General features: G+C 66.4%; 53 protein-coding genes (2 of these 53 cut by a window edge). 31 read left to right on the top strand and 22 right to left on the bottom strand.

Features of this window, described 5'->3' with window-relative positions:
- A protein-coding gene (locus AC5P7R_RS08260; RefSeq protein WP_019660763.1) for a DoxX family protein crosses the window boundary here: on the bottom strand, positions 1-101 show its start. Its footprint begins 292 nt before the window's first position; 101 of the gene's 393 nt are visible here — the first part of the coding sequence; it begins with the start codon at positions 99-101; its stop codon lies off the left edge, out of view.
- 118 nt (positions 102-219) lie between these two features.
- Between AC5P7R_RS08260 and AC5P7R_RS08255 the strand changes: the two genes are divergently transcribed.
- Both AC5P7R_RS08255 and AC5P7R_RS08250 read left to right on the top strand, forming a co-directional pair.
- Positions 220-639 carry an H-NS histone family protein gene (locus AC5P7R_RS08255; protein ID WP_019660762.1) on the top strand — a complete coding sequence of 140 codons (420 nt, stop codon included), beginning with the start codon at positions 220-222 and terminating at the stop codon, positions 637-639.
- Between the two features lie 49 nt (positions 640-688).
- A complete protein-coding gene (locus AC5P7R_RS08250; protein WP_134730028.1) occupies positions 689-1,096 on the top strand; it encodes a hypothetical protein in 408 nt (135 codons plus the stop codon).
- A 23-nt stretch (positions 1,097-1,119) separates the two neighbouring features.
- On the opposite strand, the gene AC5P7R_RS08245 is transcribed toward AC5P7R_RS08250, so the two are convergent.
- Positions 1,120-1,761: a glutathione S-transferase family protein gene (locus AC5P7R_RS08245; RefSeq protein ID WP_134730026.1), complete on the bottom strand. Its 642-nt coding sequence runs from the start codon at positions 1,759-1,761 to the stop codon at positions 1,120-1,122.
- Between the two features lie 472 nt (positions 1,762-2,233).
- Between AC5P7R_RS08245 and AC5P7R_RS08240 the strand changes: the two genes are divergently transcribed.
- Together AC5P7R_RS08240 and cml are read left to right on the top strand one after the other, a co-directional pair.
- Positions 2,234-2,686, top strand: coding sequence for a PA2169 family four-helix-bundle protein (locus AC5P7R_RS08240; protein WP_005419568.1), 453 nt, complete (start codon positions 2,234-2,236; stop codon positions 2,684-2,686).
- Positions 2,687-2,938: 252 nt separating this feature from the next.
- Positions 2,939-4,126, top strand: coding sequence for a CmlA/FloR family chloramphenicol efflux MFS transporter (gene cml / locus AC5P7R_RS08235; RefSeq protein WP_495213820.1), 1,188 nt, complete (start codon positions 2,939-2,941; stop codon positions 4,124-4,126).
- Positions 4,127-4,190: 64 nt separating this feature from the next.
- On the opposite strand, the gene AC5P7R_RS08230 is transcribed toward cml, so the two are convergent.
- On the bottom strand, positions 4,191-7,583 hold the full coding sequence (locus AC5P7R_RS08230; RefSeq protein ID WP_495213819.1) for an autotransporter domain-containing protein: 3,393 nt from the start codon (positions 7,581-7,583) through the stop codon (positions 4,191-4,193).
- A gap of 189 nt (positions 7,584-7,772) precedes the next feature.
- On the opposite strand from AC5P7R_RS08230, the gene AC5P7R_RS08225 reads away from it, so the two are divergent.
- A complete protein-coding gene (locus AC5P7R_RS08225) occupies positions 7,773-7,973 on the top strand; it encodes a hypothetical protein (RefSeq protein ID WP_031270690.1) in 201 nt (66 codons plus the stop codon).
- A 104-nt stretch (positions 7,974-8,077) separates the two neighbouring features.
- Entirely contained in the window at positions 8,078-8,428 is a 351-nt protein-coding gene (locus AC5P7R_RS08220) for a VOC family protein (protein ID WP_021204101.1), read from the top strand.
- Positions 8,429-8,687: 259 nt separating this feature from the next.
- Here AC5P7R_RS08220 and AC5P7R_RS08215 read toward each other — a convergent pair whose 3' ends face one another.
- Positions 8,688-8,984 (bottom strand): KGG domain-containing protein, encoded by a 297-nt coding sequence (locus tag AC5P7R_RS08215; RefSeq protein ID WP_058978718.1) that lies wholly within the window; start codon positions 8,982-8,984, stop codon positions 8,688-8,690.
- 196 nt (positions 8,985-9,180) lie between these two features.
- A complete protein-coding gene (locus tag AC5P7R_RS08210; RefSeq protein ID WP_019660754.1) occupies positions 9,181-9,645 on the bottom strand; it encodes a MarR family winged helix-turn-helix transcriptional regulator in 465 nt (154 codons plus the stop codon).
- A gap of 52 nt (positions 9,646-9,697) precedes the next feature.
- Between AC5P7R_RS08210 and AC5P7R_RS08205 the strand changes: the two genes are divergently transcribed.
- The 3 genes from AC5P7R_RS08205 to AC5P7R_RS08195 all read left to right on the top strand — a co-directional run bounded on the left by AC5P7R_RS08205 (position 9,698) and on the right by AC5P7R_RS08195 (position 14,346).
- Complete coding sequence (locus AC5P7R_RS08205) at positions 9,698-10,609, top strand: S41 family peptidase (RefSeq protein ID WP_111101745.1); 912 nt, start codon at positions 9,698-9,700, stop codon at positions 10,607-10,609.
- A gap of 98 nt (positions 10,610-10,707) precedes the next feature.
- Complete coding sequence (locus AC5P7R_RS08200) at positions 10,708-11,601, top strand: NAD-dependent epimerase/dehydratase family protein (RefSeq protein WP_019660752.1); 894 nt, start codon at positions 10,708-10,710, stop codon at positions 11,599-11,601.
- A gap of 213 nt (positions 11,602-11,814) precedes the next feature.
- Positions 11,815-14,346, top strand: a complete 2,532-nt coding sequence (locus AC5P7R_RS08195; RefSeq protein ID WP_021204098.1) for a methyl-accepting chemotaxis protein — start codon at positions 11,815-11,817, stop codon at positions 14,344-14,346.
- Positions 14,347-14,424: 78 nt separating this feature from the next.
- On the opposite strand, the gene AC5P7R_RS08190 is transcribed toward AC5P7R_RS08195, so the two are convergent.
- Positions 14,425-14,811, bottom strand: a complete 387-nt coding sequence (locus AC5P7R_RS08190) for a DUF2628 domain-containing protein (protein ID WP_019660750.1) — start codon at positions 14,809-14,811, stop codon at positions 14,425-14,427.
- 214 nt (positions 14,812-15,025) lie between these two features.
- Here AC5P7R_RS08190 and AC5P7R_RS08185 point away from each other — a divergent pair, with 214 nt between their 5' ends.
- On the top strand, positions 15,026-15,196 hold the full coding sequence (locus AC5P7R_RS08185; RefSeq protein ID WP_021204097.1) for a hypothetical protein: 171 nt from the start codon (positions 15,026-15,028) through the stop codon (positions 15,194-15,196).
- A 57-nt stretch (positions 15,197-15,253) separates the two neighbouring features.
- Here AC5P7R_RS08185 and AC5P7R_RS08180 read toward each other — a convergent pair whose 3' ends face one another.
- Positions 15,254-17,302: a TonB-dependent receptor domain-containing protein gene (locus AC5P7R_RS08180; protein WP_227854084.1), complete on the bottom strand. Its 2,049-nt coding sequence runs from the start codon at positions 17,300-17,302 to the stop codon at positions 15,254-15,256.
- A 494-nt stretch (positions 17,303-17,796) separates the two neighbouring features.
- Between AC5P7R_RS08180 and mdoH the strand changes: the two genes are divergently transcribed.
- The 5 genes from mdoH to hemC all read left to right on the top strand — a co-directional run bounded on the left by mdoH (position 17,797) and on the right by hemC (position 23,501).
- Complete coding sequence (gene mdoH, locus AC5P7R_RS08175; RefSeq protein ID WP_019660748.1) at positions 17,797-19,722, top strand: glucans biosynthesis glucosyltransferase MdoH; 1,926 nt, start codon at positions 17,797-17,799, stop codon at positions 19,720-19,722.
- Positions 19,723-19,772: 50 nt separating this feature from the next.
- Positions 19,773-20,432 (top strand): alpha/beta hydrolase, encoded by a 660-nt coding sequence (locus tag AC5P7R_RS08170; RefSeq protein WP_019660747.1) that lies wholly within the window; start codon positions 19,773-19,775, stop codon positions 20,430-20,432.
- Positions 20,433-20,435: 3 nt separating this feature from the next.
- Positions 20,436-21,479 (top strand): sensor histidine kinase, encoded by a 1,044-nt coding sequence (locus AC5P7R_RS08165; RefSeq protein ID WP_021204095.1) that lies wholly within the window; start codon positions 20,436-20,438, stop codon positions 21,477-21,479.
- 10 nt (positions 21,480-21,489) lie between these two features.
- A complete protein-coding gene (locus tag AC5P7R_RS08160; RefSeq protein WP_019660745.1) occupies positions 21,490-22,221 on the top strand; it encodes a LytR/AlgR family response regulator transcription factor in 732 nt (243 codons plus the stop codon).
- A gap of 368 nt (positions 22,222-22,589) precedes the next feature.
- Positions 22,590-23,501, top strand: a complete 912-nt coding sequence (gene hemC / locus AC5P7R_RS08155; RefSeq protein ID WP_111099183.1) for a hydroxymethylbilane synthase — start codon at positions 22,590-22,592, stop codon at positions 23,499-23,501.
- Between the two features lie 127 nt (positions 23,502-23,628).
- On the opposite strand, the gene AC5P7R_RS08150 is transcribed toward hemC, so the two are convergent.
- Positions 23,629-24,405, bottom strand: coding sequence for a DUF481 domain-containing protein (locus tag AC5P7R_RS08150; RefSeq protein ID WP_019660743.1), 777 nt, complete (start codon positions 24,403-24,405; stop codon positions 23,629-23,631).
- 107 nt (positions 24,406-24,512) lie between these two features.
- Positions 24,513-25,115, bottom strand: coding sequence for a LolA-like protein (locus tag AC5P7R_RS08145; protein ID WP_021203868.1), 603 nt, complete (start codon positions 25,113-25,115; stop codon positions 24,513-24,515).
- An 80-nt stretch (positions 25,116-25,195) separates the two neighbouring features.
- Between AC5P7R_RS08145 and AC5P7R_RS08140 the strand changes: the two genes are divergently transcribed.
- Both AC5P7R_RS08140 and AC5P7R_RS08135 read left to right on the top strand, forming a co-directional pair.
- Positions 25,196-26,167, top strand: a complete 972-nt coding sequence (locus tag AC5P7R_RS08140; protein ID WP_019660741.1) for a helix-turn-helix transcriptional regulator — start codon at positions 25,196-25,198, stop codon at positions 26,165-26,167.
- Positions 26,168-26,193: 26 nt separating this feature from the next.
- On the top strand, positions 26,194-26,988 hold the full coding sequence (locus tag AC5P7R_RS08135; RefSeq protein ID WP_058978693.1) for a MetQ/NlpA family ABC transporter substrate-binding protein: 795 nt from the start codon (positions 26,194-26,196) through the stop codon (positions 26,986-26,988).
- Positions 26,989-27,167: 179 nt separating this feature from the next.
- On the opposite strand, the gene glpK is transcribed toward AC5P7R_RS08135, so the two are convergent.
- The 3 genes from glpK to AC5P7R_RS08120 all read right to left on the bottom strand — a co-directional run bounded on the left by glpK (position 27,168) and on the right by AC5P7R_RS08120 (position 31,087).
- Positions 27,168-28,667, bottom strand: coding sequence for a glycerol kinase GlpK (glpK, locus tag AC5P7R_RS08130; protein ID WP_134730008.1), 1,500 nt, complete (start codon positions 28,665-28,667; stop codon positions 27,168-27,170).
- A gap of 102 nt (positions 28,668-28,769) precedes the next feature.
- A complete protein-coding gene (gene glpD, locus AC5P7R_RS08125) occupies positions 28,770-30,257 on the bottom strand; it encodes a glycerol-3-phosphate dehydrogenase (protein ID WP_134730006.1) in 1,488 nt (495 codons plus the stop codon).
- A 194-nt stretch (positions 30,258-30,451) separates the two neighbouring features.
- Complete coding sequence (locus tag AC5P7R_RS08120) at positions 30,452-31,087, bottom strand: OmpW/AlkL family protein (protein ID WP_019660737.1); 636 nt, start codon at positions 31,085-31,087, stop codon at positions 30,452-30,454.
- 186 nt (positions 31,088-31,273) lie between these two features.
- Between AC5P7R_RS08120 and AC5P7R_RS08115 the strand changes: the two genes are divergently transcribed.
- From AC5P7R_RS08115 to lpdA, 3 genes are all read left to right on the top strand, one after another.
- Positions 31,274-31,789: a DNA-deoxyinosine glycosylase gene (locus AC5P7R_RS08115; protein WP_021203872.1), complete on the top strand. Its 516-nt coding sequence runs from the start codon at positions 31,274-31,276 to the stop codon at positions 31,787-31,789.
- Positions 31,790-31,956: 167 nt separating this feature from the next.
- Positions 31,957-33,666, top strand: a complete 1,710-nt coding sequence (gene aceF / locus AC5P7R_RS08110) for a dihydrolipoyllysine-residue acetyltransferase (RefSeq protein WP_021203873.1) — start codon at positions 31,957-31,959, stop codon at positions 33,664-33,666.
- Between the two features lie 107 nt (positions 33,667-33,773).
- Positions 33,774-35,582, top strand: coding sequence for a dihydrolipoyl dehydrogenase (gene lpdA, locus AC5P7R_RS08105; protein ID WP_058980593.1), 1,809 nt, complete (start codon positions 33,774-33,776; stop codon positions 35,580-35,582).
- 457 nt (positions 35,583-36,039) lie between these two features.
- On the opposite strand, the gene AC5P7R_RS08100 is transcribed toward lpdA, so the two are convergent.
- The gene (locus AC5P7R_RS08100) at positions 36,040-36,858 is read right to left on the bottom strand and encodes a hypothetical protein (RefSeq protein ID WP_019660733.1); all 819 of its coding nucleotides are present in this window, start codon (positions 36,856-36,858) and stop codon (positions 36,040-36,042) included.
- 458 nt (positions 36,859-37,316) lie between these two features.
- Between AC5P7R_RS08100 and AC5P7R_RS08095 the strand changes: the two genes are divergently transcribed.
- From AC5P7R_RS08095 to AC5P7R_RS08055, 9 genes are all read left to right on the top strand, one after another.
- Complete coding sequence (locus AC5P7R_RS08095; protein WP_014648497.1) at positions 37,317-37,682, top strand: hypothetical protein; 366 nt, start codon at positions 37,317-37,319, stop codon at positions 37,680-37,682.
- 31 nt (positions 37,683-37,713) lie between these two features.
- Positions 37,714-38,514 carry a F0F1 ATP synthase subunit A gene (gene atpB / locus AC5P7R_RS08090; protein WP_005411134.1) on the top strand — a complete coding sequence of 267 codons (801 nt, stop codon included), beginning with the start codon at positions 37,714-37,716 and terminating at the stop codon, positions 38,512-38,514.
- A gap of 73 nt (positions 38,515-38,587) precedes the next feature.
- Positions 38,588-38,893 carry a F0F1 ATP synthase subunit C gene (atpE, locus tag AC5P7R_RS08085; RefSeq protein ID WP_005411133.1) on the top strand — a complete coding sequence of 102 codons (306 nt, stop codon included), beginning with the start codon at positions 38,588-38,590 and terminating at the stop codon, positions 38,891-38,893.
- A 106-nt stretch (positions 38,894-38,999) separates the two neighbouring features.
- Positions 39,000-39,470, top strand: coding sequence for a F0F1 ATP synthase subunit B (locus tag AC5P7R_RS08080; protein WP_005419512.1), 471 nt, complete (start codon positions 39,000-39,002; stop codon positions 39,468-39,470).
- Between the two features lie 2 nt (positions 39,471-39,472).
- Positions 39,473-40,000 (top strand): F0F1 ATP synthase subunit delta, encoded by a 528-nt coding sequence (locus tag AC5P7R_RS08075; RefSeq protein WP_019660730.1) that lies wholly within the window; start codon positions 39,473-39,475, stop codon positions 39,998-40,000.
- A 44-nt stretch (positions 40,001-40,044) separates the two neighbouring features.
- Entirely contained in the window at positions 40,045-41,592 is a 1,548-nt protein-coding gene (gene atpA / locus AC5P7R_RS08070; RefSeq protein WP_005419511.1) for a F0F1 ATP synthase subunit alpha, read from the top strand.
- A 97-nt stretch (positions 41,593-41,689) separates the two neighbouring features.
- A complete protein-coding gene (gene atpG / locus AC5P7R_RS08065; RefSeq protein ID WP_005411129.1) occupies positions 41,690-42,553 on the top strand; it encodes a F0F1 ATP synthase subunit gamma in 864 nt (287 codons plus the stop codon).
- A gap of 37 nt (positions 42,554-42,590) precedes the next feature.
- The gene (gene atpD, locus AC5P7R_RS08060; protein ID WP_005419510.1) at positions 42,591-43,997 is read left to right on the top strand and encodes a F0F1 ATP synthase subunit beta; all 1,407 of its coding nucleotides are present in this window, start codon (positions 42,591-42,593) and stop codon (positions 43,995-43,997) included.
- A 113-nt stretch (positions 43,998-44,110) separates the two neighbouring features.
- The gene (locus tag AC5P7R_RS08055; RefSeq protein WP_005419509.1) at positions 44,111-44,533 is read left to right on the top strand and encodes a F0F1 ATP synthase subunit epsilon; all 423 of its coding nucleotides are present in this window, start codon (positions 44,111-44,113) and stop codon (positions 44,531-44,533) included.
- A gap of 251 nt (positions 44,534-44,784) precedes the next feature.
- On the opposite strand, the gene AC5P7R_RS08050 is transcribed toward AC5P7R_RS08055, so the two are convergent.
- From AC5P7R_RS08050 to AC5P7R_RS08035, 4 genes are read right to left on the bottom strand one after another with little or no spacing between them, the layout of a single operon-like run.
- Positions 44,785-45,168: a GtrA family protein gene (locus AC5P7R_RS08050; protein ID WP_155030157.1), complete on the bottom strand. Its 384-nt coding sequence runs from the start codon at positions 45,166-45,168 to the stop codon at positions 44,785-44,787.
- Positions 45,165-46,007, bottom strand: coding sequence for a glycosyltransferase (locus AC5P7R_RS08045; protein WP_227854086.1), 843 nt, complete (start codon positions 46,005-46,007; stop codon positions 45,165-45,167). The genes AC5P7R_RS08050 and AC5P7R_RS08045 overlap by 4 nt, the downstream gene beginning before the upstream one ends.
- Before the next feature lie 14 nt (positions 46,008-46,021).
- Positions 46,022-46,189 carry a hypothetical protein gene (locus AC5P7R_RS08040; protein WP_227854087.1) on the bottom strand — a complete coding sequence of 56 codons (168 nt, stop codon included), beginning with the start codon at positions 46,187-46,189 and terminating at the stop codon, positions 46,022-46,024.
- On the bottom strand, positions 46,186-48,192 hold the full coding sequence (locus AC5P7R_RS08035) for a hypothetical protein (protein ID WP_227854088.1): 2,007 nt from the start codon (positions 48,190-48,192) through the stop codon (positions 46,186-46,188). The genes AC5P7R_RS08040 and AC5P7R_RS08035 overlap by 4 nt, the downstream gene beginning before the upstream one ends.
- Positions 48,193-48,267: 75 nt before the next feature.
- Between AC5P7R_RS08035 and glmU the strand changes: the two genes are divergently transcribed.
- Positions 48,268-49,635, top strand: a complete 1,368-nt coding sequence (gene glmU, locus AC5P7R_RS08030; protein ID WP_227852043.1) for a bifunctional UDP-N-acetylglucosamine diphosphorylase/glucosamine-1-phosphate N-acetyltransferase GlmU — start codon at positions 48,268-48,270, stop codon at positions 49,633-49,635.
- Positions 49,604-50,137, top strand: coding sequence for a GNAT family N-acetyltransferase (locus tag AC5P7R_RS08025; RefSeq protein WP_019660727.1), 534 nt, complete (start codon positions 49,604-49,606; stop codon positions 50,135-50,137). The genes glmU and AC5P7R_RS08025 overlap by 32 nt, the downstream gene beginning before the upstream one ends.
- 68 nt (positions 50,138-50,205) lie before the next feature.
- On the opposite strand, the gene AC5P7R_RS08020 is transcribed toward AC5P7R_RS08025, so the two are convergent.
- The 5 genes from AC5P7R_RS08020 to AC5P7R_RS08000 all read right to left on the bottom strand — a co-directional run.
- On the bottom strand, positions 50,206-51,558 hold the full coding sequence (locus tag AC5P7R_RS08020; RefSeq protein WP_019660726.1) for a sensor histidine kinase: 1,353 nt from the start codon (positions 51,556-51,558) through the stop codon (positions 50,206-50,208).
- Positions 51,555-52,901: a sigma-54-dependent transcriptional regulator gene (locus AC5P7R_RS08015; RefSeq protein ID WP_111098356.1), complete on the bottom strand. Its 1,347-nt coding sequence runs from the start codon at positions 52,899-52,901 to the stop codon at positions 51,555-51,557. Before AC5P7R_RS08015 ends, AC5P7R_RS08020 begins: the two co-directional genes overlap by 4 nt.
- A 123-nt stretch (positions 52,902-53,024) precedes the next feature.
- Entirely contained in the window at positions 53,025-53,393 is a 369-nt protein-coding gene (locus AC5P7R_RS08010; protein WP_031270494.1) for a PDZ domain-containing protein, read from the bottom strand.
- A 16-nt stretch (positions 53,394-53,409) separates the two neighbouring features.
- Positions 53,410-54,627 (bottom strand): ABC transporter permease, encoded by a 1,218-nt coding sequence (locus tag AC5P7R_RS08005; RefSeq protein WP_019660723.1) that lies wholly within the window; start codon positions 54,625-54,627, stop codon positions 53,410-53,412.
- Between the two features lie 20 nt (positions 54,628-54,647).
- Positions 54,648-55,589 carry the 3' portion of an ABC transporter permease gene (locus AC5P7R_RS08000; protein WP_005419489.1) on the bottom strand. 357 nt of this gene lie beyond the right edge of the window, so 942 of the gene's 1,299 nt are visible here — the last part of the coding sequence; the start codon falls outside the window, past its right edge; its stop codon occupies positions 54,648-54,650.

Genomic DNA, 55,589 nt, shown 5'->3' with positions numbered 1-55,589 from the left:
CCACTGAGATCACCGAGCTTGCCCAGCCCGGAGACCAGGAACAGGGCCATCAGCAGGATGCGTGCAAGCAGGTAGGCGAGCGAATGCGATGAAGTGCTCACGTCGAGGTCCTCGGAGATGGCCGACGCAGGCGATCGGAGCCCACCGGCGGTGAAGCCCGTGTCTACGCGCCGGGCAGGGCGCCTTGACAGCTGCCGCGCTGCAGTAGACCTTTCCCGCATGACGATCGATATTGAATCGCTCAGCCTTCGCGAGCTGGGTGCCCTGGTGGTTGCCGCTGAACGGCGGAAACAGCTGATTTCCAGCCGCCGTCCGGCCAGTGCGGTGCGCCGGATGCTGAAGGCCGCCGCCGCCGAAGCCGGATACACCATCGAAGAACTCTTTGGCGGCCAAGCCTCGGAAACACCTGCGCCCGCCCGCAAACCCGCCCGCCGTAAATCCGGTAAAGTCGCGCCCAAGTATCGCGACCCGGAATACAAGCGCCTGACCTGGACCGGTCGCGGGCGCATGCCGCGCTGGTTGGCGTCCAAGGTGTCGATGGGCCACAAGGTCACCGATTTCCTGATTCCTGGCTTGGCCAGGCCGACCGCTGGCAAGACCAGCACCATCGGCAAGCGGACCGTCATCAAGAAGGGATGAGGCTGCAGCACTGCTACCCTGCCTAGGTCTTTCAACCAAGGAGCACGGGATGGCACACGAGAGTGGCATGATGATCACGCCGAAAGTCCTGCACGCCGCGGCAGGCGCGGCCGTGCTGGTCAGCCTGCTGGCCTGGGCGGTGGAATGGAGCGGGATCGCTTATGTCTGCCCGTACTGCCGCGTGCAGCGCACGGTCATCGGCGTGCTCGGCCTGCTCACGCTGTTCGCGCGCCCGGGGAGCCTCATCGTGCCCTGGTTGTCGTACACAGCCGGTGGCTTCGCGTTCGTGGTCGCAGCGATGCAGCACTTCAACGGCTGGAAGCGCATTTCCGCCGGTGATTTCAGTTTCAACGCGCAGTGGTACATCGATCCGTGGCTGCTGTCCGGCTGCGCGATGCTGATCCTGGTGGCGCAGCTGATGCTGGTGCAGGCCGCCTGCCGGCGCAGCTTGCGCTGAGTATTTCCACGCATGGCGCGGAACTACCCGTTCTGGAATACCGCCAGCTGCGCAGCAAACGCGCGCTGATAGGCGGGACGCTGCGTTGCCCGTGCCACATAGGCCACCAGCAGCGGATACGCGTCAAGCAGCCCGCTGCTCTTCAGGCGCAGCAGCACCGAAACCATCATCAGGTCGCCCACGCTGAAATCGCCGTCCAGCCACGGCGCGTTGGCCAGCCATGTTGACAGTTGCGCCAATCGCGCCCGAACCCGCTCATCCAGCATCGGCAGCCGCTGTCCGTACCACGGCTGCTCGCGCTCCAGCACCCAGGCCATGGAGCGCTCGACAATCGGCGGCTCTACCGTGTTCAGTGCGGCAAACAGCCACATGACCGCGCGCATGCGGGCATCCGGATCAACCGGGAGCAGGCCGGAATGTTGTTCGGCCAGGTGCAGGACGATCGCGCCGGATTCAAACAGGACCTGGTGGCCCTCCTGCCAGGTGGGAATCTGCCCGAACGGATTGCGTGCCAGGTGCGCGGGCTGCTTCAGCTCGGCAAAGCTGAGCAGCTGCACGTCATAGGGCACGTCCAGCTCTTCCAGCGCCCAGCGAACGCGCATGTCACGGGCCAGGCCCTGGCCGCGGTCGGGAGAGGTGGCGAAGGCGGTGAGGATGGCGGTCATGGCAGCAGTCCGCGTGGTGAGGGAAGGGCTTTGATGATCTGACGAGCGGGCGTCCCGGAAATCGACATCGATGGCGGCGCCCTGCACGTCACCTGCACGCGTCCTGCACGCACGTACCGCCGCCGATCCATCAGTCTGCCGGGGTCATCCGCAGAAACAGGTAGCAGGCATGAATACCCCCGGAAAACCGAAGCCCAGTTGGCGCCAGAGAAACGTACTGATGGGAGCGCTCGCCGCGGTCGTGGTGATCGTGCTGATCATCCTGTTCGTTCCCTGGTGAGGCTGGCCAGCACCGCTCGATGTGAGCCACGCGCCACTGTGGCGTGAAGCAGTCAGTGCGGGTTGGGTGAAGTGATGTGCATATCAATCGCTGCTCACCCGCGAACCACACGAGCATGTCCACAGTGGATCCGCAGGCAGCGCAGTCGAGGCTGCTTTTCTCCCCCTGAAACGAAGATACAGGAGCAAGGCCATGAGCACCCAGTCCACCATCGAACACCGCCTCAACGACCTGATCGAGATCGCCCGCGACGGCAAGTCGTTCTACGAAGAGGCCGCAACCAAGGTGAAGGATGCCGAGCTGTCGGCCTTGTTCACCCGCATCGCCGGCGTCAAGGGCCGCATCGTCGCGGCGCTGAGCGGTTCGGTGGCTGCCAGCGGCGGCAAGCCGGCCGAGCATGGCACCGTGGTGGGTTCGATGCAGCAGTTCTACGGCAAGGTCCGCGCCGCGTTCGGAGATACCAACTATGGCTACGTGGCCGAACTGGAAGAGTCCGAGGATCGCCTGCTGGGCGCGTTCAAGGATGTGCTGAAGGACAATGAACTGCCACCGGCGGTGCGCCAGGAAGTCACTCAGCTGTTGCCCGAAGTGCAGGAGTGCCACAACGTGATGCGCGCGCGCAAGCATGCGATGAAGGCGGCCTGACGATCAGCGGCGGCCCACTCCCCAGGGTCGCCGCGGCCGGGGCGGCACCGCTGCCCCGGCCACCCTGAACCGGTCGCTGCTACACTTGCATCGGTTCCGCACCGCCAACGATCAACACCATGAGCAACGGGAACGGTCCGCAGACAGTTCGCTGAGCCGCAACAACGATGCAGACGTTGTTGCGGTGATCATCCCTGCGATGCACGCGAAGTGGATGGATCGCCGCCGGATCACTCCGGGCGGAGACTCCCCATGTTCAATCGAAAGGCCCCGCGTTGGGCCCACCCGTTGCCGTCGGCCATTGTGCTGATGGCGCCCTTCGACCTCCTGGCCTCGCTGGCCATGGACGTCTATCTTCCTGTGGTGCCGGTGATGACGCAGGCACTGCAGACATCCCCGACGCTGGTGCAGCTCACGTTGAGCAGTTACCTGCTGGCGCTCGGGCTGGGCCAGTTGCTGTTTGGCCCATTGTCCGACCGCATCGGGCGACGCCCGGTCCTGTTGCTGGGGGCGTTGCTGTTCGCGCTTTCGTCGTTTGCGCTGGCCCTGTCCGGCAGCGGCGCCGCTTTTCTGGCTTGGCGAACCGTACAGGCGGTGGGAGCGTCGGCGGCATTGGTGGCGACCTTCGCCACGGTCCGTGACGTCTATGCCGATACACCCGAAGGCGCCTCGCTGTATGGGTTGTTCGCTTCGATGCTGGCCTTCGTGCCGGCGCTGGGGCCTGTTCTGGGCGCACTGCTGGCTGGTGCCGTCGGCTGGCGCGCGATCTTCGTTCTGCTCGGCGTACTGGGCACGATCGCCGGCCTGCGCGCGGTGCGGCATTGGCACGAAACCCGCCCGCAGTGCCATGACGGGGCGCGACCGGCGGCACGACGCATCCTCGGCAGCGGCGCGTTCTGGGTCTACACGCTGGGCTTCAGCGCGGGCATGGGCACATTCTTCGTGTTCTTCTCAGTCGCGCCCCGGTTGCTGGTCGGGCGCATGCAGTACTCGCCGCTGTCGTTCAGCCTGGCCTTCGCGACGGTGGCACTGGTGATGATCGTCACGGCGCGGATGGCGAACGCGTGCATTGGGCGCTGGAACGTGCGCGGTACCTTCCTGCGCGGCCTGTGGGTGATGGTGGCCGGGGCGCTGCTGATGGCGTCGGCCGCCGCGTGGCGTCCCTCGTTGATCGGCGTGGTGCTGCCCATGTGGGGCATCGCGGTGGGGCTTGTGATGGTGGTTTCAGTGGCTGCCAACGGTGCGCTGCGTGATTTCGCCGATGCGTCGGGTGCGGCGGTGGCCCTGTACTACGCAGTGCAGAGCCTTATCGTGGCAGGCATCGGCACGCTGGTGATCCTTGTGCTACCCGGCGATACCGTGTGGCCGCTGGTGGCCTATGGGTTGCTGCTGCCACTTGCCAGCCTGGCAGGTGCCGCCGCCCTGCGCCGTCGCGCATAGCGCTGGGGGTGGGCAAAAAAGGGGCGGCCGCAAGGCCGCCCCAACCCGTCAAGAGAACACGTGTTTAGAAGCGGATGGACCAGCGAGCACTGGCCCCATGGTCGCGGCTTTCACTGCCGAACTGGCCGCTGTAGCCCAGCTCCAGCTGCTGCCGCGGCGTCAGCCACGCCGACAGGCCCAGCTCGGCCACGACAGCGTTCTCGGCAATCGGTGCGCCTTCGACTGCAAAGGACGTGCTGCTGTTGGCAAAGGCCAGGTTGGCCACCTGGCTGCGGTCTCCGAAGGCGCGGCGATAGCCCAGACCACCGCGCAGATGCAGCCAGCTGTCCTGCTGGAATGATGCCTTCAGACCCTTGTCGAAGCGCAGCCCTGCGGTAGCGGTGGTGGTGCCGGTGTCGTCCACCTTGCCGTGCAGCGCCGCCGCGCCACCGCGCTCGTTGATCTGCTTGAGGTCCACTTCCACGCGAGCCACCTGCAGGTAGGGCTCCAACCCGCCTTCCGCGTTGCCGAAGCGATAGCCCGCTTCGATGAACGCTTGGCGCGCATGCGCGTTGTAGCGCGCGCTCAGGCTGTCACTGAAGCCGGCGAAGCCGACATCGCGCGTGCTCTTCACCTTGTGCTTGCTCCATGCCACGCCACCGCGCAGGCCGAAGCCGCCCCAGGCGTGGCTGGCATATGCGCCGACGTGCGTGTTGTCGATCTTCGACTTGGCACGGCGCTCCAGCTGCTTCACGTCGGTGCGGCCGGTACCGGCCAGCACGCCGACCTGCCAGCCATCGAACTCGCGGTCGATGCCCACCAGCAGGCCATTGCTGTTGGCATCGGTGCGCGCGGTGTTGCTGTTGCCATCCAGCCTGCTGTTGCCGCCCAGTGCCTGCACCCAGGCACCGGTGGCGTCACCCGTATCGGATCCCGGTGCGGTTGCGCCGGCACGGCGTGACAACGCAGCGTCACGGACATGACGGCTGCCTTCCACCAGCGCCAGCGAGGTGGCTGCGTGCAGCTCGCCGCTGAGGCCATCGAGTACGGCACCGACCTGCTGCGGGAACAGCTGTGTCAGCGGCCTGGGCAAGCCCTGGTTGATCGCCAGGCCATCGGCCGCCGCCGCAACCGCATGCTGGTTGGGCGTAGTGGCCGCACTGGCCAGCGATGCACCACGGGCCACGTCGATGCGTGCTCCGTTGGCGCCGTACGCCAGGCTGAACTGCAGGAACGGCGAGAACGCGCTGAAGTCGGTCTTCGCGAACTGCCCGTTGAGACCGCCGTCGGCGCGGATGAAATTGAACTGCTCGCCGAGGTAATAGGTGCCCGGCTCCGGCAGCGCGAGCAGGGTACCGCCCAGGGTGGCGGTGCCGGTCACGTGCAACTGGTCACTGCGCCCGCCTGGAGCAAGTTCGGCGGCATAGACGCCGGTTGCGCCCTGCACGTAGTTACCGTTGATGGTCAGCGTGCCGATTGAATTGCCGGGCGCGATGATGCCGTCGACTTGGGTGGTGCCGAGCGTACCGACACCCTTCAGCAGGCCGTTGGCACCGACCGTGGTGGTGCCGCCGGTCTGCGTGCCGTTGAAGGACACCACGCCGCCGTTGACGCTCAGGTTGCTGTCCTTCAGCACGGCGCTGGCGCTGACCGTACTCACGCCACCGGTAGTGGTCAGTGCGGTGGAGAACAGGCTGCCGTTGAGCAGGAACTGGCCGCCCTGCACTTCGACCGCCGCGGTAAGCGCGTTGGCGCCGTTCAGTTCCAGCGTACCGTCCTGCAGTACCGCGCCGTTGAAGCTGTTGTCACCGCTCAGGCGCAACCAGCCGATGCCGGACTTGGTCAGCTTGCCGGGGCCGCCGATGTCATTGGTCCAGTCATCCCAGGCATTGCCTTCCCACACCTTCAGGCCACCGGCCTTCTGGTTCATCACCACGTTGGTATCCACGCGCAGCGAGCCGTAGCCTTCGATGGCCTTGCGCAGGTCCATCAGTCCCCAGCCGTAGATCTCGTCGATGCCGGGTGCGCCAAGATCACGCGCGGTGGTCAGCAGCACGTCGCGGACCTGCGCGCTGTCCAGATAGGGGAAGCGTTCGAACAACAGGCCCAGCGCACCGGTTACGTGCGGTGCAGCCATCGACGTGCCGCTGAGCAGCCCGTAGCTGTAGGTTGGCACGCGCTGGGTGACGTCGAGCGACAGGTTGCCGTTGGCATCAACGCCCAACGACGCCGCAACGGCGGAGTCATCGCCGTAGACCGTGGAGTTGATGTTGGAACCCGGGGCCGCCAGGCACCAGTTGGCGCTGAGCCCGCACTTGTTGGAGGTCGGGCTGAGGGTGAAATCCTGTCCAACGTTGACGACGCTGAGCCAGTATTTTTCGATGTCGGCGAAGGCACGCGGCAGGGTGGCGTACATGCCGGCGATCGGGCTGGCCGATACAGGAGCCGCAGCACCGCGCGCCGGCGAATTGCCTGCCGCCCAGACCTGGATCATTCCCCTGGCGCGTGATCCGTCTGCATAAGTGGCAAGGTAGTCGCGATAATCGGGATCGTTGTAGATCCGGTCCATCAGCACCGCATCGGGTTCCTTGCTCAGGCCCCAGCTGTGGTTGACCGCGCGCACGCCCTGGGCATTCATCTGCGCATACATGTCGACCACGGCGGACGAATCCGGCCCGACGCTGCCCAGCGAGACTACCGAATACCCGGTCGCCGTACGCTGCCATTCGCTGGCGCTGTTGAAGAACAGGCGGGCCACACTGAGATCGGCGCCGAAGGCCACGCCATGCATGCCGTTGCCATCACGGTTGGCAGCGATGGTGCCGGCAACATGGGTGCCGTGCACTTCGTAGCCGATACCGGGCTGTACATAGGGCCCCGCCAGGATCAGATCGCGGATGTTCTGCGGGACGTTTGCGTTGAACCCGACGTAGCTGACCTGCACGTCGTCGCCGTCACTTGAGAAGCAGGCGCCGGGGCCAGTGAGCTGTGCAGTGTTGGTGCAGCGCGTGCCATCGGCCAGCACGTCGGCGATGTGGATGCTGCGATGGTTCTTGCCAGCGAATTTCGGATGGTCCAGGCCGGTGCCACTGTCGAACACGCCAAGGCGGATGCCGGTGCCCGTCAGGCCACGCGCATAGGCGTCGTCGGCGTGGGTCGCCGCCAGGCCCCAGTCGGCGTTGAATTCCTCCGTGCGCCAACTGGCCGGATCACCTGCGTTACCGAGGAGCGACGTGCTGCTGGCTGCTGCCGCGGGTGTTGCGGCCGCTGCGTTGGCGCCGGCCGACGCGCTCGCCATCGACGTGGGCTGCGCCCATGCCGCCTGCAGTTGGCGCTGCTGCTGCCAAGCGTCGAGTGACTCGCTGGCCATGGCGGGAAGCGCTGCAGCCAGCAACAGCGAACTGGCCACGGCCAACGCCAGGCGGCTGTGCAGCGGGAAGCGGGAGTGGGACGAACAGCCGTGCTGCGGGTGATTCATCGGACAACATTCCTTGGTTGACGGACAACAACGCCGTTAACCCCGCAGCGCGCCAATCACCCCCAGTAGTGTGAAGGAATTTTTATGAACGTATTAAGGTGGCGTGACGCCGGTGTTCACGTTGCCTCGCGGCTCCCCCGCTACCGTGAGCCGGCCTGGGCTCACCAGGCTTATCAGGGAGTGATGGTGATGCGTACTGTCAGGAAAGTGATCGTGGCGGCGCTGTTCGCGCTGGCGTGTACCGGTTCGGTGGCGGTGGCGGGCCCTGTCGAGCCTTGCGACGCGCCCTGCTGGCGGGCCTACCAGATGTGCCTGGCCAGTGGGGCCGACGCTGGGGAATGCCAGCAGGCGTACAATACCTGCGTGGTCGATCTGTGCATGGGCGTGTGAGTCGCGCCGATTGAGCCGTGTGGGAGCCCCGTCACTGACGGGGCTCTTCTGTTTCCGTGGAAGGTCGGGCAGTCTGGATGGGCCCTGTCCAACGGAAGCATGCCATGGCCGTCAAACGCGTCGTCGCCAACATCGCCACGGCTGAGCCGGAACGGGCCGCTGCCTTCTATGGCGAGCTGCTTGGCATGCCCGTGGTGATGGACCATGGCTGGATCGTCACCCATGGCGGGCAGGGCAGTGCGCTGGCGCAGGTCAGCTTTGCCAGTGAAGGCGGTTCCGGCGCCGCGGTGCCGGACCTGTCGATCGAGGTGGACGACCTGCAGCAGGTGCTGGAGCGCATGCGTAAGGCCGCCATCGCGCTGGAGTATGGGCCGGTCGATGAACCCTGGGGCGTGCGCCGCTTCTTTGTCCGCGATCCATTCGGGCGGCTGTTGAACATCCTCGTGCACACCTGAGCAGGACGTTTCCGACGCCGCCTGCTGCCCCGTGGCAGGCCGACCCTGCGTGGCAATCGACATCACAGGGGCTGGCAGGACACGCGCGTGCGCTCATCGCGCAACCGGGCGCAATGCACGCCGCGCCGCGGATGCTTACGTGGTACCGCAGTGGCACGGCCGTCGGCGTCGGCTGGGCGATGGCATCGGCCGGTACCCTGGCCCAGCTTGTGGCTGCAGGATGGCACCGCCGACGGGAAACGGCCTGGCCGCGTGATGATCACTTCTGCTGGCGGTGCGGAGCCTCTCCACCATGCTCGATCTGCTGCTGCTGCTGCTGGCGCGCGTTGGCGTGGCGCGCGTGCCCACCCTCGCGCCCGATCGCGGCCATGTGCTGCCGATCACGGCTGATCGCCTCGCCGCCCTTGCGGCCTGCCGCACGTGCCTCATCGCGGCTGAACTCATGCGCATTGCCGGAGGCATGCGCCGCACGTCCGCCTTTGGCAGCGATCGCGCGCTGCTTGGCCTGGTCCATCGAGGCGAAGCCCCGGTTGGAGCGGTGATTCTGCTCAGTCATGGGAAGTATCCTTCTGCATGGGCGGCGCCGTGGTCGGCGACAGCGCCAATGCTTGGCCAGTGCGTGCTAAGCCGAGGTCGCCATCCCCGCCGTGGTCTTCACCCGGCATGCGCACGTGGTTGATGAGTCCGCCATTCAGGCGAATGCCAGGACCACCACCACCGGCGAACACGCGGGGTGTCGCCGACGCACTGCATCAGCGCAGGCGGGCGTCGCGCAGGCGTTGCGCGAACGGTCGTTGCTCCAGCACCTTCAATGCCTCACGCAGCACCTGTTCCAACGACTGTCCAAGATCGGCGTCGAGACTGCGGGCCGCTAGCGCCGTAGCCTGCCACTGCGCCTGCAGCGCCGGCAATGCCTGCAGGGCGTGCGGGCTCAACTGCAGGATGCGTTCGCGGCTGTCCTCGCCCACCGCAGCGTGCAGCCAGCCGTCGCGCACCATCGCTGAAACCGTCTGGCTGAGCGCGGAGTGGCTGAGCCCGCAGGCCAGTGCCAGATCCTTGATGCGGCAGGGGCCCTGCACCATCAGCGTGCGCAGCACCGGGGTGTAGCGCGGCCGGTAGTCCAGTTGCAGATCCCGGTAGGCCTGCTCGACCGCCGGGTCGAGCTGGTCGAGCAGGGCACGCAGCAGCGTTCCCAGAGTTGCACGTTGGAGATCCATGATGACAATGATATATAAGCACTTATATATCATCAAGGCGACGGAGGCGATCATGACGGTTTCGTGGATGCTTGGCGCGTTGCTGGCGGCCGCCTGCCCGGCGCAGGACGCCGTGCTGCAGGCAGCGGCCACGGCGATAGAGGCGCAGTACCTGGATGCGGCCGAAGGCGCACGCATTGCCGAAGCCGTGCGCGGCTGGTCCACCCAGCAGCGCTATGTGGACAGCTGCTCGGATCCGAAGGCTTTCAGCGCACGCCTGAACCAGGACCTGGACACGTTCGATGGCCACTTCCATGTAGAGCGCGTGGACGCAACGGCCGGCCAGGACGACTGGCTGATGGCATGGCGCGCGGATGCGCGCAGCAATGGCGCTGGCGTGCGCGAGGTACGGGTGCTGGAGGGCAACATCGGTTACCTGCGGCTGAGTACATTCTATCCGCTGGATCTGGCCCGGCCGAAACTCGCCGCCGCCCTCGAGCTGCTGGCCGACACCGATGGCCTGGTGCTGGATGTGCGCCAGAACGGCGGCGGGGATGACGGCAGTGCCGACCTGCTGGTGCGCACGCTGTTGGACGCGAAGATCGACGCGGTGCAGCAGTTGGACCAGCGCGGGCGGCGCACGCTGGTACCACTGCCGCCGGCAAGCCTGCCCACTTACCTGAAGCCGCTGGTCGTGCTGATCGATCGCCGCACCGCGTCGGCTGCCGAGTTCGTCGCCTACTCGCTGCAGGCGCTGGGCCGTGCACGCATTGTCGGCACGCGCAGCGGCGGCGCTGCACACATGGTCGATGATCCTGTGCTGCTGCCGGATGGCTATCAGATCAGCATTCCCGATCGGCAGCCGATCAATCTACATACCGGAACCAACTGGGAACGCACCGGTGTCACGCCCGACGCGGTAGGCGGTGACGATCCGCTGTTCGTCGCGCGGCAGCTGCTGGCCCGATCGGCCTCGCGGGAATGAACGCACAATTGCAATTGCGCCCTATCGCAGACGACATGCAGCGTGCCTAGAATCGAGGCATCCCGGTAGTTCCCGGGCGCTTCGAGTGAATGGACTCAATGAAGATTCTGCTGACCGGCAGTTCCGGGCGGATCGGGCGCGCGATCTTCGGCGCATTGGCGGCCTCCCACGAAGTGGTGGGGCTGGATCGCAGCCCATTCGCCACCACCCGCATCATTGCCGATGTCACCGATCACCAGGCTGTCGCACGGGCGGTGCAGGGCGTTGACGCGGTGATCCATACCGCCGCCCTGCACGCACCCCACGTCGGCCTGGTGCCGGACGGGGTGTTCCACCAGATCAACGTGGAGGCGACCGCGCACCTGCTGCAGGCCGCACGCGAAGCCGGGGCGCGGCGATTCGTGCTGACCAGTACAACCGCGCTGTACGGCCACGCCGTGGTCGCCGGTGGCTGCCGTTGGATCGATGAAGACACCGAGCCGTTGCCGCGCACGATCTACCACCGCACCAAGCTGCAGGCCGAAGCACTGGCCGAAGCCGCTGCGGCGCCGGCCTTCAGCGTGCGCGTGCTGCGTATGGCCCGCTGCTTCCCCGAGCCGCCCGAACGCATGGCGATGTTCCGCCTGCACCGCGGTATCGACGCACGTGATGTAGCCAGCGCGCATGCTGCACTGCTGCTGGACGAAGGTGCCGCTTTCGCGCGTTACATCGCGTGCGCTCCAACGCCGTTCCGGCGTGAGGATTGCCTGGAGCTGGCCACCCACCCGCGCAGCGTGCTGGCACGCCGCGCGCCACAGCTGCTGGCCGAGTTCGAACGACGGGGCTGGCCGCTGCCGTTGAGCATCGATCGCGTCTACGACAGTGCCCGCCTGCGCAGCGTGCTGGGCTGGCAGCCGCGCTTCGGCCCGGACGACGTGCTGCAGCAGTACGCCGCCGGCAGCATTGAGGTGCTGCCAAGGGCGGAGTGGATCAAGGATCGGGTCGCCGAATGAGATGGTCGCAGGGGGCGGGGCACCGAGCCCACCCTGAGCAGGTTCAGGAATGTGCAGGCCGCTGGCCTCAATCTCGATGGCGGCCGGCCGCTAAACCCGGTGTGCCTCGTGCACCGGGCGCGGCCCGGCGGCCGGTGGCCTGCGCGACGGATCGCGCGCCTGCGCGGTGTCCTCGTGACGCCGGTCGTCCTGAATTGCCTTGCGGACCCTCCCATGCCTTCTTCCCGCTCCGCCACTGCCCAACGCCCGGGCAGCATCGCCCACAAGCTGATGCTGGGCACCGCTGTGATCGCGCTGCTGTGCTTCGGCCTGACCGCGTTCCTGATCTACCGGCAGGCCAGCGCCAGTCTGATCAGCGCCTCGCGCCAGACCATGACCAGCGAGGCCAACGCCGAGGCGCGCCAGGTGGCGGCTGACCTGGGCACCGCCTTTGCCAGCAACGATGCCATGGTTGAAAGCGTGCTGGCCCAGCGTGCCCGTGGCGACGTGCCCGACCGCGCCAGCCTGGCGGCGGTGCTCGGCGAACAGCTGCGTGCTCATCCGCAATGGCTCGGCAAGAGCACCATGTGGGAGGCCGATGCCTTCGACGGCAAGGATGCGGAGTTCGTCAATAGCGAAGCTCACGATGCCACCGGCCGTTACATGAGCTACTGGGCCTGGCAGGACGGCAAGCCGCAGCAGTCGGTGATGACCGATTACACCGAGACCGCCAGCGGATCGGGCGACTGGTACATGGGGCCCAGCCGTGACAAGCTGCCCAAGGTCAGCGAACCCTACGCCTATGACATCGCCGGCCAGAAGGTGCTCATGAGCACCCTGAGCACGCCGATCATCGAGAACGGCAGATTCCTGGGCGTGTTCACCGTGGACTTCTCGCTGGCGGCGTTGCAGAAGCACCTGGCCACGCTGAAGCCGATGGGGGCCGGTCGTGTCGAACTGCTGTCGCCGAAGGGTGTGGTGCTGGCCTCGGCCAATGCCGCCGAGATCGGCAAGCCGCGCAGCGACGCGCAGACCCGCAGCATGCTGGCCGACATTGCCGCCGACCGTCGGTTCGAGGCCTTCACTCCGGATGCGGCCGGCAATGTGCGGGTGTATGTACCGCTGCGGGTCGGCGATGCGCCGCAGCGTTTTGCCCTGGGCGTGGTGATGCCGCACGCGGTGATCGTGGCTGAGGCACGCCAGCTGCTGTGGCTGACCCTGCTGGTCGGCGTGATCGCCGCGCTGAGCCTCAGCGCCGGTGTCCATGTACTGCTGCGCCGCCTGGCAATCCGCCCGTTGGCCGAAGCGGTGCGCGTGGCCGGTGATGTCGCCGCCGGCAAGCTGGACAGCACGCTGCCGGCGCGCAGCAACGACGAAGTGGGGCGCCTGCTGGACGCGATGCAGGGCATGCGTGGGCAGTTGCAGTCAGTGATGGCTGCGCAGGCCGAAATGGCGCGCCGCCACGATGCCGGGGAGCTCAGCTACCGCATGGATGCTGCGGCGTTCCCGGGCGAGTACGGCCGCATGGTGGCCGACAGCAACCAGCTGGTGGCCTCCAGCAATGCGGTCACCCAGCGCCTGGTCGAGGTGATGCAGCGCTACGCCGTGGGCGACCTCAGCGTGGACATGGAAGCGCTGCCGGGCGAGAAGGCGGCATTCACCGCCGCGATGGCAACCACCAAGGGCAACCTGGCTGCGATCAACGAGCAGATCCAGCAGCTGGCCGCCGCCGCCGCTGCCGGTGATTTCGCCGTGCGCGGTGATGCGTTGCGCTTCGAGCATGATTTCCGCCGCATGGTGGAGACCTTGAACACAATGATGCAGGTCAGCGACCACAACCTGGCTGCACTGTCTACGCTGCTGCGCGCGATCGCCGCCGGCGACCTCACTGCGCGCATGCAGGGTGAGTTCCACGGGGTGTTCGCGGTGATGCGCGACGATGCCAACAGCACCGTGCAGCAGCTGACTCAGATCGTCGGACAGATCCAGCAGTCGGCGGCCAGCATCCGCCTGGCCGCTGGCGAGATCGCGGCCGGCAACAGCGACCTGTCGCGCCGCACCGAACAGCAGGCCGCCAATCTGGAAGAAACCGCCGCGTCGATGGAGGAACTGACCTCCACCGTGCGCCAGAATGCCGACCACGCGCTGCAGGCCAACATGCTGGCCGGTTCCGCAGCGGGCGTGGCCAGCGAAGGGGGCGAGGTGGTCAGCCAGGTGGTGCAGACGATGCAGCAGATCGAAGCCTCGTCGCAGCGCATCGCCGAGATCATCTCGGTGATCGATGGCATTGCGTTCCAGACCAACATCCTGGCATTGAACGCGGCGGTGGAAGCCGCGCGCGCCGGCGAGCAGGGCCGTGGCTTCGCCGTGGTTGCCAGCGAAGTCCGTGCGCTGGCGCAGCGCTCAGCGGGTGCCGCCAAGGAGATCAAGGAGCTGATCGACGCTTCGGTGGCACAGGTCGGAGCCGGTGCGCAGCTGGTGCACGGTGCCGGACGCACCATGCAGGACATCGTCGGTCAGGTCGGCCGCGTCAATGAGATCATGGCCGAGATCTCGGCCGCCTCGCGCGAACAGTCGGCCGGCATCGAGCAGGTCAACCAGACCGTGGTGCAGATGGACGAAACCACCCAGCAGAATGCTGCACTGGTGGAGGAAGCCAGTGCAGCAGCCCGCGCGATGGAGGAGCAGGCCGAGCAGCTGGCGGTGGCGGTGTCGCGCTTCCGCCTGCAGGCCGGGCCGATGGCCACGGCACGCCGCGCGGCCTGAGCCAGAGAACGAAGACGCCCGGCGGGGGCCGGGCGTCGCTTGCATCCTTGCCGCGCATCCCTGCGCAGGTCTGATGGCTCAGAACATGCCTTCAAACGGGTTCCAGCTGGTGCGCCCTTCCACCTTCTCCAGGTAGTAGCTGTAGTTGGTGCTGGAGGCGACCAGCAGGTTCATGGCGATGAACAGCATGCGCCCGACAACGTCGGGAAGGAACATGGTGATGATGGCCAGTACGATGTTGATGCCGATCACCACCAGTGCCTTGCGCCACATGCCAAGGATCAGCAGGTAGATGGCGCCGAAGAACAGCGCGAAGAAGTTCAGGTTGATCTTCAGGCGGTCACCAAAGGACAGCGCCTTCCAGGCCTGCTTGAAGCCGGGGTTCTTGGGGGCGCCGTGCTGGCGGAAGAAGTTGAAGCGGAACTGCCACTTCGGGCTGAACTGGGACAGGTCAGTGGTATTCATTGGGGAAACATCCCTGTGAGAAAACGTTTTCATGATAGGACAAGTCCTATTCAGGATCCAAGCGCTGCCGTCAAAAATGTGACGCCTGCCTTGTTCCGACGGCTGCGGCCTGGCGCCGCACCGTCACCCGCCCGCCTTGTTTTTAGGTTAGGGTGCGCAGTTCCGCTGCCGCCGCGGTTGACCCCGGCGGCGGCGGGATGTCCATGGAGGTTGCATGACCACAGCTGCTACACCGGAAAACGCACCGGGGCCGGTGCTCCTGCCGACACCTGAAGTGGTGCAGGCACAACAACTGCTCGCGCGCCAGCAACTGGCGGTGGCGATGGACCGTGCGCGCACGGCCGCCACGCGGGACGCGGCGCCGGCCGCGCTGGAAAGCGAGTAATCCGCCACCGTTGATCGCGCGGGCATCACGCCAGCGCGATCACGGCGCGCGCGCGGCTCAGAACCGTGCGGTCATGCTGAGGAAGTAGCTGCGCCCAGCGACGAAGTAGTCGGTGGAGCCTTCGGCATACAGCGTCTTGTCGGCCAGGTTGCTGATGCCACCGCGCAGGGCCAGCACCTCGTTGACGTTAAGCACTGCGGTCAGGTCATACAGCGTGTAGGCCTTGAGGAAGGTCGTCGCCGTGCCGGTCTGCCTGCCGGTGTACTGCGCCGACAGGCTGCTGGAAAACACCGTGTTGGGCGTCCAGTCCAGCGACGAATAGCCGGAGAATTCCGGCGTATCGATCAGGTTGCGGCCGGTAGTCAGGTTCCTGGCTTCCTTCATCCAGGTTGCCGAGGTGCGCCAGCGCCAGTGCTCGCCGAAGCGGAAATTGAGGTTGCCTTCCATGCCGCTGGTGCGTGCGCGCTGCACGTTGCTCATCCGTGTCCACCAGATGCCGTTGAACCTGCCCAGCGGTGCGTACTCGATCTTGTTCCTGAAGTCGGTGTGGAAGTAGGTCAGGCCGGCATCGACCAGGTCGTTGCCAAAGCTGATGCCGATCTCGCGGTTGGTGCTGGTTTCCGGGTCCAGGTCCGGGTTTCCGGCCATGTAGCAGCCGCCACGGGTATAGCCCAGCGGGATCAGCGAGGTGCAGCCACGGCCCCCGGACTGGGTGGCGGCGCTGGGCGAGTTCTCGGTCAGGCTGGGCGCGCGGAAGCCCTTGGAAACGCCACCGCGGATGGTCCATTGCTCGGCCGGATGCCAGACCAGGTAGGCGCGCGGGCTGACGTGGCCACCGAACTTCTCATGGTGGTCCAGGCGCGCGCCCAGGGTCAGTGCCAGGGTGCGGTGCAGCTTCAGTCCGTCTTCTACGAACAGGGCCCAGGTATCCACTTCCAGATCGGAACCGCTGACGGCATTGCCGGCATAGTCGATCGGCGCGCGGCCGATGGTATCGGTGTTGGTCAGTTCCTGGCGCTTCCACTGGCCGCCCACGGCAAACTGGTGTTCAACGCCGAGGGTGAACGGCGTGGTCAGGTTGCCCTCGATGATCGTATCTGTTGCTTCGGAACGGCCGGTAGCACCGATGTTGTTCCTGTACTCGGTCCAGTACGCACTGATCTTCGAATTGCCGAAGCTCCACTTGCCATCGTGGTTGAGCGCCAGCGAGCTGCGTTTGAGCTCACTGGCACCCCACGCGCTTTCATCCTGCTTTTCCAGCGACGCATCGATGAAGGCCTGCTGCACGCCATGGCCGGCTTCCAGCGACAGCGCCTGTGCGTCGCTCAGGTTCCACTGCAGCAGCGCGTCGACATTGCGGTCCTTCTCGCCCGCATAGGCATTGCCGTAGACACCGCCGTTGGAGCGGTCCGAATCGCGGCGCATGCTGTTGGCGCCGATGCGCAGGCCAAAGCGCTCGCCGAGCGGGCCGGAGAACGTTGCGCCGATCTGCTGGGTATCGCCGCGCTTGCCGTCAGCGGGGCGGGTGTAGCTGTGGGTGGCGCTGCCGCTCCAGTCATCACCGATGCGCTTGGTGATGATGTTGATCACCCCGCCCATGGCATCGGAGCCATACAGCGACGACATCGGCCCGCGCACCACTTCGATGCGTTCGATCTGCTCCGGCGAGATCCAGTTCAGATCCTGACGGCCGAGGTCGGGGCGGTAGTTGGTCGACGCCGAGCTGCCCATGCGCTTGCCGTCCACCAGCACCAGCGTGTAGTTCGACGGCATGCCGCGCAGCTTGATCTTGGACTGCTCGCCGACCGCGCTGAGGCCACCGGTCACGCCCGGCACACGGCTGAGCAGGGTGGCCAGGTCGTGCACCGGCTGACGTTCGATGTCCTCGCGGCTGATTACGCTGATGCTGGCCGGGGCATCCTTGATCCATTGCTGGTTGCCCGAGGCGGTAACCACCACGGTATCCAGATTCGTGGTGGAGGCATCGGCGCTGGCCTCTGCGGCAGCCATGCCGGGCAGGCCAAGCAGGCAGGCGGCGGCCAGGGCGCTGGCCAAGCGGGTGCGCGGCGGGCGCGCGGGACGGGAACGGGAACGGGACAGGGGCATGATGGCTTCCATCGGAGGAGGGAGACCCGATGGAGGCAGCAGGCGCACGCAGACAGCGGGCAGCTCCCTTCCATGGGTCATACGGCGCCGGGGCTGGAACCGGCGCAGCTGGGTGGGTTTTGACCGTGCGGACGACGGTAACCTGCCTGGTTAATGAAATGATAACCGTTCGCATTTGTTACGATCCAGCACAGGAGGCGACGAGGTGACATCCGATACCTGGCTGCCAGACTCGCCTGCTGTTTGCTGAATGGGGATAAATCCCGGCGTAGGCCTTCGCACCCGGCTTACATCCGGCGCCCTAGACTGGGCCGCATTTTCGATTCCGCCCTGTTGGAGATCGTGTGGGTTCCGGTAGTGACAGACAGCGACTGCGCGGCGTGAGGCCGACGCAGCCAGGACAAGTGCGGGCGCCGGGAAAGCGCGCCGGGAACCTTGATGCATGCAGCCCGGCCGGGATGGCCGGCCGTGCCGACCGCGCGGAGTAGGCGGCAATGGGGGTGCAGACCATCCATGCGGAAGCGGATACGCCCCGGCTTGATGCCGGCTGGGCGCTGCTGCCGGTGGAATCGCCGTTGCAGATGCCCGAGCAGACCCTGCGCGAGGGCCATCTGAAGGTTCGACGCCACCGCACCTCGCCGCGGCTGATCGGCCTGCGCCGGTTCTACATCTTCGGCGGCACGCTGGCGATGACCGCCATCGCTACCCGGATGATGTGGCGGGTGCTGTCGGCCAACGGCATCAGCGTGCTTGAAGCCTGCCTGCTGGTGCTGTTCGTCGGCCTGTTCGCCTGGATTGCGCTGTCGTTCGCCAGTGCCGTGGCCGGCTTCCTGACGGCGGTGTTCGACCGGGGTTACCGGCTGGGCATCGATCCGGACAAGCCGCTGCCTACGGTACACAGCCGCACCGCGCTGCTGATGCCAACCTACAACGAAGACCCGCGCCGCCTGCTGGCGGGCCTGCAGGCGATCTACGAGTCGGTGGCGGCCACCGGCCAGCTCGACCGCTTCGACTTCTTCGTGCTCAGCGACACCCGCCGCGAGGACATCGCCGGTGCCGAGGAACAGGTGTTTGCCGAACTGCGCGAGCGTGTACCTGATGGCCGGGTGCGGCTGTTCTACCGCCGCCGTGGCGACAACAGTGGGCGCAAGGCCGGCAACATCGCCGACTGGGTGCGCCGCTTCGGCGGCGCCTACCCGCAGATGCTGATCCTGGACGCCGACAGCCTGATGACCGGCGACAGCATCGTGCGCCTGGTGGCCGGCATGGAACACAACGCCGACGTCGGCCTGATCCAGACCCTGCCGTCGGTGATCGGTGGCCGTACCCTGTTCGCGCGCATGCAGCAGTTCGGTGGCCGCGTGTACGGGCCGGTGATTGCGCGTGGCGTGGCCTGGTGGCATGGCGCCGAGAGCAACTATTGGGGCCACAATGCCATCATCCGCACCCGCGCCTTCGCAGACCACGCCGGCCTGCCAGCGCTACCAGGACGCAAGCCGTTCGGCGGCCATGTGCTCAGCCATGACTTCGTCGAAGCGGCGCTGATGCGGCGTGGTGGCTGGGCCGCGCACATGGTGCCCTACCTGGGTGGCAGCTACGAGGAAGGCCCTCCGACACTGACTGACCTGCTGGTGCGCGACCGCCGCTGGTGCCAGGGCAACCTGCAACACGGCAAGGTGGTCGGCAGCCGTGGCCTGCACTGGATCAGCCGCACGCACATGCTGATCGGTATCGGCCATTACTTCACCGCGCCGATGTGGGCGATGCTGATGCTGATCGGCATCGCCATTCCATTGTTCCAGGAAGGCATTGATTTCAACGCCCTGCTGCACCTGTCGCCCAGCGTTTACTGGCGCGCACAGGACGAAGAACAGGTGGTTCGCCTGTTCGCTGCCACCATGGCCGTGCTGCTGCTGCCCAAGGTGCTGGGGTACCTGGCAATGCTTCTGGAGCCGGTCGACCGTCGTGGCTGTGGTGGCGCGATCCGCGCGTTCGTTTCGATGCTGGTGGAAACCGTACTGGCCGCGCTGATGGCGCCGGTGGTGATGTACGTGCAGTCGCGCGGCGTCGCCGAAGTGCTGTCCGGGCGCGATTCCGGCTGGGACGCGCAGCAGCGTGACGACGGTGGTATCTCGTGGCTGGCGCTGATCCGCGGCTATGGCGGCCTCGGCGTATTCGGTGCCTTCATGGGCGTGCTGGCCTGGGCCGTATCGCCGTCGCTGGCCGCGTGGATGGCGCCGGTGGTGATCGGCATGGTGCTGGCGGTCCCGGTGGTGGCGCTGACGTCATCGCGCGGGCCGGGTACCTTCCTGCATCGGCTTGGCCTGCTCGATATCCCCGAAGAGAACATCCCGCCGCCGGTGCTGGTACGCGCTGCACAGCTGCGCCGGGAAGCGGCCGAACAACCGCCGCTGTACTGATCGCCCTGCGGCAGCGGCATAATGCGGCTCGAACTTGAAGGAGCCACATCATGCTGCAAACGGTGGAACAGGAAACCGGCGCCTCGCCGCAGTGGTCGGTGATCTGGCTGCACGGCCTTGGCGCCGACGGTCACGACTTCGCGCCGATCGTGCCGGAGCTGGTGCGTCCGCACTGGCCAGCGCTGCGCTTCGTGTTCCCGCATGCGCCGGTGCGGCCGATCACGATCAACAACGGCGTGCCGATGCGCGGCTGGTACGACATCGTCGGCATGGATTTCCGCTCGCGCGCCGACATGGCCGGCGTGCAGGACTCGGTACTGCAGCTGGATGCGCTGATCGCGCGTGAGATCGAGCGCGGCATCGCTCCGGAGAAGATCTTCCTGGCCGGTTTCTCGCAGGGTGGGGCGATCATCCTGACCGCCGCACTGTCACGCACGGCGCCACTGGCCGGCCTGATTGCACTGTCCACCTACCTGCCCGAGGCCGAGAGCGCCAAGCGCGCTGACGGTGCGGTGCAGGTGCCGGTGTTCATGGCCCATGGCAGCAGCGACCCGGTGATTCCGCAGGCGGTGGCCGTACACAGCGCGCAGGCCCTGCAGGCGATGGGCCTGGAGGTGGAGTGGCATAGCTATCCGATGGCCCACCAGGTCTGCGCCGAAGAAATCCAGGCGCTGGGTGACTGGTTGCAGGAACGCCTGGGCGCTGCCTGAGCCATGTCACCGGCCAGCGCCCCGCCGTGGATGCCGGAACTGTGCCGCCTGCCGCGGCTGGCGGCGATGCTCGGCCTGGCCGAGCTGGTGGTGGTGGTACTGGCGCTGGCGCCCGACGGTAGCCGTCACTGGACCTTTGGCGAACTGCTGTCGGCCAGCGGCTTCGCGTTGTGGCTTGCGCTGGCGGTGACCGCCAGCCTGTGCCTGCTGCGGCAGGCGCTGTCGAGGCTGCCGCAGGTGCTGGGGGCTGTGGCGGCCATCGCACTGGCGACACTGATCGCGGTGATCTGCGCCGGCATCGTGCATGCGCTGTACGCGGTGCTGGGCGACAACTTCGCCCGCGGCATCAGCTTCTGGCGCTTCACGCTGGGCAGCGCGGCCACCACCGCGCTGATCACCGCGCTGGCCCTGCGCTATTTCTACGTGAGTGACCGCTGGGCCGCGCAGGTGCAGGCCAACGCACGCGCACAGGCCGATGCGCTGCAGGCGCGGATCCGCCCCCATTTCCTGTTCAACAGCATGAACCTGATCGCCAGCCTGCTGCATCGCGATCCGGCGGTGGCCGAGCGTGCGGTGCTGGACCTGTCCGATCTGTTCCGTGCTGCCCTAGGCGCGGGCGAGGGCGATTCCACCCTGCGTGACGAATGCGAGCTGGCCGAGCGCTACCTGTCGATTGAATCACTGCGCCTGGGCGAGCGTCTGCAGGTGCGCTGGCTGCGCGATGAGCCGCTGCCCTGGAATCTTCCCCTGCCTCGCCTGGTACTGCAGCCGCTGGTGGAGAACGCCGTGCTGCATGGCATCTCGCGGCTGCCCGAGGGCGGCACCATCGAGCTGCAGCTGGTGCGCGAGGGCAACGAGCTGCAGATCCGCGTGCGCAACCCGGCGCCCGACCCGCAGGCGCCCGGACTGGCCCTGGCGCGCGGTGCCGGCCATGCCCAGCACAGCATCGGCCATCGGCTGGCCTGGCGTTTCGGCAGCGCCGCGCGGATGACGGCTGGCTGGAGCGAGGGCTACTATGCCTGCCAGGTGACAGTGCCGATCCAGTGAGGGAGCGATCGTGAGGGTAGTCATCGCCGATGACGAACCGCTGGCGCGCGAGCGCCTGCGCAGCCTGTTGTCCGCGCAGGACGGCGTGGTCGTGGTGGCCGAGGCCGGTAACGGCGAGCAGGCCCTGCACGCGTGCGCGGAGCTGCAGCCGGACCTGGTCCTTCTGGATATCGCCATGCCCGGGCTGGATGGCCTGGAAGCGGCCCGTCATCTGGCCAGCTTCGAACCCCGGCCGGCGGTGGTGTTCTGCACCGCCTACGATGCGCATGCGCTGTCGGCGTTCGAGGCTGCGGCGATCGACTATCTGATGAAACCAGTGCGCGCCGAACGCCTGGCGGCGGCGATTGCACGCGCACGCACGTTCCTGGCCGGCCGTGATGGCCAGCCGCAGGACCATCGTGGGCAACAGGCACGGAGCATGCTGTGCGCACGCCTGCGCGGCAGCCTGCGGCTGATTCCGCTGGACGACATCCACTACCTGCAGGCCGAAGAGAAGTACGTGGTGGTGCACCACGCACGTGGAGAAGACTTGATCGAAGAGTCACTGAAGTCGCTGGAAGAGGAGTTCGCCAGCCGCTTCATCCGCATCCATCGCAACTGCCTGGTGGCACGCCATGAGCTGGTGGAGCTGCGTCGTGGCACGGGCGGCCAGGTGCAGGCGATGCTGCGCCATGGCAAGCAACCGCTGGAAGTCAGCCGCCGCTGCGTGGCGACGCTGAAGCAGGAACTGCGGCATCTGTGAGGTTTCCGCGCGGCCTGCGGCCGCGACTGCTGTGAAATCAACAGCAACAGCAACAGCAACGGCGGGTTGGTCGGCTCGTTGGTGCTACGTACTGGGTCGGGCCGAGGTGGGGTGGCGGGACACGCTGCAAGTACATCCCTGTAAGCTCGATGGCGCCTTGCTCGTGTGCGCTGTCCTGCGCACACGGCAAGACCGGGGTTGGGCGTCCTGCCCAACCCGCCCGAGGCATGCCTCGCGCCCATGGCGCCAACGGTCCCGCCACCCCACCCCGACCGGCCAAGCGCGGCTGTTGCTTTCACGACCCCTCCGCCAGCCACGAGGGGCTCCGCCGTTGGCCGTATCCGCGCCGAAGGCGCGATAATGACCGGATGGAAACCGTCCGCATCGCCACCCGCAAGAGCCCGCTCGCCCTCTGGCAGAGCGAACACGTCGCTGACCGCCTGCGCCAGGCCCATCCCGGCCTGCATGTGGAACTGGTGCCGATGAGCACCCGCGGTGACGAGGTGCTCGACCGCTCGCTGGCCGCGATCGGTGGCAAGGGCCTGTTCCTGAAGGAACTGGAGCTGGCCATGCTGCGCGGTGAGGCCGACTGCGCCGTGCATTCTTTGAAGGACGTGCCGATGGAACTGGACGAGCCGTTCGCGCTGCCGGCAATCCTGCCCCGACACGATCCGGCCGATGGCTTCGTCTCCAACCTGTACGCCTCGCTGGACGCGCTGCCGATCGGCGCGCGGGTCGGTACCTCGTCGCTGCGCCGCCAGGCCCAGCTGCGCGCGCTGCGCCCGGACCTGGAGCTGCTCGACCTGCGCGGTAACGTCAACACCCGCCTGGCCAAGCTCGACAACGGCGGCTACGACGCCATCGTGCTGGCCGTGGCCGGCCTGGAGCGCCTGGGCCTGGGTGAGCGCATCGTCGCGCGCCTGCAACCGCCGCAGTGGTTGCCGGCCCCGGCGCAGGGCGCGGTGGCGGTGGAGTGCGATGGCGGCAATGCGCACCTGAGGGCGCTGTTCGGCCAGCTTGATGACGCGGCTACCCGTGCCTGCGTGGAAGCCGAGCGGGCAATGAACCGTGCGCTGCATGGCAGCTGCCATGTGCCGGTGGCGGCCATCGCGCAGTGGCAGGGCGACGACCTGCACCTGCAGGGGCTGGTTGGCAGCGCCAGCGATGGCCGTGCGGTGCGTGCCGAGGCGGTGGGCCCGGCCAATGCCCCGGAAGCGCTGGGCCAGCGCGTGGCGAACATGCTGCTGGACGATGGCGCCGGCGAACTGCTGAACGCCTGAGCCCCGATGTCTGTAGAGCCGAGCCATGCTCGGCTGCTCTTCGCCGGGAAAATCCCGGGCTTCGCGCTCAAGTCGAGCATGGCTCGACTCTACAAAAACGAAACGGGCGCCCCGGCGCCCGTTCTGCTTATTTGAACTTGTAGACCACGTTCATCGTGGTCAGCGTATCGGTCTTGCGCTTGTCGACAGCGACGTCGCTGTTGTAACGCGCCTGCCAGCCGGCCTTCAGCGCCAAGTGCTCGTTCATGCTCACCGACACGCCGAAGTCGTTCTGGCCGAAGGTGTTGTACGAACCGGATTCGACCAGCAGCGTGTTGACCAGGTCGGTGTTGTCGGTCAGCGAGTACTTCATGTCGAACAGGCCGCGGCCGATCATGCCGGTGCGGGTGCGGTCGTCCTCGGTGCTGTGGGTGCGGCGCACACCGGGACCGATCTGCGCGTCGAACGAGAAGCGCTCGGTGTTCCACAGGCGGGTGCCGTAACCCAGGCCGAACGAGCTCTGGCGGTCGTAGGTGGCGAAGTCGTCGCGCTCGGTACGCACCGTGGCCGTCAGCTGGCGGTGCTCGCCCAGCTGCAGCGCGCTGCCGGCACTGCCGGTGTAGCGATTGGCCGTGGTGTTGTTGCGGCGGGTGGTGGTGCCGTCATCGCGGGTCTCGGTCACCTTGGAGCTGGAGCGCAGGCCGGCCAGGTCCATGCTGTGAACCCAGTCGCCGTCGGTGTAGCGAAGGCGCAGGCGGCCGTTGAAGCTCTCGGTGCTGCTGTTGCCGCGTGCCGAAGCGAAGCCGAGCTCGCCGCCACTGCCGCTCCACGGCGAGGACATCGCCGCCAGTTCGGAGGCATCCTGTGCGTACGCGAGCGGCGCGCACAGCAGCAGGGGGATCAGCAGGGACACGCGCAGGAACATCGGGACTACTCCGAAGCGGTTGACAGCCGGTGATGATACTGGAAGCGTGATGGCGGTCCGAATCGATCCAAACGCCCGCTTCAGCAGACGTTGCCGCGACCGCCCATTCAGGGCAGATCGACGCGCAACGCCGGGTCGTTGAAGCGCGAATAGCGCAGCCGCAACTGGAAACTGCGGCCATTGCTGCTGCCGCTGCGCACGATCTGGCGTGGCAGGCCCTGGGCATCCACCCAGTACTCCAGGCGTTCACCGGGCTGGCTGCCGCGCAGCCGGTAGTGACGGGTCTCGACCCCGTCCAGCGCCTGGCTGCCGAGGTCCTCGGCCTGCAGGTCGGCGGGCAGGGCGTCGGCCGGCAGCGGGTTGCGCCACTGCTCGAGCAGGCCGGGCGGGGCCGGCACCTGGCGGATCGCACCGTCGGCCTGCAGGAACAGGGTGTCGCCGATGATGGTCTGCGGACCGGCCGGCGTCTCCACCCGGAAGCGGTCGGGGGCGACGAAGTCCATGGCGCTGCGTACCCGCTGCGGCGCGCCCAGCACCTCCAGTTCGGCGTGGAAGCTGCGCAGGGCCGCAAAGCGTTGGCTGGCGCCCAGTACGACCTGGGCCGGATCGGCCGCGGGCACGGGGGCTTCGGTACTGGCCGGCGCCGGTGCGCGATCGCAGGCAGCCAGCAGCAGGCAGGCCAGCAGGGACAGGGCAGGCAACCGGCGCATCGGGCATTCCATGGGGTGGGGGCGACCACGATAGCCCAAACGTCCCACACAAGACCCGCGACTCGGACATAATCGGGGGCATGGACCGATACGAACGCATCACCGCCCTGCATCGTCTGCTCAAGTCCGCGCGCTATCCGGTGACGGTGGCGACCCTGCAGGACAAGCTCGGTTGTTCCCGTGCCACCGTCTACCGCGACCTGGCCTTCCTGCGCGATGCGCTGATGGCACCGATCGAGGGCGACGGCGAAGCAGGCTTCCGTTACCAGGCCGACGAGAGCGACCGCTTCGAACTGCCTGGCCTATGGCTCAGCTCGGAGGAGCTGCATGCCCTGCTGGCTTCGCAACACCTGCTGGCGCGCACCGGCGGTGGCGTGCTGTCTTCGGTGCTGGCGCCGCTGCAGCAGCGCATCGAGAGCCTGCTGGCGGCCCAGGCGGGCGTGTCCAGCTGGCCGGTGGACCGCGTGCGGGTGATTCCGCACCGTGGCCGCAAGTTTGACGAAGGCAGCTTCCGCAGCGTTGCCTCGGCCGTGCTGGAGCGTCGCCAGCTGGCATTCGAGTACCGCGCCCGTTCCACCGACGAGCCGACCAAGCGTACCGTCTCGCCGCAGCGCCTGACCCACTATCGCGACAACTGGTACCTGGATGCCTGGGACCATGACCGCGAGGCGCTGCGCAGTTTCGCCGTGGACCGCATCCACAAGGCACGGGTGATCGACAGCACCGCCCGCGATGTCGCCGACAGCGAGCTGGACGAGCAGCTCGGCGCCAGCTATGGCATTTTTTCTGGTGCGCCGAAGGGCTGGGCGACCATCCTGTTCAGCGCCAAGGCCGCGCGCTGGGTGGCCGACGAGCACTGGCATTCCAAGCAGCAGGGCCGCTTCCTGGCCGATGGCCGCTACGAACTGAAGGTGCCGTACAGCGTCTCGCGCGAGCTGCTGATGGACGTGCTGCACTATGGTTCGGATGCCGAGATCATCGAGCCGGTGATGCTGCGCGAGCAGGCCAAGGCGCTGCTCGAGCTGGCCCTGAGCAACTACGAAAAATCCTGACACTCCCCCCGAGAACCCTTGCGCCCATGAAGAAGACCCTGTTGCTGCCCCTGCTCGCCGCTGCGCTGGCCCTGACCGCCTGCGGCACGTCCGGCGAGCCCTCGCAGAAGCTGGTGGTGGCCGCCACGGCCGTGCCGCATGCCGAGATCCTTGAAGTGGTCAAGCCGATCCTCAAGCAGGAAGGCGTGGACCTGGACGTGCGCGTGTTCAACGACTACGTGCAGCCCAACGACCAGCTGGTGCAGAAGCAGGTGGACGCCAACTACTTCCAGACCGAGCCGTACCTGGATGCCTACAACCGCGATCGCAAGACCGATCTGGTGAAGGTGATCGGCGTGCACATCGAACCGTTCGGCGCCTATTCGCGCAAGGTCAAGTCGCTGGCCGAGCTGCGCGAAGGCGCAGATGTGGTGATCCCGAACGACCCGAGCAACAACAGCCGCGCGCTGATCCTGCTGCACAAGGCCGGCGTGATCGAGCTGAAGGATCCGGCCAACGCGCTGTCGACCCTGCGTGACATCACCGCCAACCCGAAGAACCTGAAGTTCCGCGAACTCGACTCGGCGATGCTGCCGCGCGTGCTGGACCAGGTGGACCTGGCACTGATCAACACCAACTACGCGCTGGATGCCGGCCTCAACCCGACCAAGGACGCTCTGGCGATCGAGAGCAAGGATTCGCCTTACGTGAACTTCCTGGTCGCGCGCCCGGACAACAAGGACGACGCCCGTGTGCAGAAACTGGCCAAGGCCCTGACCAGTCCGCAGGTGAAGGCCTTCATCGAGACCAAGTACAAGGGCGCGGTGCTGCCGGCGTTCTGATTGCGGCTGATCTGTTGATTTGAACGGTGGGTGTCGACCTTCGTCGACACTGCCTTCCCTGTAGAGCCGAGCCCACGCTCGGCTCTGCTGTTTCCGGCATTTCACCGGCGGCGGGCGAGCATGGCTCGGCTCTACCGTGTCACTCCACGTGTGCCGCAGCAGGGCAGGGCATTGCAGTTTCAATCGACGTGGAAGGCGAGGGTGGCGGCCACCGCCTGCTGCCATCCGGCATACAGTTTCTCGCGCTGGGCCACGTCCATCTGTGGCTCGAAGCGCCGGTCCAGGCCCCACTGCGCGGTGATCTGTTCGCGGCTGGACCAGAACCCGACGGCCAGGCCGGCCAGATAGGCCGCACCGAGCGCGGTGGTTTCGGTCAACCGCGGCCGCAGCAGTGGCACACCGAGGATGTCTGCCTGGAAGCTGGCCAGGAAGTCGTTGCCGATCGCACCGCCATCGGCGCGCAGTTCGGTCAGCGCGATACCGGCATCGGACTGCATTGCATCGAGCACGTCGCGGGTCTGGTAGGCCATCGCTTCCAGCGCGGCGCGCACGAAATGCGCCTTGCGGGTACCGCGGGTCAGGCCGAACATCGCGCCGCGCACATCGCTGCGCCAATAGGGCGCGCCGAGGCCGACAAACGCCGGCACCAGGTAGGCGCCGCCACTGTCGGGTACCTGTGCGGCCAGCGCTTGGCTGTCGCTGGCGCGTTCGATCATGCGCAGTCCGTCGCGCAGCCACTGCACCACCGAGCCGGCGATGAAGATCGACCCCTCCAGCGCATACTCCACGCGCCCGTCCAGGCCCCAGGCGATGGTGGTCAGCAGGCCGTTGCGCGAGCGTACCGCCTGCGTGCCGGTGTGCATCAGCATGAAGCAGCCGGTGCCGTAGGTGTTCTTGACCATGCCCGGCTGGAAGCAGGCCTGGCCGAACAGCGCCGCCTGCTGGTCACCGGCGATGCCGGCGATCGGGATCGGGTGGTCGAAGAAGAACTGCGGCCGGGTGTGTGCGTACACCGCACTGGAGTCGCGCACCTGCGGCAGCATCGCGCGCGGGATGTCCAGCAGCGCCAGCAGGTCTTCATCCCAGTCCAGCGTGTGGATGTTGAACAGCAGGGTGCGCGCGGCATTGCTGTAATCGGTCACGTGCGCCTGGCCACCGCTGAGGTTCCACACCAGCCAGCTGTCGATGGTGCCGAACAGGAGCTCGCCACGCTCGGCGCGCTGCTGCGCACCTTCCACGTGGTCGAGGATCCAGCGCACCTTGGTCGCGGAGAAATAGGCGTCGATCAGCAGGCCGGTCCGCTCGCGGACCAGCGCTTCATGCCCGTCGGACTTCAGCCGCTCGCAGATGGCGTGGCTCTGCCGCGATTGCCAGACGATCGCGTTATGGATGGGCTGGCCGCTGGCGCGGTCCCAGACCACGGTGGTTTCGCGCTGGTTGGTGATGCCCAGCGCAGCGATATGGCGCGGATCGATCTGTTCGCGGCTGAGCAGTTCGGTCAGCGTGGCGTAGACGCTGGTAAGGATCTCGCGCGGGTCATGCTCGACCCAGCCGGGCTGGGGGAAGATCTGTGCGAATTCGCGCTGTGCACTGCCGACGATGTCGCCGGCACGGTCGAACAGGATCGCGCGCGAACTGGTGGTGCCCTGGTCGATGGCCAGCACGTAGCGGGGCGTCATGCAGCGTCTCCGGTAGAACGGTCAGGGTAACTTACCTTTCTCTCTGTAGAGCCGGGCCATGCTCGGCTGCGTTGTGCGGATGCAACCGAGCATGGCCCGGCTCTACACGCTGGCTTGCTCCATCCACGCCTGCAGCCGTGCCACCTGCGCCGCGTCCAGCCGCAACCCCAGCTTGCTCCGCCGCCACAGCACGTCCTCGGCATTCGAGGCCCATTCGTGCTCACGCAGGAAAGCGACTTCCCGCGCGTGCAGGCCGCCGCCAAAGTCTTCGCCAAGATCGTTCACACCCTGCAGGCCATGCAGCAGCTCCGCGCTGCGGCTGCCGTAGGCGTCGGCCCAGCGGCGTGCGATTTCCTCGGGCAACCACGGTGCCAGCAACTGCAGGCGCGAGCACGCCTGCGTGGCGTCGCCCCAGTCGCTGCCAGGCAGCGGGTCTGCGCCTGCCGTCCACGCCGGGCCCATCTGCGGCAGCGCCGGCCGCAGCAGCTCCAGCGCTTCCTCGGCCAGCACCCGGTAGGTGGTGAGCTTGCCTCCCAGCACGTGCAGCGCCGGTGCCGGGTGGGACTGCAACTGCAGGCGGTAATCACGGCTGAGTCGTGCCGCACGCGGATCGGGATCGGCCAGCAACGGGCGTACGCCAGCGAACCGCCAGGCCACCTCCTCCGCTGCGATGGGATCACGCAGGTAGCGATTGGCCGCATCACACAGGTACGTCACCTCCGCAGGGAGCACGCTGCAGCGCGCCGGGTCACCGCGATAGTCGGTGTCGGTGGTGCCGACCAGCAGGTGGTCGTGGGCGAAGGGTAGAAGGAACACTACGCGCCCATCGGGCTGCTGCAGCAGGCAGGCGCTGTCGCTGGGCCAGGGGCGGCGCAGCACGATGTGGCTGCCCTGCACCAGGCGCAGCGCGGGGCCATCGCCGCGCCCCTGCATCTGTTCCAGCAGGCCGCCGGCCCACGGACCAGCCGCATTGGCAACGGCGCGCGCAGTCACCGGGTGCGGCTGGCCATCGGCGGATTCCAGAACGGCCTGCCATCGGCCGTGAACGGGGCGCAGGTCGATGCAGCGGCTGCGGACCCGCACCTGTGCGCCGCGCTGCGCGGCATCCAGGGCGTTGAGCAGCACCAGCCGCGCGTCATCGACCTGCGCATCGGCGTAGCTGAAGCCGATGCGCAGCGAGGGGGAGAGCCAGCGACCCAGCGGATCGCGTTGCAGGTCCAGTGCGTGCGATGCGGGAAACGCAGGGCTGCGCCGGCCCAGATGGTCGTACAGCCACAGTCCCGCGCGCAGCATCCAGCGCGGGCGCAGGTGCGGTTCCCAGGGCAGGACGAAACGCAGAGGATGGACCAGGTGAGGGGCTTGCCGGCGTACCGTCTCACGCTCACCCAGCGCTTTGCGCACCAGGCCGAATTCGCCCTGTTCGAGGTAGCGAAGGCCGCCGTGGACCAGCTTGCTGCTGGCACTGGAGGTATGCGCGGCCAGGTCATGCTGTTCGCACAGCAGGACGCGCAGTCCGCGTCCGCTGGCATCACGGGCGATGCCGGCGCCGTTGATGCCGCCACCGATCACCAGCAGGTCGACTTCCTCCATCGCGCCTTCGCACCCTGTTTGTCTAGAGCCGAGCCCATGCTCGGCTGCTTTCCCGATAGTCGAGCATGGGCTCGACTCTACATAAAAGCAGCCGAGCATGGGCTCGGCTCTACAGGTGGAACGCGGGTGACGGAAACGACGACGGGCCCCGAAGGGCCCGTCGCGTTACATCAGTGAAGCAGGTGCAGCCTGGATCAGAAGCGGGCGCCGATGCCGAAGCCGACGGTCCACGGATCCATCTTGGCTTCGCCGATCTTTTCGCCGCCAACCTTCACGTCCGGGCGGGCGCGCATGTAGCGGGCGTCGGCACGGGCGAACCAGGTGGAGTTGATGTTCATGTCCACGCCGACGGTACCGATCACGCCCTTGGCATCCTTGAAGCGGATGTCGGTGTCAGCGCCGTTGCCCAGCTTCTCGTTGCTGAAGCTCGACTGGTAGTAGCCCACGCCCACGAACGGGCGGAACACGTTGTCAGCCTGGCCGAAGTGGTACTGGCCGCTCAGCGCGACCGGCTGCTGCTCGACCGAGCCCAGGCGGGCGTTGTTCGGGCCCTTGAACTTGTTTTCGAACTTGTCGGCAGCGCCCCACAGTTCAACGGCCCAGTTATCGTTGATGTAGTAGCTGAAGCTGACGGTCGGCGCCGGGCCGCCATCGGTCTTCTTCACGCCGGTGATCGGGTCGTTCTTCGGTTCCAGCAGCGAGATGCCGCCAACCACGGCAAAATGCTTGCCCGAGGCAGTGTCGGTGCTGCTGCTGTCCTGGGCGAAAGCGGCCGGTGCAAAGGCGGCAGAGGTCAGCAGGGCGAGACTCAGGATACGGATGGAGCGCATGGGGGTATCTCCTAATGTTTCTTGTTTTGGGCCCCCGGTTGCGGGGCGAGCACACCGTAGTCGCCCCAACATGAATCGAATCCGACGCACGTTAAAAAATAGTTTTCCTTGTTCAGCGACGGGTGCGGAATGCCTGTATTCATGGGGTTTTCGGCCCTCGCTGACATTCATGCAGTTGGAGAAGATGTGAGCGAAGCAACGTTGTGCATTGGCCTGCAAGCGCAGGTGAACGTGCAGTGCCGCGTGCTGCTGCTGGGCTCGATGCCAGGCGTGGCGTCGCTGCAGGAGCAGCGCTACTACGCGCATCCGCGCAACCGTTTCTGGCCGTTGATGGCCGATATCTGTGGCTTCAGTGCGGATCTGCCCTATGCAGCGCGGCTGCAGGCGTTGAACGCCGCAGGCATCGGCCTGTGGGATGTGATCGGCCGCTGTGAGCGCCGGGGCAGTCTGGATGCGGACATCGTGCGTGGCACGGAAGTGGCCAATGCACTGCCGGAACTGATCGCCGCGTTGCCCGAGCTGAAGCTGGTCGGCTGCAATGGCGCCGCGTCAGCGCAGGCATTCCAGCGTTGGGTGCTGCCACGGTTGGAGGCCCCGCCGAAACGGGTGGTACTGCCGTCGACCAGCCCGGCCAATGCGGCCTGGTCGCTGCCGCGCCTGCGCCAGGCCTGGCAGCCGGTGGCAGACGCACTGGCGACATGAAGCGGACATCGTAGGGACAATACGCTACCGACTGGTGGCAGGCGCAACCCATGGGCAACAGCGTGTCCCGGCTGCGTGCGTACTGAAAACACCTGTAACGGTTGGCGCTGGACCCCGCTGGCCGCACAATAGACGTTTCCCTACACCAGATTGCCGGAGTTATCCCCATGGCCGAAATCAAGGAAGCACTTGTCCCCGATATCGGTGACTACAGCGATATCCCGGTAATCGAGGTGCTTGTCGCCGTCGGCGACACGGTCAAGAAGGACCAGGGGCTGGTGACGCTGGAAAGCGACAAGGCGACCATGGAAGTGCCGTCCTCGGTGGCTGGCGTGGTCAAGGAGCTGAAGGTCAAGGTGGGCGACAGCCTGTCCGAAGGCAAGGTCGTGGCCCTGATCGAAGTGGCTGAAGGCGAAGCGGAAGCCGCCAAGCCGGCGGCTGCCGCGCCGGCGCCGGCCAAGGCCGCTGCCCCGGCTGCCGCTACCCAGAGCGCGCCGGCCCCGGCCGCAGCTGCCCCGGCTGCCAGCGGTGGTGCCGTTGAAGCGCTGGTGCCGGACATCGGCGACTACGCCGGCATTCCGGTCATCGAAGTCCTGGTCGCCGTTGGCGACACGGTCAAGAAGGACCAGGGCCTGGTCACGCTGGAAAGCGACAAGGCCACCATGGAAGTGCCGTCCTCGGTGGCCGGTGTGGTCAAGGAGATCAAGGTCAAGGTCGGCGACAACCTGTCGCAGGGCGATGTGGTTGCGATCATCGAGGCCGAGGGCGCTGCCGCGCCGGCACCGACCAAGGCCGCCGCTGCCGCCGCGCCTGCAGCCGCTGAGACAGCCACCAAGGTCGAGCCGGTCGCCGTGCCGGCGCAGCCGGACAAGCTGGCGGCCCGCGAGATCGCCTCGGCCGGTACCCCGTCCAGCCCGCCGGTGCAGTTCAACGCTGATCGCGTGCTGCCGGCCAAGGTGCCGTATGCCACCCCGGCGGTGCGTGTGTTCGCCCGCGAACTGGGCGTGGACCTGCTGCAGATCAACGGCACCGAGAAGGGCGGCCGCATCACCAAGGCTGACGTGCAGAAGTTCGTCAAGGCCGCGCTCAGCGGTGGCGTGCCGGCTGCCGGCGGTGCTGCCGTCGCTGCCGGTGGTGGCCTGAACCTGCTGCCGTGGCCGAAGGTCGACTTCAGCAAGTTCGGCGAGACCGAAGTCCAGCCGCTGTCGCGCATCAAGAAGATCTCCGGCGCGAACCTGGCCCGCAACTGGGCGATGATCCCGCACGTCACCCAGTTCGACCAGGCCGACATCACCGACCTGGAAGCGCTGCGCGTGGCGCTGAACAAGGAGAACGAGAAGGCCGGCATCAAGCTGACCATGCTTGCTTTCCTGATCAAGGCCAGCGCCGCGGCGCTGAAGAAGTTCCCGGAATTCAACGCCTCGCTCGATGCCAGCGGCGAAAACCTGACCCTGAAGAAGTACTTCCACATCGGCTTCGCCGCCGACACGCCGAACGGCCTGGTCGTGCCGGTGATCCGCGACGTGGACAAGAAGGGCGTGGTGCAGATCGCGCAGGAAACCGGCGAACTGGCCAAGAAGGCGCGCGACGGCAAGCTCGGCCCGGCCGACATGAGCGGCGGCTGCTTCTCGATCAGCTCGCTGGGCGGCATCGGTGGCACCGCGTTCACCCCGATCGTCAATGCACCGGAAGTGGCCATCCTCGGTGTCTCCAAGTCGTCCATCCAGCCGGTCTGGAACGGCAAGGAATTCGCACCGAAGCTGATGCTGCCGCTGTCGCTGAGCTACGACCACCGCGTCATCGACGGCGCCCTGGCCGCACGCTTCACCACGTACCTGTCCCAGGTACTGGCCGACATGCGCCGCGTGCTGCTGTAAAGCACCGCTTCGCCCCCACCGTGCGGCCGCAGCCCCTGGCGCGGCCGCGTGAACAGATGCAGTGACAGCCCACCGGCCATGCCGGTCGGGCACGAGGAAAACCCACCATGGCCACGATTGAAGTCAAGGTTCCCGACATCGGCGATTACAGCGATGTGCCGGTGATCGAAGTGTTGGTCGCCGTCGGCGACACGGTGAAGAAGGATCAGGGTCTGGTGACCCTGGAATCGGACAAGGCCACCCTGGAAGTGCCGTCCTCGGCTGCCGGCGTGGTCAAGGAAATCAAGGTCAAGCTGGGCGACACCCTGTCCGAAGGCGCCGTGGTCGTGGTGCTGGACGCTGAAGGCGCCGCCGAAGCCCCGGCCAAGGCCGCTGCGCCGACTCCGGCTGCGGCCGCTCCGGCCAGCAAGCCGCCGGTGACCCCATCGCACCGCGCCCCGGCTGAACCGGCTGCGCCGAAGCCGGCGCTGTCCAGCGGCAAGCCGGCCGACATCGAATGCGAAATGGTCGTGCTGGGCTCCGGCCCGGGCGGCTACACCGCCGCCTTCCGCGCCGCCGACGTCGGCCTGGATACGGTGCTGGTCGAGCGCTACGCCAGCCTCGGCGGCGTCTGCCTCAACGTCGGTTGCATTCCGTCCAAGGCGCTGCTGCACGCTGCTGCGGTAATCGACGAAGTGGCCCATGCCGGTGATTTCGGCGTCGAGTTCGGCAAGCCGACCATCACCCTGGACAAGCTGCGCCAGTACAAGGAAAAGGTCGTCAACCAGCTGACCAAGGGCCTGGCCGGCATGGCCAAGCAGCGCAAGGTCCGCAACGTGCAGGGCGTCGGCAGGTTCATCTCGGCCAACGAGATGGAGATCACCGCCGCTGACGGCAGCACCCAGCTGCTGCGCTTCCAGAAGTGCATCATCGCTGCCGGTTCGCAGGCGGTGAAGCTGCCGAACTTCCCGTGGGACGACGCGCGCGTGATGGACTCCACCGATGCGCTGGAGCTGGCCGAAGTGCCGGGCTCGCTGCTGGTCGTCGGCGGCGGCATCATCGGCCTGGAAATGGCCACCGTGTACAGTGCGCTGGGCAGCAAGGTCACCGTGGTCGAGTTCATGGACCAGCTGATGCCGGGCGCCGACAAGGACCTGGTCAAGCCGCTGGCCGATCGCCTGAAGAAGCAGGGCATCGAAGTCCACCTGAAGACCAAGGCTTCGGGCGTCACCGCCGATGCCAAGGGCATCACCGTGACCTTTGAAGCTGCCGAGGAAGGCCAGGCGCCTGCGCTGGCGCAGGGCACCTTCGACCGCGTGCTGGTGGCCGTCGGGCGTTCGCCGAACGGCAGGAAGATCGATGCCGAGAAGGCCGGCGTGCAGGTCACCGAGCGTGGCTTCATCCCGGTCGATCGCCAGATGCGCACCAACGTGCCGCACATCTTTGCCATCGGCGACATCGTCGGCAACCCGATGCTGGCCCACAAGGCCACGCACGAAGGCAAGCTGGCCGCCGAAGTGGCTGCCGGCCACAAGAAGGAGTGGGTGGCCCGTGTGATTCCGTCGGTGGCCTACACCAACCCGGAAATCGCCTGGGTCGGCGTGACCGAGACCGAAGCCAAGGCCAAGGGCCTGAAGGTCGGCGTGGCCAAGTTCCCGTGGGCTGCCAGTGGCCGCGCGATCGGCATCGGCCGTACCGAGGGCTTCACCAAGCTGATCTTCGACGAAGAGACCCACCGCATCATCGGTGGTGCGATCGTTGGCGTGCATGCCGGTGACCTGCTGGCCGAGATCGGCCTGGCCATCGAGATGGGTGCGGAAGCCGAAGATATCGGCCACACCATCCACGCGCACCCGACGCTGAGCGAGTCGGTGGCGATGGCCTCGGAAATCTACGACGGCACGATCACCGATCTGTACATGCCGAAGAAGAAGTAAGGGGTCCGCGCCGTTCCAAATGAAAAGCCCCGGCATTTGCCGGGGTTTTTTTGTTGAGCCTCGATCACTCTCGTTGCGAGCGTTCGGGCCGCCGCGCCGGTGGCAGGCATTTGGACAAATGTCCTCCGTCACCCGCCTGCGGCGGTCGCCTCCTCCTTTACTTTGTCCAAACGCCTGCCACCCGCACAGCGGCTCGGGTTGCGGACAGTCGAGAGCCGGTGCTCAGGCCGCCGGGATGCCTGACACGCGGAGGGAGCGGGGGCTGTGTGCGAAGTAAAGGAGGAGGTGACGGCCTCAGGCCGGCACCGGGGGACATTCGCACGCGGCCCCCGCTCCCTCCAGTGCTCGACCCAGCTGCTCTTGCTGCTGCACGCAGGGAAAAACAGCACAAAAGAGCGCGGCCCCGATGTTCCGGAGGCCGCGCCAGGAGAGAGAGTGCCGTGGAAGGGGCGGGGGATCAGAACACGAAGCTGATACCGGCCACCGGGCCCTTGAATTCCTGCTTCAGGCCGATGGTGCCATCGCTGCCCTTCTTGTCCGCATCAAGCTTGAACCAGTCGTAGCCGGCGAACACGCCGAAGTTCCTGGTGAAGCGGTAGTCGACGATGGCGTTGGCGCGGCTCAGGTCGCCCTTGTAGTCATCGAAGCTGCCCCAGCGCGTGTTGAGGTACTGGCCCTGCAGGGTGATCATCCACTTCTCGGACGGGGTGAAGCTCAAGCGTGCACCGACCACCGGCGCCACGCCGTCGGTCTTCTCGTTGAGGAACTGGCCTTCATAGACAGTGCCCAGATCGGCGTAGGCCTTGGTGCTGACCTTGGCGTACTCGGCACCCAGCTGCAGGCCGAGGTCGAAGGTGTCGGTGTCCACCACCGAGTAGTCGTAGACCAGGCTGGCCACCTGGTACTTCAGCTCGCCCTTGACGAAGCTGCCGGACGGCACGCTGACGTCACCGAAGGAGATGTCCTGGCCGAGGGTCTCGCGGCGGTCCTTGTCGTACTTGAAGTAGTTGAACAGCAGGCGCTGGCGGTTGCTGATGCGGAACATGCCGTCAATGCGCGGCTCCCACTCCTTGCCACCCAGCTTGAAGTCCTCGGAGAAACCGATGTCCTGGCCGGCCACGTTGGTGTTGCCGCGGAGCGTGTTGTCCGAGTCGATATTCATCGCACCCAGGCGCAGGGCAAAACGGTCGTCGCCTTCGGCGGCGTGGGCGGCATTGGCGAACGAGGCGCCGGCAGCGAGCAGGGAAAGGGCGAGCAGGGTGGGTACGGGGCGCATCGAAGAGTCCTTGCAGTGGTTCATCAGAATGAAGACCACTGTGCGGGACAGGCCCGTCCACCATCCGTGAACGTATGGTCCACGGCGTGTGCACGGTTCAGCGCTGTCGCGACGATGCAAAAAGATGGCCCCGGAGCCGGGCTTCGGGGCCATCGTGGGACCTGCGGGGTGGAGCCGACGAGGATGCTGCAGGCAGGTCGAGTAATCGGACCGGCGCATCCGGTGAAAGTTCCGTCGACTGCGACCAAAGTTCAATACTGCGGTGCAACATCGTGCGGACGTCATTGTCCCCCCGGTGGTACGCAAAAATGTAACCGTTACCGCAACTTGCGCCTTCCCGGGATGAACAGGCAGCGGTTGTCTCGCAAATTGTCCCATTGCTATAATTTGGCGGCTCGATGAGGCCCCCCCTGCTGTAGCCGCCTCAACCCTCCACATGCAACCACGCGGGACGTCCTGTGCTGAACTCCGTTGACGCGGGTCGGCGACTGATGCTGCGCGCCGCGGTCTACCCGCTGGCCGCGGTCGCTGTCCTGGCCCTGGCCTTCCTGCTGGTGGGTCCGAAATATGCCCTCGGCGCGCTGGCGTCTGGTGTGGCCATTTCGGCCGGTGGCTGGGTTGCAGCACGGATGGCGCTGGGCGGAGGTGCGGTGGCCGCAGGATCGGCGATGGCTCGCCTGATCATTGCGATCGTGGCCAAGTGGGTCGTGGTTTTCGGCGTCCTGCTGGTGGGGTTCCTGGTCTTCAAGCTGCCTGCGTTGGCGCTGTTGGCCGGTATCGCCGTCGGCTTGATGTTCCAGGTCCTGGCCATGGCCAGGCGTTGACAGAATTCAATTAACTGAAGGTTCCGGACACATGGCGGGCGAGGCTCTAACCCCTACCAGCTACATCCAGCATCACCTGCACAACCTGACCGCGCCGGTCGGCAAGGGTGAGGGTATGTTCTGGCATATCCACGTCGATACCTTCCTCACCGCCGTCCTGATGGGCCTGGTGATCGTGGTCGCGTTCTGGCTGGGGACCCGCAAGGCCACCGCCGGCGTGCCGGGCAAGTGGCAGGCCTTCGTCGAGATCTGCCTGGAGTTCGTCGACCGCCAGGCCAAGGACACCTACCACGGCAAGAGCAAGCTGGTCACGCCGATCGCCATCACGATCTTCTTCTGGATTCTGCTGATGAATCTGCTGAAGATGATCCCGGCCGATTTCATCGCCAAGCCGCTGGAATGGGCGGGCGTGCACTACTGGAAGCCGGTCCCGACCGCTGACGTCAACGCCACCCTGGGCATGGCCATCAGCGTGTTCTTCCTGATGCTGTTCTTCGCGCTCAAGTCCAAGGGCCTGGGCGGCTTCATCAAGGAATTCCTGACGGCGCCGTTCGGCAAGTGGATGATGCCGTTCAACCTGATCCTCAACATCGTCGAGTGGCTGAGCAAGCCGATCTCGCTGGCGATGCGACTGTTCGGCAACATGTTCGGCGGCGAAATCGTGTTCCTGCTGATCTGGGTGCTGGGTGGTGCCGGTTTCTTCGGTGCCATTGCCGGTGGTGTGTTCGGCCTCGGCTGGATGCTGTTCCACCTGCTGGTGATCCCGCTGCAGGCCTTCATCTTCATGATGCTGTCGATCGTGTACCTGAGCCTGTCGGAAGACGCTCACTGAGTTTCAAGCTTCAACGCGTTTCAACCTTCATCCGTTTCATCACCCTTAGCAACTTAAGTTCCTGGAGATAACCATGTACTTCGCCGTCCTGACCAACTTCGCGCAGATTCAGAGCTCCACCGCCCTTGCCGTCGGCATCATGATCGGCCTGGCCGCGCTGGGCGCCGGTCTGGGTCTGGCCATCATGGCTGGTAAGTTCCTGGAGTCGGCCGCCCGCCAGCCGGAACTGATCCCGGTCCTGCAGGTCCGCATGTTCATCACCGCCGGCCTGATCGACGCCGCGTTCATCATCTCGGTCGCCGTTGGCCTGCTGCTGGCCTTCGCCAACCCGCTGTCGGCTGCCTTCGCTGGCGCCGTCACCAAGGCTCTGGCCGGCTGATACAGCGGTTTGAGACGACCGGGTGCTGATGCACCCGGTTTCGGATGAAGGCCGGATGTGCCGCTACGGCGGCGCGTCCACCCCGAAACCAGCGATCGAGCTAACCATGAATATCAATTTCACCCTTCTTGCGCAGGCGCTGGCCTTCGCTGGTCTGATCTGGATCATCGCGACCAAGATCTGGCCGCCGCTGATGAACGCGATCGAGGAGCGCCAGCAGAAGATTGCTGAGGGCCTCGCTGCTGCCGACCGCAGCCAGAAAGATCTGGCCCAGGCGCAGGAGAAGGTCAACGAAGCGCTGAAGGAAGCCCGCACCAAGGCCAACGAGATCATCGATCAGGCCCACGCGCGTGCCAACCAGATCGTTGATGCTGCCCGTAACGAAGCGATCACCGAAGCCACTCGTCAGAAGGAACTGGCCCAGGCTGAAATCGACGCCGCCGCCAACCGTGCCCGTGAAGATCTGCGCAAGCAGGTGTCCGCGCTGGCCGTGACCGGTGCCGAAAAGCTGCTCAAGCGCGAAATCGACGCCAACGCCCACAAGGCGCTGCTCGACGAGCTGGCCTCGGAGATCTAAGGATGAGCCAGGCCCTCACGCTTGCCCGCCCGTACGCCCGCGCCGCGTTCGCGACCGCGCGCGACGAAGGCGCGTTCGCGCCGTGGTCGGACGCCCTGGCGTTCTCCGCCCACGTCGCCGCCGACCCGCGCGTGGCGGCCCTGCTCGCCAACCCGGAGCTGGGTCGTGACGACGCCGTCGCCCTGCTGGCGCCGGTGTCGCACGGCGAGACCTACTCGCGCTTCCTGGCCGTCCTGGCCGAGTCGCACCGTCTGCCGCTGCTGCCGGAAATCGCCGGCATGTTCGACGCCCTGCGCGCCGAAGCCGAGCACGTGGTCAAGGCCACCGTCACCTCGGCCGCCGAACTGTCGGCCGCTGAGCTGGATGCGATCAAGGTCGCGCTGCGCAAGCGCTTCAACCGCGAGGTCGACGTGACCACCGCGGTCGATGCCTCGCTGATCGGCGGCGCCGTGATCGACGCCGGCGACGTGGTCATCGATGGTTCGCTGAAGGGCAAGCTGGCCCGTCTGCAGACCGCGCTCGCTAACTGAATTCATTTAACGTCCGGCCCCGCTGCCGGCACTAGGACTTGACGATGGCAACCACGCTCAACCCCTCCGAAATCAGCGAACTGATCAAGAACCGCATCGAGAAGGTCAAGCTGGCCGCGGAATCGCGCAACGAAGGCACCGTGACCAGCGTGTCCGACGGCATCGTGCGCATCTTCGGTCTGGCCGACGTGATGCAGGGCGAAATGATCGAACTGCCGAACAACACCTTCGCACTGGCCCTGAACCTGGAGCGCGACTCGGTCGGCGCCGTGGTCCTGGGTGACTACGAGCACCTGCGCGAAGGCGACGTCGCCAAGACCACCGGTCGCATCCTGGAAGTGCCGGTCGGTCCGGAACTGCTGGGCCGCGTCGTGAACGCGCTGGGCGAGCCGATCGACGGCAAGGGCCCGCTGGGCACCGACCTGACCGCTCCGGTGGAGCGCGTTGCTCCGGGCGTGATCTGGCGCAAGTCGGTCGACCAGCCGGTGCAGACCGGTTACAAGTCGGTCGACTCGATGATCCCGATCGGCCGTGGCCAGCGCGAGCTGATCATCGGTGACCGCCAGACCGGCAAGACCGCCATGGCGATCGATGCGGTGATCAACCAGAAGGGCACCGGCATCAAGTGCGTGTACGTTGCGATCGGCCAGAAGGCGTCGACCATCGCCAACATCGTGCGCAAGCTGGAAGAGAACGGCGCGCTGGCCCACACCATCGTGGTGGCCGCGACCGCTTCCGAATCGGCTGCCATGCAGTACATCAGCGCCTACTCGGGCTGCACCATGGGTGAGTACTTCATGGACCGCGGTGAAGACGCGCTGATCGTGTACGACGATCTGTCCAAGCAGGCCGTCGCCTACCGCCAGATCTCGCTGCTGCTGAAGCGTCCGCCGGGCCGTGAAGCCTACCCGGGTGACGTGTTCTACCTGCACTCCCGTCTGCTCGAGCGCGCTGCCCGCGTGTCCGAGGAGTACGTCGAGAAGTTCACCGAAGGCAAGGTCACCGGCAAGACCGGTTCGCTGACCGCGCTGCCGATCATCGAAACCCAGGCCGGCGACGTGTCCGCGTTCGTTCCGACCAACGTGATCTCGATCACCGACGGCCAGATCTTCCTGGAAACCGACCTGTTCAACGCCGGCATCCGCCCGGCCGTGAACGCCGGTATCTCGGTGTCGCGCGTCGGTGGCTCGGCCCAGACCAAGATCATCAAGAAGCTGTCGGGCGGTATCCGTATCTCGCTGGCCCAGTACCGTGAGCTGGCTGCCTTCGCGCAGTTCGCCTCGGACCTGGACGAAGCGACCCGCAAGCAGCTGGAGCGTGGCCAGCGCGTCACCGAGCTGATGAAGCAGAAGCAGTACGCGCCGATGTCGATCGCCAACCAGGCGCTGTCGATCTACGCCGTCAACGAGGGTTACCTGGACGACGTGCCGGTCAACAAGCTGCTGGCGTTCGAAGAAGGCCTGCACGCCCACTTCGCCAACACCCAGGGCGAGCTGATCAGCAAGGTCAACGCCACCGGCGGTTGGGACAACGACATCGAAGGTGCCTTCAAGAAGGGCATCGCCGAGTTCAAGACCACCGGCAGCTGGTAATCGCGGTCCTGTAGAGCGGAGCCACCGGCTCCGCTGGACCAGATGACAAACGGTTGAACAACGCGGGGCATCAGCCCCGCGCCACGGGAAACAAGAGATGGCAAGCGGACGCGAAATCAAAACCAAGATCAAGAGCGTGCAGAACACCCGCAAGGTGACGCGCGCCCTGGAAATGGTCTCGGCCTCCAAGATCCGCAAGGCGCAGGATCGGATGAAGACCTCGCGTCCGTACGCGCAGGCGATGAAGCAGGTGATCGGTCATCTGGCCCAGGCCAGCACCGACTACCAGCATCCGTTCCTGGTCGAGCGCGAGCAGGTCAAGCGGGTCGGTTTCATCGTGATCTCCTCCGATCGCGGCCTGGCCGGCGGCCTGAACAACAACCTGTTCCGCAAGATGCTGGGCGAAGCCAAAGCATGGCAGGACAAGGGTGCCGAAGTGGACCTGGTGACCATCGGCCAGAAGGCTTCGACCTTCTTCCGCCGCGTGAAGGTCAACATGGTCGGCAGCGTGACCCACATCGGCGACGTGCCGAAGCTGGAATCGCTGATCGGTGTGATCAAGGTCATGCTCGACGCCTTCACCGAAGGCAAGATCGACCGCGTGTACCTGGTGTACAACCGCTTCGTGAACACCATGGTGCAGAAGGCCAGCTTCGATCAGCTGCTGCCGCTGCCGCCGGCTGAGAAGCAGGTCGCTCACCACGATTGGGATTACCTGTACGAACCCGATGCCGCGACCGTGCTGGAGCACGTGATGACGCGTTACATCGAGTCGCTGGTGTACCAGGCACTGCTGGAAAACGTCGCCTCCGAGCATGCCGCACGCATGGTTGCGATGAAGGCGGCGAGCGACAACGCCAACAAGCTGATCGGCACCCTGCAGCTCGTCTACAACAAGGCGCGCCAGGCAGCGATCACCCAGGAAATCTCCGAAATCGTCGGCGGCGCGGCAGCAGTCTGACCGCGTTCGTTCAAAGCACACATTAGAGGATGCAGCAATGAGTCAGGGCAAGATCGTTCAGATCATCGGCGCGGTCGTCGACGTCGAATTCCCGCGTGAATCGGTGCCGAAGGTGTACGACGCACTGAAGGTGGAAAACACCGAGATCACCCTCGAAGTCCAGCAGCAGCTGGGTGACGGCGTGGTGCGTACCATCGCCCTCGGTTCCACCGACGGCCTGAAGCGCAACCTGGTTGCCGTCAACACCGGCCGTGGCATCTCGGTGCCGGTCGGCGCCGGCACCTTGGGCCGCATCATGGACGTGCTGGGCCGTCCGATCGACGAAGCCGGCCCGGTCGCTGCCAGCGACAACTGGGAAATCCACCGCGCTGCGCCGTCGTATGAAGACCAGTCCCCGGCCACCGAGCTGCTGGAAACCGGCATCAAGGTCATCGACCTGATGTGCCCGTTCGCCAAGGGCGGCAAGGTCGGCCTGTTCGGCGGCGCCGGCGTCGGCAAGACCGTCAACATGATGGAGCTGATCAACAACATCGCCAAGGCGCACAGCGGCCTGTCCGTGTTCGCCGGCGTGGGTGAGCGTACCCGTGAGGGCAACGACTTCTACCACGAAATGAAGGACTCCAACGTCCTGGACAAGGTGGCGATGGTGTACGGCCAGATGAACGAGCCGCCGGGCAACCGTCTGCGCGTCGCGCTGACCGGCCTGACCATGGCCGAGTACTTCCGCGACGAGAAGGACGAAAACGGCAAGGGCAAGGACGTCCTGCTGTTCGTCGACAACATCTACCGCTACACCCTGGCCGGTACCGAAGTGTCGGCACTGCTGGGCCGTATGCCGTCCGCGGTGGGTTACCAGCCGACCCTGGCCGAGGAAATGGGCGTCCTGCAGGAGCGCATCACCTCGACCAAGAACGGCTCGATCACCTCGATCCAGGCCGTCTACGTTCCCGCGGACGACCTGACCGACCCGTCGCCGGCGACCACCTTCGCCCACCTGGACTCGACCGTCACCCTGTCGCGTTCGATCGCCTCGCTGGGTATCTACCCGGCCGTCGATCCGCTGGACTCCACCAGCCGCCAGATGGACCCGCTGGTCATCGGCCACGAGCACTACGACACCGCCCAGCGCGTCCAGCAGACCCTGCAGAAGTACAAGGAACTGAAGGACATCATCGCGATCCTGGGCATGGACGAACTGTCCGAAGAGGACAAGCAGGCCGTGTCGCGCGCCCGTAAGATCGAGCGCTTCTTCAGCCAGCCGTTCCACGTGGCCGAAGTGTTCACCGGTTCGCCGGGCAAGTACGTGCCGCTGAAGGACACCATCCGTGGCTTCAAGGCCATCGTCGATGGCGAGTACGACCACCTGCCGGAGCAGGCGTTCTACATGGTCGGCGGCATCGAAGAAGCGGTCGAGAAGGCCAAGAAGATGGCCGAGAAGGCCTGATCCGGGACGGGCGGGAGCGATCCTGCCCGACCTGACGCCGGCGCCGGGCAACCGCCCGCGCCGGTGGACCCCCACGGTGGCATTGCGCCGCCGCGAACAGCGAAGAGATTTGCATGAGCACGATCCGTTGCGACATCGTCAGCGCCGAGCAGGAAATCTTCCGTGGCGAAGCGACCCTGGTCGTGGCCACCGGTGAGCTGGGCGAACTGGGCATCGCGCCCAAGCACGCGCCGCTGATCACCCGCCTGAAGCCGGGCAAGGTGGTGGTGACCACGCCGAATGGCGAGCAGCTGGATTTCGCCATTTCCGGCGGCATCCTGGAAGTGCAGCCGCAGGTGGTGACCGTGCTGGCCGACACCGCGATCCGCGCGCAGGACATCGACGAAGCCTCGGTCCGCAAGGCCAAGGAAGAAGCCGAACGCATCCTGGCCAACCGCGGCGAAGCGATGGAAGTGGCTGAAGCCCAGCAGAAGCTGGCCGAGGCCGTCGTCCAGCTGCAGGCACTGGAACGCCTGCGCAAGAATCTCAAGCACTGAGGTTCGCGCTGCACCCACGAGAACGCCGGCCCTGTGCCGGCGTTCTTGTTTGTGCTGGCGGGGCAGCGCCGACTGGGTAGAGTCGACTGTTAGTCGACTACCGCGCGCAGCGCGGGATTTCGCGGCCTGATGGAAGAGCAGTCGACTGACAGTCGACTCTACCGATGCCGATGCCGATGCCGATGCCGATGCCGATGCGGATGCCGATCCCGATCCCGATCCCGATCCGGCATCCCGGATCCCGCCCCGTCTCAGCGATACACCACGTAGCGCATCAACAGGAACGACACGCAGGCCAGCCCGCCTTCCACCAGCGGCTTGGCCAGCCACGTGTACTGCAGGCCCAACGCCTGGTCGACCAGGCTGACCAGCAGCGTGCTCGCTGCCGTCAGCAGCAGCCACAGCCCGAAGAAGCGTGCGAATCGCTTCCATCCCAGCTTGCGGGCACCGGCCTCGGCAAAGGTGTAGCGGCCGTTGAGCCAGAAGCCCAGCAGCATGCCGGCCAAGCGGCCGGTGATATTGGCCGGCGCGACCGGCATGCCCAGCGCGCTGGCGGCCACGAACACCAGCCAATCGACCAGCAGCTGCACGAGCCCGATGACGAGATAGGTGCTTCCCTGGCGGAACAACGTCATCGCGTCGATCCGCCGCCGCGCTGGTAAGCCTGCACATCTGCCAACAGCCGGTGCGCAGCCTGCCGGGGTTCGCTCGCCACATCGAAATTCAGCCATGACATCAGCATCTGCACGCCCACTATGATCGGCAGGCCAGCCGCCATCACGGTGCCAGCGGTGGCTGGTACCCCGCTTTGCATCGACACCAGCCAGTGCCACAGGCCGAAAACGGAGCCGGCAACCAGAAGCAGGCTGCCCAGCAGCAGTTGCACACTGGCCAGTGAGAACCCACGAGTGACGTAGCTGTAGAGGATGCGGCGCGCGGTATTGCGAAGGTGGCCGAGCATGAAAGGACCGAGGATGCGTGCGGGGCGAAGGCTGCTGGTTTCATCCTTGTAGTGCGCGCGCATGGGAACGTCAACCACGACCGCGCGTGCTTGGTTGAGGTGGTATGGAAGATCCGATTCGAAGAAATAGCGCTTCGCAATGCGCTCCAGTTCCAGCTCGTGCAGCAGCTCGCTGCGTACAGCGGTGTACCCGTTGGTGGGATCGGCGATCTGCCAGTAACCGCTGGAGAGCTTGGTCAGGAACGACAACGCGGCGTTGCCGGCAAGTCGTACCCAAGGCATCCCCGGCAGGAAACCCACACGATGAAAGCGATTGCCCTTGGCGTAGTCGGCGTGGCCGGAGAGAGGCGGGCTGGCGAAGCGCAGCACCTGCGCGGGGTCCATCTGGCCATCGCCATCAAGCTTGATGACCACCTCTGCAGGCGCCTGCAGCGCATGCATGTATCCGGTCATCGTTGCGCCGCCAACGCCCTGGTCCTGCGCGTGTTCGATGACGGTGACGCGTGGATCCATGCATCAGTCGCGGATCATCGCGCCGCTGCCACGGCGATGATCCAGCCCACTTCGGCGCCGATGCCGGCAATGACCTGCATGACATGCGCCCGCACGCGGTAGCAGGGAATCACCACGGCAATGCGCGGCATCGCGGCGGAACCCTTGTCTGGCGTTGGCGTGGAGAGCGTGGACGTACTCATTCTGCGGGGAGCTCCATGGCGGCGGGAAGATACCACCACTGGCGATCGCCTGCCTCGCCCCGCAGTTCCGCCCCGGCCAACTGCAGTGCCGCGCGTTGCGGCGCCGTCAGGTTACGGGTGTTGAGAATGATGTGCCCGGTCTGCATGCCCCGCAGCACTGCCAGCCACCGCTGGCCGCTGGCATCGTGTTCGGCGACCGCTGCCGCCGCCTGCAGCGAGGGCGCGTACCAGGCAACACTGCGGCCACGGCTGCCGAACTCGGCGAAGTAGGGGGCGGCCGGGTCCAGTACCAGGACATTGCGTCCATCATCGGGCGACGCGCGAACGCCCGCTGCCAGCGAGCGTTCGGGGGTGAAGCGCTGGAACAGGGGCTCGTCGCGGCCAGCGGCCTTCAACGTGTCCTTCAATGCACCGCTGCGCATCATCCAGTAGCCGGTCGATTGCAGGCTGACGTTCAGCACGCAGATCGTGACCAGCAGTACCAGCAGCGGCCGACGCGGGGCGCCGGCACCCAGCGCCGCAACGGCCACGACAGACAGCAGCACCATGCCCGGGTAGGCATAGCGCAGGTACTGCACAGGCAACAGCGGCAGCACCAGTACGGCTGTTGCCACCAGTGTCGCCGCGCGCGTGGACGGGCGCAGCAGTGCCAGCAGCCACAGGCCCGCCAGGCCGACCAGCGCCACGCCTGCCGCGCCATCCTGCGACTCGAAGTAGCGCGAGGAATGAAACGTGAGCATCCACGGCAGGTTGGCGCCGAAGCCGACGCTGTAGGTGGCATCAAGGAAGTTGACGGGTGCGTAGTACGGCGAATGGAAGATGCCGTTGAACAGCGGCAGCACCGGGTTGCCGGCGATCCAAGTGGCGTAGGCGTAACTGGACGCGCCCACCAGCAGGCCGACCAGCGCCACCAGTACGATTCGTGGCAGCGACGGCCACGGATGGCGGACCAGGGCCCATAGCAGTACCGGCAGCGCCATGAGCGCACCCATGGTCTTGATTGCCAGCAGCCCACCCGCCAGTACCGCCAGCAGCAGCCAGCTGGAAAGTCGGGTATCGCGCGGGGCTGCGGCCAGTGCACACATCCACAGCAGTACTGCTGCCGTTGGCAATTCGGTCTGCATGCCGCCGGCCAGGCCCGCGGTCAGCGGCAGGCTGGCTACCATGGCAACGGCGAGCCAGCGCGACTGCCCGCCCGCCCCCAGTTGTGCAGCCAGGTGCCACGCAGCAGCGCCCAGTGCCAGCAGCCAGAATGCATTGACCGGGCCGCGTGCTTCAGCACCAGACAGCAGCTGCGGAATCGCATGGATCACATCGGTTGCCCACGGCGCCAGTGCCCAGATCTGGTGTTCTGGCGCAGGCTGGTACACCCCGAGTTCCATCAACTGCCACGGCAGCCGCAGGTGATAGGTCAGGTCGTCATACTGCAGGGTCGGCAGCCAGCAGGCCGTGCTGGCCAGACCAAGCACGAGCACGGCAAAGGCTGCGCTACGCGGTGCAGCGGCCACTGCATGCCGCCATAGCGTGGCCGCGGCCCGCAGCGCGGACCGCAGTGTGGCGCGGCGCCAGGCCACCAATGCCAGGCAGGCCAGCAGGTAGATCCATCGGTAATGGATCGGCAGCAGCAGCGTCCAGCCCAGTACCGCGGCCATCACCAGCAGGCCTGCGCATGCCTGCAGCGCCAGCGCGCGTTGCGCGAACAACGTTGTACCGATGGCGGCTGCAGCCAGCAGCATCAACAGCGCAGACAGGAAAGCCAGCACACCAGCGAACACAGGCAGTAGCAGCAACCACAGCACGCCCAGAACGCTGGCCATCGACCAGTGGCGCCAGCGCTTCAGTAGTACGCCAGCGCCGCACGCGAACAAGCCGATCTCCACAAGTTCGGCGAAGCGGCTCCAGGGGATGCTGCGCGCCAGGGGGGTAGTACACAGCCCAAGGACGAGCAGGGCTGCGCCCAGCCACGGAAGCAGATTCGGGAATCGACTGTGGATGACAGGCATGGTTCACGCAGCACAGGGGAACGCGTCGGCTATGCTAGCAGCCAGTTCACAGTTCGTTGCTGCCCGGGATATTCCATGAGCCAAGCCCTGCACGTCATCATCCTCGCCGCCGGCGCTGGAAAGCGCATGAAATCCGTGTTGCCCAAGGTGCTGCAGCCGATAGCGGGCCAGCCGATGCTGGCCCACGTGATCGCCGCAGCGCGCGAACTGCAGCCGGCCGCCATCCACGTGGTGTATGGGCACGGCGGGGAAGCTGTCCGCCAGCATTTCGCCGACCAGCCCGACCTGCTGTGGGCCGAACAGGTGCAGCAGCTGGGCACCGGCCATGCGGTGGCGCAGGCGATGCCGGAAGTGCCAGATGCGGCGCAGGTGCTGGTGTTGTACGGCGACGTGCCGCTGATCCGCGCAGACACGTTGCGCCACCTGCTGGCCCAGCCAGGCCGCTTGTCCGTGCTGGTGGCCGAGCTCGATGACCCGACCGGTTACGGCCGCGTGCTGCGCGATGCGGAGGGCAAGGTCGGCTCCATCGTCGAGCAGAAGGACGCCACTGACGACCAGCTGCGCGTGCGCACGATCAATACCGGCATCATCGCCGCCGAGTCGACCGCGCTGCGCCGCTGGCTGTCGCAGCTGTCCAACAGCAACGCCCAGGGCGAGTATTACCTCACTGACGTGTTCGCGTTCGCCGCGAACGAGTACACCCCGGCCGAGATGGCGCTGGTCGCCGATGCGCAGGAGGCCGAGGGGGCAAATGATCCCTGGCAGCTGTCGCAGCTGGAGCGCGCCTGGCAGCGCCGTGCGGTGCGTGCACTGTGCGCACAGGGCGCGCGCGTGCGCGACCCGGCACGCCTGGATATCCGTGGCACCGTCACCGTGGGCAGCGATGTGCTGATCGATGTCGACGTTGTCCTTGAAGGCAACATCGTGCTCGGTGACGGCGTCACCGTAGGCCCGTTCAACAGGCTGAAGGACGTCAACCTGGGGCCAGGCACCGAAGTGCGTGCGCACTGTGATCTGGACGGCGTGGTCACCGAAGGCGCTGCGCAGATTGGCCCGTTCGCACGGCTGCGCCCGGGCACCGTGCTGGCCGATGGCGTGCACGTCGGCAACTTCGTCGAGACCAAGAAGGTCACCCTCGGTGTGGGCAGCAAGGCCAACCACCTCACCTATCTGGGCGACGCGGTGATCGGCAGCAAGGTCAACATCGGTGCAGGAACCATCACCTGCAACTATGACGGCGTAAACAAGTCGACCACCACCATCGGCGACAACGCATTCATTGGCTCCAACAGTTCGCTGGTCGCGCCGGTACTGATCGGCGAAGGCGCGACCATCGCCGCCGGCTCGGTCATTACCCGCAACGCGCCTGATGGCAAGTTGACACTGGCACGTGCACGGCAGGAAACCATCGATGGCTGGAAGCGCCCGCTCAAGAAGGCCTGAGGCACGCATTCCGCACGCCGACGAGCTCGGCCTGCTGCCGGGCATTGAACAGCGCGCTGGCGAACTGCTCAGGGACCACGAAGCCTATCGGGTGTTCACCGGCCACGGCCTGGACCTGGCGACACTGCAGTACGGCCTTGAGCGCGGGCAGTTGTGGGTGGTGGATGCGGCCGGCGGCGGCATTGCCGGCTACGTGCTGGCGGGAGAATTGGCAGGCGAGTTCCATGTGCTGCAGATGGATGTGGATCCTGCACACGGGCGGCAAGGCCATGGCCGCGCGTTGTTGCGCCATGCGTTGGCACAGGCCAGGGCCGACGGCTACGCGTCAGCGGTGCTGACAACGTTGATCGACGTACCGTGGAATGCGCCTTTCTATGCCAGCGAAGGATTCGTTGAAGTGCCGGAGGCGGAGTGGGATGCCGGGCTGCAGTCGGTGATGGCGGAAGAGGCTGCGCTCGGGTTTCCGATGCACCTGCGGGTGGCGATGCGGCGGGTCTGGTAGGTGCCGACCCTGGTCGGCACATCCACGCATGGCGTGGATCCACTGGCAGACCGAGCCAAGTCGGCAACTCACCCCACCGGCAGCAGGATCGAGACGCACAACCCGCCATCGCCACGATTCTGCAGTGACACACGCCCGCCGTGCGCCTCCACGATCTCGCGGGTCAACGCCAGCCCCAGCCCGGTGCCGTTGCGCTTGGTGGAATAGAACGGCATCAGCGCGTTCTGCAGCACCTGCTCGTTCATGCCCTTGCCACGGTCCAGCACATCCAGGCGCAGCCATTGCGGCAACCGCGTCAGCTGCACCTGCACGTCATCATTGGGCGGATCGGCTTCGGCGCCGGCCTCATGCGCGTTCTTCAACAGGTTCAACAACGCCTGCCCGAACTGCGCGATGTCGATGCGGCTACTCAGTTCCTCGTCCGGCTCGCGCTCCATGGTGAACGGAATCTGCTGGCGCAGGCTGGACAGGAAGGGGGCCCAGTGCACGGTCTGCAACTGCGGCTGCGGCAGCTTGGCAAAACGCGCATAGCCGCGAATGAAACCTTCCAGATGGCGCGCCCGGTCTTCGATGGTGGTGAAGATCTCCGGCAGCCGATCGAAGCGCTCGCGCTGCACCAGCACGCCGCCGGAGTGTGCCAGCGAAGCGATCGGTGCCAGCGAGTTGTTCAGCTCATGGCTGATCACCCGGATCACCTTCTTCCACGTCTGCACTTCCTGGCGGCGCAGCTCGGCGGTGAGCAGGCGTACCAGCAACAGGTCGTGCGGACGGCCATTGAGGTGGAAAGAACGACGTGAGAGGTGATAGACCTGTTCGTCATCCTCGTCGCTGTCTTCGCCTTCCGCATGCACCGCGAACAGGCTGTCGCCGCCGCGGGCGATGGCATCGCGCAGTTCCACCGGCACCTGTTCCAGCACGTCCTCCAGGCGCTGTCCTTCCAGCTTCCAGCCGCCATGCAGCAACTTGCGCGCGGCCAAGTTGGAGAACACCACGCGGGCGATGCCATCGCCGCCGGAGGCGATCAGCAGCATCGCCACCGGCGTGTTCTGCACCATTGTGTCCAGCAGCAGCTCGCGTTGCACCAGGCCCTGCCGCTGTGCACGCAGTACATCACCCAGTTCGCGGTGTGCCTGCACCAGGTCGCCGAGCTCGTCATTGCCGGGCCAGTGCACGCCGAAGTTGTATTCGCCGTCGCGATAGCTGCTGGTGGTGCCCGCCAGGGCCCGCATCAGTGACCGCACGGGGGCGGTGGCACGGCGCAGCGTCCACCACATCAGCGACAGCAGGATCAGTGCCGACACGGTGGTCACAACCCAGCCGTGGTCCATCCAGTACGCCAGCAGCCACGGCAACGCGGCGGCCAGCGCCAGCACCGGCAGCAGGCGCAGGAACAGGCGGAAGGTGAACGAACGCCGCTTCATTCGCGTGGGATGCCGTGCCGGTCCATGCGCCGGTACAGCGCCTGGCGGCTCAGGCCGAGTTCGGCGGCGGCCTGGGCGATGACGCCGTGGTTGCGCGCCAGCACATCCTCGATGCGCGCACGGTCAGGATCATTGCCGGCACTGGGCGCCGGTCGCGAAGCAGGTGCGGCACGCGGCAGGTTCAGGTCGGCCACTTCGATGCGGTTGCCGGTCGCCAGCAGCTCGGCGCGCTGGATCACGTTGCGCAGTTCGCGCACGTTGCCGGGCCAGGGATGCCGTTGCAGGGCCGCGGTGGCGGCGCTGGACAGCGGCTTGCCGGCGGTCAGGAAGCGCTCGGCCAGCGGCACGATGTCGCCCGGGCGTTCGGCCAATGGTGGCAGTACCAGTTCCACCGTATTGAGGCGGTAGTACAGGTCTTCGCGGAAGGTGCCGTCGCGGATCATCGCCGGCAGGTCGGCATTGGTCGCACTGACCACGCGGACTTTGACCTGGCGCTCGCGATTGGAGCCAAGACGCTCGAAGCGGCCGGTTTCCAGCACACGCAGCAGCTTCATCTGCCCGCCCAGCGACAGGTTGCCGATCTCATCCAGGAACAGGGTGCCACCATCGGCGGCCTCGAACTTGCCTTCGCGTGCCTTGTTGGCGCCGGTGTACGCACCGGCCTCGGCACCGAACAGTTCGGCTTCGATCAGTTCCGACGGCAATGCGCCGCAGTTGACCGTGATGAACGGGCCCTTGGCCACCAGCGAGTTGGCCTGGATGATCTGCGCGATCTTCTCCTTGCCAGCGCCGTTGGGACCGGTGATCAGCACCGGCAGTTCGGAGCGCGCGACCTGGCAGGCGAGCGCGATGACGCGCTCGCTGGCCGGATCTGCAAAGACCGCGCCACAGAGCTTGTACTTCTCTTCCAGCGCGTTGCGCTGCCGCAGCTCACGCGCGCGCCGCCGGTCCAGCTCGCGGCGTGCCTCGGACAGCTCGAGCAGGTTGTTGACCGTGGTCAGCAGCTTGCGGTCGTCCCAGGGCTTGGCCAGGTAGTCGGCGGCACCGGCCTTGACCAGGTCCACCGCGCTGCTCAGGTGGGTCCAGGCGGTGAGCAGGATCACCGGCAGGTCCGGGTGGCGCGCGCGGATCTGTGCGAACAGCGCTTCGCCCTCCTCGCCGGAGGTGGTGTCCTCGCTGAAATTCATGTCCTGGATCACCAGATCAACCGGCTGCGACTCGAGCAGGGCCAGCCCTTCGGCCGGGCTCTGCGCCTGCAGGGTGTCGATGTCATGCAGGGAGAACAGCACGTCCAGCGCGGTGCCCACGCTGGCGTTGTCGTCGATGATCAGGATCGAAGGCATCAAGCAGTTCTGCAGAAAGGGATGGGCGGCGCCGATGGAGCCGTGTTCGTATCCATACGCCGGGAGAGCCCGGCGCCACCCATCAAGCATAGCCAAAGCCGTGGCGACGAGGGCGGGCTGGTTTCAGCGCCGCGCGGGTGGCGGCGGTGGCGGCGGTGGCGGAGCGACCAGCGCCAGCCGCCACGAGGTGGCGTCCACCGGGACGGTGAGCTCGCGTTTGTCGCGGCGCAGCAACAGGTACGCAGTCGGGGCACTGGAATGCCGCAGCGCATCGGCAAGATGCTCGATGCGCCGCACAGCCGTATCGTCCAGGCGCAGGATGCGGTCGCCGCTGCGCACGCCGAAGCGGGCTTCCGGACGCGCGGCTTCCACCCGTACCTGGCCCTCGGTCGAGCGCAGCGCCAGGCGGGCATCATCCTGGCGCCATTCCAGCGTCTGCGAGCTGCCACCGCCGGCCAGCGCCGGCAGTGGCAGCAGTGCCATCAACAGCATCCGGCAGGCACGCATCTCACGCGCCCCGCGTGGCAACTGCGGGCGGGACCGCTGCCGCGCGCCGGGCCGGCCCGAACACCGCGACCTGGCCCAGCACCCACAGCAGCAGCGCGCCCAGCGGCAGGTAGTACAGGGGCATGCGTGGCAGCTCGTACAGGTTCATCAGTGCCAGATTGATCGCGTAGGCCGCCAGCATGCCCAGCACGATGCCCAGCGAGGCCAGCAGGAAGTTCTCGGTCTGGAAGTAGCGCAGGATCTGCCCGCGGGTGGCACCGAGTGCGCGGCGAATGCCGATCTGCTTGCTGCGCTGCTGCACCCAGAAGCTGGCCAGGCCGATGATGCCCAGTGCGGTGACCACCAGCAGCGAGACGCTGACGGTGATCAGCAGGCCAACCATCGCGCGGTCGTTCTTGAAGAAGTCCTTGCGCTGGTCTTCATAGGTCAGCTTGTCGCGCATCAGCCGGTTGGGGTCGTTGCGCTCCAGTACAGCAGCCCCCGCATCAAGCACCTCCTGGCGGCGTTCCGGCGAAGTGCGCAGCACATAGGTGCCACCCTCGTCGAAGGTGCGCCGCATGGGCAGCAGCATGGAGTTCGTCCAGTTGTCATTCCAGCCGTTGGGCGTGCTGAGCGTGTCGACGATGCCGACCACGTGCAGCGGCTGCTTGCCCATGTAGTAGGTCTTGCCCAGCGCGCTGCCGTTGGGTTCCATCTTGGCGGCGGTGGCCTGGGTGAGGATGACCGGGATGGCGTTTTCCTTGGCGCCCCCCTTGCTGGCGTCTTCGAAGTTCTGGTACTCGCCGGGCAGGAAATCGCGGCCGGCGATCAGGTTGATGCCCATCGTGGCCAGCCCGTTCTCGGACAGGGTGTACATCGAAGCGTTGGTGGTCGGCCGTTCCTGGTCGATCTCCCGCGAGATGCTGCTGCTGGACGAGCCGTTGCGGAAAGGCACCTGGTTGATGATGGTGACGTTGCTGACGCCGGGAAGCGCACGCAATGACGCCAGGTCCTCACGGGTGCGGGCCATGGCATCGGTCTGCTTGCCGATGCCGCTGACGCGGAGCATCACCAGTTCGTTCTCGGCGATGCCGCTGGGCATGCTGATCTTCTCCACGCGCTGGCTGACCAGGAACAGCGCGTTGCAGACGATGGCGCAGGTCAGTGCGACTTCCAGCACGATCAGGGCAGCGGCAGTCTTGTGCCTGCGCAGCGTGCTGAGGATGGGGCGGATGTCCATGGGAGTCCTCGTTCGGTTGCTTACTGCGACTTGAGCTGGATGGCCGGAGTGACCTGCATGGCGCGCCAGGCAGGCAGGAAACCGGCGGCAAGGCTGGCGAACAGGGTCAGGCCCAGCGCGAGCAGCAGCATGTTGCCGTCCAGGTGGGCCAGCTTTGCGTACTCCACCGGTTGCTGGCGCACCGCGAACAGGCCGAGCAGGGCCAGGCCGATGCCCAGCACGCCCCCGACCACGCCGACCGCGCCGGCTTCCACCAGGCACTGCAGGAAGATCTGGCCACGGCTGGCACCGAGTGCGCGGCGCACGCCGATCTCTCCACTGCGGCGCAGGAACTTGGCCAGCAGCAGGCCCACCGTGTTGACCAGGCAGACACCCAGGAAACCCAGTGCCAGCCACAGCTGCAGGCGAACGTCGCTGGGCACCGCGCCGTTGAAGTCCAGCCATTCCATCACGGTGCGCAGGCGCACGTTCGGCGGGTGCTTGAAGCGGCCGGCCTGGCGCTGCTGGCTCGAATAGTTCTCCAGGTAGCGGCGGTAGTCGGCGGCCTTGGCCGGGTCCATCTCCACCCAGTACTGCAGCCACGCGCAGGGTGCGTTGAGCGAGTAGCTGTTGCCATCGGGATTCTCGCCGAAGCAGTTCATGTTGCCGTTGCTGCCCAGCTTCAGGTCGAACGAGGTGGAGATCGGCAGCAGCAGGTCTTCGTTCTTGCCGTAGCTGCCGGTGGTCAGGTCGTAGAAGTGCGGCTCCGGGCTCCATTCCTTCATCACGCCGACGATGCGGTAACTCTGGCCTTCCATGCGCAGGTCGCGGCCCACGCTGTTGGCGCCCTGGTACAGCTTGTCGTTGAGCGCCTTGGAGATGACCACCACGCGTGCGCGGCCTTCATCGTCCTCGCGCGTCCAGGGGCGGCCGTACTGCATCGGCACCTCGAACATCGGGAAGAAATCGGCCGAGGTCCAGCG

The sequence above is a fragment of the Stenotrophomonas sp. YJH_SMC_27 genome (assembly GCF_059369815.1).
This window is presented reverse-complemented; position numbering and strand designations above follow the sequence as displayed.

Bases quoted from the DNA above. Each gene is read 5' to 3' on its own strand.
- AC5P7R_RS08080 (WP_005419512.1), top strand. From the start codon at position 39,000: ATGAATATCAATTTCACCCTTCTTGCGCAGGCGCTGGCCTTCGCTGGT.
- AC5P7R_RS08050 (WP_155030157.1), bottom strand. From the start codon at position 45,168: ATGACGTTGTTCCGCCAGGGAAGCACCTATCTCGTCATCGGGCTCGTG.
- atpA (WP_005419511.1), top strand. From the start codon at position 40,045: ATGGCAACCACGCTCAACCCCTCCGAAATCAGCGAACTGATCAAGAAC.
- AC5P7R_RS08200 (WP_019660752.1), top strand. From the start codon at position 10,708: ATGAAGATTCTGCTGACCGGCAGTTCCGGGCGGATCGGGCGCGCGATC.
- AC5P7R_RS08230 (WP_495213819.1), bottom strand. From the start codon at position 7,583: ATGAATCACCCGCAGCACGGCTGTTCGTCCCACTCCCGCTTCCCGCTG.
- AC5P7R_RS08005 (WP_019660723.1), bottom strand. From the start codon at position 54,627: ATGGACATCCGCCCCATCCTCAGCACGCTGCGCAGGCACAAGACTGCC.
- AC5P7R_RS08210 (WP_019660754.1), bottom strand. From the start codon at position 9,645: ATGGATCTCCAACGTGCAACTCTGGGAACGCTGCTGCGTGCCCTGCTC.
- AC5P7R_RS08205 (WP_111101745.1), top strand. From the start codon at position 9,698: ATGACGGTTTCGTGGATGCTTGGCGCGTTGCTGGCGGCCGCCTGCCCG.
- AC5P7R_RS08120 (WP_019660737.1), bottom strand. From the start codon at position 31,087: ATGCGCTCCATCCGTATCCTGAGTCTCGCCCTGCTGACCTCTGCCGCC.
- AC5P7R_RS08100 (WP_019660733.1), bottom strand. From the start codon at position 36,858: ATGCGCCCCGTACCCACCCTGCTCGCCCTTTCCCTGCTCGCTGCCGGC.
- atpG (WP_005411129.1), top strand. From the start codon at position 41,690: ATGGCAAGCGGACGCGAAATCAAAACCAAGATCAAGAGCGTGCAGAAC.
- glmU (WP_227852043.1), top strand. From the start codon at position 48,268: ATGAGCCAAGCCCTGCACGTCATCATCCTCGCCGCCGGCGCTGGAAAG.
- AC5P7R_RS08075 (WP_019660730.1), top strand. From the start codon at position 39,473: ATGAGCCAGGCCCTCACGCTTGCCCGCCCGTACGCCCGCGCCGCGTTC.
- AC5P7R_RS08045 (WP_227854086.1), bottom strand. From the start codon at position 46,007: ATGGATCCACGCGTCACCGTCATCGAACACGCGCAGGACCAGGGCGTT.
- AC5P7R_RS08025 (WP_019660727.1), top strand. From the start codon at position 49,604: ATGGCTGGAAGCGCCCGCTCAAGAAGGCCTGAGGCACGCATTCCGCAC.
- AC5P7R_RS08165 (WP_021204095.1), top strand. From the start codon at position 20,436: ATGTCACCGGCCAGCGCCCCGCCGTGGATGCCGGAACTGTGCCGCCTG.
- glpK (WP_134730008.1), bottom strand. From the start codon at position 28,667: ATGACGCCCCGCTACGTGCTGGCCATCGACCAGGGCACCACCAGTTCG.
- AC5P7R_RS08015 (WP_111098356.1), bottom strand. From the start codon at position 52,901: ATGCCTTCGATCCTGATCATCGACGACAACGCCAGCGTGGGCACCGCG.
- aceF (WP_021203873.1), top strand. From the start codon at position 31,957: ATGGCCGAAATCAAGGAAGCACTTGTCCCCGATATCGGTGACTACAGC.
- AC5P7R_RS08180 (WP_227854084.1), bottom strand. From the start codon at position 17,302: ATGCCCCTGTCCCGTTCCCGTTCCCGTCCCGCGCGCCCGCCGCGCACC.
- AC5P7R_RS08135 (WP_058978693.1), top strand. From the start codon at position 26,194: ATGAAGAAGACCCTGTTGCTGCCCCTGCTCGCCGCTGCGCTGGCCCTG.
- AC5P7R_RS08190 (WP_019660750.1), bottom strand. From the start codon at position 14,811: ATGAATACCACTGACCTGTCCCAGTTCAGCCCGAAGTGGCAGTTCCGC.
- lpdA (WP_058980593.1), top strand. From the start codon at position 33,774: ATGGCCACGATTGAAGTCAAGGTTCCCGACATCGGCGATTACAGCGAT.
- atpB (WP_005411134.1), top strand. From the start codon at position 37,714: ATGGCGGGCGAGGCTCTAACCCCTACCAGCTACATCCAGCATCACCTG.
- glpD (WP_134730006.1), bottom strand. From the start codon at position 30,257: ATGGAGGAAGTCGACCTGCTGGTGATCGGTGGCGGCATCAACGGCGCC.
- AC5P7R_RS08215 (WP_058978718.1), bottom strand. From the start codon at position 8,984: ATGACTGAGCAGAATCACCGCTCCAACCGGGGCTTCGCCTCGATGGAC.
- AC5P7R_RS08225 (WP_031270690.1), top strand. From the start codon at position 7,773: ATGCGTACTGTCAGGAAAGTGATCGTGGCGGCGCTGTTCGCGCTGGCG.
- AC5P7R_RS08170 (WP_019660747.1), top strand. From the start codon at position 19,773: ATGCTGCAAACGGTGGAACAGGAAACCGGCGCCTCGCCGCAGTGGTCG.
- cml (WP_495213820.1), top strand. From the start codon at position 2,939: ATGTTCAATCGAAAGGCCCCGCGTTGGGCCCACCCGTTGCCGTCGGCC.
- AC5P7R_RS08055 (WP_005419509.1), top strand. From the start codon at position 44,111: ATGAGCACGATCCGTTGCGACATCGTCAGCGCCGAGCAGGAAATCTTC.
- AC5P7R_RS08255 (WP_019660762.1), top strand. From the start codon at position 220: ATGACGATCGATATTGAATCGCTCAGCCTTCGCGAGCTGGGTGCCCTG.
- AC5P7R_RS08250 (WP_134730028.1), top strand. From the start codon at position 689: ATGGCACACGAGAGTGGCATGATGATCACGCCGAAAGTCCTGCACGCC.
- AC5P7R_RS08245 (WP_134730026.1), bottom strand. From the start codon at position 1,761: ATGACCGCCATCCTCACCGCCTTCGCCACCTCTCCCGACCGCGGCCAG.
- AC5P7R_RS08240 (WP_005419568.1), top strand. From the start codon at position 2,234: ATGAGCACCCAGTCCACCATCGAACACCGCCTCAACGACCTGATCGAG.
- AC5P7R_RS08140 (WP_019660741.1), top strand. From the start codon at position 25,196: ATGGACCGATACGAACGCATCACCGCCCTGCATCGTCTGCTCAAGTCC.
- atpE (WP_005411133.1), top strand. From the start codon at position 38,588: ATGTACTTCGCCGTCCTGACCAACTTCGCGCAGATTCAGAGCTCCACC.
- atpD (WP_005419510.1), top strand. From the start codon at position 42,591: ATGAGTCAGGGCAAGATCGTTCAGATCATCGGCGCGGTCGTCGACGTC.
- AC5P7R_RS08020 (WP_019660726.1), bottom strand. From the start codon at position 51,558: ATGAAGCGGCGTTCGTTCACCTTCCGCCTGTTCCTGCGCCTGCTGCCG.
- AC5P7R_RS08185 (WP_021204097.1), top strand. From the start codon at position 15,026: ATGACCACAGCTGCTACACCGGAAAACGCACCGGGGCCGGTGCTCCTG.
- AC5P7R_RS08195 (WP_021204098.1), top strand. From the start codon at position 11,815: ATGCCTTCTTCCCGCTCCGCCACTGCCCAACGCCCGGGCAGCATCGCC.
- AC5P7R_RS08150 (WP_019660743.1), bottom strand. From the start codon at position 24,405: ATGTTCCTGCGCGTGTCCCTGCTGATCCCCCTGCTGCTGTGCGCGCCG.
- AC5P7R_RS08040 (WP_227854087.1), bottom strand. From the start codon at position 46,189: ATGAGTACGTCCACGCTCTCCACGCCAACGCCAGACAAGGGTTCCGCC.
- hemC (WP_111099183.1), top strand. From the start codon at position 22,590: ATGGAAACCGTCCGCATCGCCACCCGCAAGAGCCCGCTCGCCCTCTGG.
- AC5P7R_RS08035 (WP_227854088.1), bottom strand. From the start codon at position 48,192: ATGCCTGTCATCCACAGTCGATTCCCGAATCTGCTTCCGTGGCTGGGC.
- mdoH (WP_019660748.1), top strand. From the start codon at position 17,797: ATGGGGGTGCAGACCATCCATGCGGAAGCGGATACGCCCCGGCTTGAT.
- AC5P7R_RS08145 (WP_021203868.1), bottom strand. From the start codon at position 25,115: ATGCGCCGGTTGCCTGCCCTGTCCCTGCTGGCCTGCCTGCTGCTGGCT.
- AC5P7R_RS08010 (WP_031270494.1), bottom strand. From the start codon at position 53,393: ATGCTGTTGATGGCACTGCTGCCACTGCCGGCGCTGGCCGGCGGTGGC.
- AC5P7R_RS08220 (WP_021204101.1), top strand. From the start codon at position 8,078: ATGGCCGTCAAACGCGTCGTCGCCAACATCGCCACGGCTGAGCCGGAA.